56 protein-coding genes and 2 other annotated features (1 of these 58 running past the window's edge) are annotated in these 57,671 nt (G+C 30.0%); of the genes, 47 read left to right on the top strand and 9 right to left on the bottom strand.

Going from position 1 to position 57,671, the window contains the following annotated elements; all coding sequences use genetic code 11:
* Positions 1-154 precede the first annotated feature (154 nt).
* From QMG30_RS20855 to leuS, 6 genes are all read left to right on the top strand, one after another.
* Positions 155-745 (top strand): GNAT family N-acetyltransferase, encoded by a 591-nt coding sequence (locus tag QMG30_RS20855; RefSeq protein WP_281818875.1) that lies wholly within the window; start codon positions 155-157, stop codon positions 743-745.
* Between the two features lie 60 nt (positions 746-805).
* Positions 806-1,387, top strand: a complete 582-nt coding sequence (locus QMG30_RS20860; protein WP_281818877.1) for an HD domain-containing protein — start codon at positions 806-808, stop codon at positions 1,385-1,387.
* A gap of 13 nt (positions 1,388-1,400) precedes the next feature.
* Entirely contained in the window at positions 1,401-2,129 is a 729-nt protein-coding gene (locus QMG30_RS20865) for a sugar phosphate isomerase/epimerase family protein (protein ID WP_281818879.1), read from the top strand.
* Between the two features lie 41 nt (positions 2,130-2,170).
* Entirely contained in the window at positions 2,171-2,998 is an 828-nt protein-coding gene (locus tag QMG30_RS20870; protein WP_281818881.1) for a PhzF family phenazine biosynthesis protein, read from the top strand.
* Positions 2,999-3,034: 36 nt separating this feature from the next.
* Positions 3,035-3,961 carry a hypothetical protein gene (locus tag QMG30_RS20875; RefSeq protein ID WP_281818883.1) on the top strand — a complete coding sequence of 309 codons (927 nt, stop codon included), beginning with the start codon at positions 3,035-3,037 and terminating at the stop codon, positions 3,959-3,961.
* 107 nt (positions 3,962-4,068) lie between these two features.
* Positions 4,069-4,291 (top strand) — a binding site (T-box leader).
* Between the two features lie 82 nt (positions 4,292-4,373).
* Positions 4,374-6,785: a leucine--tRNA ligase gene (gene leuS / locus QMG30_RS20880; RefSeq protein ID WP_281818884.1), complete on the top strand. Its 2,412-nt coding sequence runs from the start codon at positions 4,374-4,376 to the stop codon at positions 6,783-6,785.
* Positions 6,786-6,850: 65 nt separating this feature from the next.
* Here the strand turns inward: leuS and QMG30_RS20885 are convergent, their stop codons facing one another.
* Positions 6,851-7,126, bottom strand: coding sequence for a hypothetical protein (locus QMG30_RS20885; protein ID WP_281818886.1), 276 nt, complete (start codon positions 7,124-7,126; stop codon positions 6,851-6,853).
* A 74-nt stretch (positions 7,127-7,200) separates the two neighbouring features.
* Complete coding sequence (locus QMG30_RS20890; protein ID WP_281818888.1) at positions 7,201-7,728, bottom strand: hypothetical protein; 528 nt, start codon at positions 7,726-7,728, stop codon at positions 7,201-7,203.
* Positions 7,729-7,916: 188 nt separating this feature from the next.
* Between QMG30_RS20890 and QMG30_RS20895 the strand changes: the two genes are divergently transcribed.
* Entirely contained in the window at positions 7,917-8,414 is a 498-nt protein-coding gene (locus QMG30_RS20895) for a hypothetical protein (RefSeq protein WP_281818890.1), read from the top strand.
* A 167-nt stretch (positions 8,415-8,581) separates the two neighbouring features.
* Here QMG30_RS20895 and QMG30_RS20900 read toward each other — a convergent pair whose 3' ends face one another.
* Positions 8,582-8,770, bottom strand: coding sequence for a hypothetical protein (locus QMG30_RS20900; RefSeq protein WP_281818892.1), 189 nt, complete (start codon positions 8,768-8,770; stop codon positions 8,582-8,584).
* A 494-nt stretch (positions 8,771-9,264) separates the two neighbouring features.
* Here QMG30_RS20900 and QMG30_RS20905 point away from each other — a divergent pair, with 494 nt between their 5' ends.
* Entirely contained in the window at positions 9,265-10,197 is a 933-nt protein-coding gene (locus QMG30_RS20905; protein WP_281819020.1) for a S8 family peptidase, read from the top strand.
* 252 nt (positions 10,198-10,449) lie between these two features.
* Here QMG30_RS20905 and QMG30_RS20910 read toward each other — a convergent pair whose 3' ends face one another.
* Positions 10,450-10,632, bottom strand: coding sequence for a hypothetical protein (locus tag QMG30_RS20910; protein WP_281818894.1), 183 nt, complete (start codon positions 10,630-10,632; stop codon positions 10,450-10,452).
* 189 nt (positions 10,633-10,821) lie between these two features.
* Positions 10,822-11,013 (bottom strand): hypothetical protein, encoded by a 192-nt coding sequence (locus QMG30_RS20915; RefSeq protein WP_281818896.1) that lies wholly within the window; start codon positions 11,011-11,013, stop codon positions 10,822-10,824.
* Between the two features lie 287 nt (positions 11,014-11,300).
* Between QMG30_RS20915 and QMG30_RS20920 the strand changes: the two genes are divergently transcribed.
* The 3 genes from QMG30_RS20920 to QMG30_RS20930 all read left to right on the top strand — a co-directional run bounded on the left by QMG30_RS20920 (position 11,301) and on the right by QMG30_RS20930 (position 15,256).
* Positions 11,301-13,220 carry an aconitate hydratase gene (locus QMG30_RS20920; protein ID WP_281818897.1) on the top strand — a complete coding sequence of 640 codons (1,920 nt, stop codon included), beginning with the start codon at positions 11,301-11,303 and terminating at the stop codon, positions 13,218-13,220.
* A 39-nt stretch (positions 13,221-13,259) separates the two neighbouring features.
* The gene (locus QMG30_RS20925; protein WP_281818900.1) at positions 13,260-14,402 is read left to right on the top strand and encodes an isocitrate/isopropylmalate family dehydrogenase; all 1,143 of its coding nucleotides are present in this window, start codon (positions 13,260-13,262) and stop codon (positions 14,400-14,402) included.
* Positions 14,403-14,569: 167 nt separating this feature from the next.
* Positions 14,570-15,256: a GntR family transcriptional regulator gene (locus QMG30_RS20930; RefSeq protein ID WP_281818903.1), complete on the top strand. Its 687-nt coding sequence runs from the start codon at positions 14,570-14,572 to the stop codon at positions 15,254-15,256.
* A 14-nt stretch (positions 15,257-15,270) separates the two neighbouring features.
* Here the strand turns inward: QMG30_RS20930 and abc-f are convergent, their stop codons facing one another.
* A complete protein-coding gene (gene abc-f / locus QMG30_RS20935; RefSeq protein ID WP_281818905.1) occupies positions 15,271-17,217 on the bottom strand; it encodes a ribosomal protection-like ABC-F family protein in 1,947 nt (648 codons plus the stop codon).
* Positions 17,218-17,436: 219 nt separating this feature from the next.
* Between abc-f and QMG30_RS20940 the strand changes: the two genes are divergently transcribed.
* The 17 genes from QMG30_RS20940 (at position 17,437) to gatB (ending at position 34,326) form a co-directional block, all read left to right on the top strand.
* Positions 17,437-17,832 carry a helix-turn-helix domain-containing protein gene (locus QMG30_RS20940; protein ID WP_281818907.1) on the top strand — a complete coding sequence of 132 codons (396 nt, stop codon included), beginning with the start codon at positions 17,437-17,439 and terminating at the stop codon, positions 17,830-17,832.
* Positions 17,833-18,165: 333 nt separating this feature from the next.
* On the top strand, positions 18,166-18,798 hold the full coding sequence (locus QMG30_RS20945) for a redox-sensing transcriptional repressor Rex (RefSeq protein WP_281818909.1): 633 nt from the start codon (positions 18,166-18,168) through the stop codon (positions 18,796-18,798).
* Between the two features lie 221 nt (positions 18,799-19,019).
* Positions 19,020-19,634, top strand: a complete 615-nt coding sequence (locus tag QMG30_RS20950; RefSeq protein WP_281818911.1) for a coiled-coil domain-containing protein — start codon at positions 19,020-19,022, stop codon at positions 19,632-19,634.
* The gene (gene acpS, locus QMG30_RS20955; RefSeq protein WP_281818912.1) at positions 19,631-19,996 is read left to right on the top strand and encodes a holo-ACP synthase; all 366 of its coding nucleotides are present in this window, start codon (positions 19,631-19,633) and stop codon (positions 19,994-19,996) included. The genes QMG30_RS20950 and acpS overlap by 4 nt, the downstream gene beginning before the upstream one ends.
* A 24-nt stretch (positions 19,997-20,020) precedes the next feature.
* Complete coding sequence (locus QMG30_RS20960; RefSeq protein ID WP_281818915.1) at positions 20,021-21,565, top strand: NAD(P)H-hydrate dehydratase; 1,545 nt, start codon at positions 20,021-20,023, stop codon at positions 21,563-21,565.
* Between the two features lie 260 nt (positions 21,566-21,825).
* The gene (gene alr / locus QMG30_RS20965) at positions 21,826-22,989 is read left to right on the top strand and encodes an alanine racemase (protein WP_281818917.1); all 1,164 of its coding nucleotides are present in this window, start codon (positions 21,826-21,828) and stop codon (positions 22,987-22,989) included.
* A 224-nt stretch (positions 22,990-23,213) separates the two neighbouring features.
* Complete coding sequence (locus QMG30_RS20970; protein ID WP_281818919.1) at positions 23,214-23,561, top strand: type II toxin-antitoxin system PemK/MazF family toxin; 348 nt, start codon at positions 23,214-23,216, stop codon at positions 23,559-23,561.
* 161 nt (positions 23,562-23,722) lie between these two features.
* Complete coding sequence (locus tag QMG30_RS20975; RefSeq protein ID WP_281818921.1) at positions 23,723-24,661, top strand: AEC family transporter; 939 nt, start codon at positions 23,723-23,725, stop codon at positions 24,659-24,661.
* A gap of 36 nt (positions 24,662-24,697) precedes the next feature.
* Positions 24,698-26,053 carry an MATE family efflux transporter gene (locus tag QMG30_RS20980; RefSeq protein ID WP_281818922.1) on the top strand — a complete coding sequence of 452 codons (1,356 nt, stop codon included), beginning with the start codon at positions 24,698-24,700 and terminating at the stop codon, positions 26,051-26,053.
* A gap of 100 nt (positions 26,054-26,153) precedes the next feature.
* Positions 26,154-26,882 carry a YebC/PmpR family DNA-binding transcriptional regulator gene (locus QMG30_RS20985; protein WP_281818925.1) on the top strand — a complete coding sequence of 243 codons (729 nt, stop codon included), beginning with the start codon at positions 26,154-26,156 and terminating at the stop codon, positions 26,880-26,882.
* A gap of 269 nt (positions 26,883-27,151) precedes the next feature.
* Positions 27,152-28,198 carry a hypothetical protein gene (locus QMG30_RS20990; RefSeq protein WP_281818926.1) on the top strand — a complete coding sequence of 349 codons (1,047 nt, stop codon included), beginning with the start codon at positions 27,152-27,154 and terminating at the stop codon, positions 28,196-28,198.
* On the top strand, positions 28,191-28,379 hold the full coding sequence (locus QMG30_RS20995; protein WP_281818928.1) for a hypothetical protein: 189 nt from the start codon (positions 28,191-28,193) through the stop codon (positions 28,377-28,379). Before QMG30_RS20990 ends, QMG30_RS20995 begins: the two co-directional genes overlap by 8 nt.
* A gap of 229 nt (positions 28,380-28,608) precedes the next feature.
* Complete coding sequence (locus tag QMG30_RS21000; protein WP_281818929.1) at positions 28,609-28,791, top strand: hypothetical protein; 183 nt, start codon at positions 28,609-28,611, stop codon at positions 28,789-28,791.
* A gap of 78 nt (positions 28,792-28,869) precedes the next feature.
* Complete coding sequence (gene ligA / locus QMG30_RS21005) at positions 28,870-30,825, top strand: NAD-dependent DNA ligase LigA (RefSeq protein WP_281818932.1); 1,956 nt, start codon at positions 28,870-28,872, stop codon at positions 30,823-30,825.
* A gap of 233 nt (positions 30,826-31,058) precedes the next feature.
* Positions 31,059-31,346 carry an Asp-tRNA(Asn)/Glu-tRNA(Gln) amidotransferase subunit GatC gene (gene gatC / locus QMG30_RS21010; RefSeq protein WP_281818934.1) on the top strand — a complete coding sequence of 96 codons (288 nt, stop codon included), beginning with the start codon at positions 31,059-31,061 and terminating at the stop codon, positions 31,344-31,346.
* Between the two features lie 25 nt (positions 31,347-31,371).
* A complete protein-coding gene (gatA, locus tag QMG30_RS21015; RefSeq protein ID WP_281818936.1) occupies positions 31,372-32,832 on the top strand; it encodes an Asp-tRNA(Asn)/Glu-tRNA(Gln) amidotransferase subunit GatA in 1,461 nt (486 codons plus the stop codon).
* A gap of 48 nt (positions 32,833-32,880) precedes the next feature.
* Positions 32,881-34,326: an Asp-tRNA(Asn)/Glu-tRNA(Gln) amidotransferase subunit GatB gene (gene gatB, locus QMG30_RS21020; RefSeq protein ID WP_281818938.1), complete on the top strand. Its 1,446-nt coding sequence runs from the start codon at positions 32,881-32,883 to the stop codon at positions 34,324-34,326.
* A gap of 104 nt (positions 34,327-34,430) precedes the next feature.
* Here the strand turns inward: gatB and QMG30_RS21025 are convergent, their stop codons facing one another.
* A complete protein-coding gene (locus QMG30_RS21025; protein ID WP_281818940.1) occupies positions 34,431-34,601 on the bottom strand; it encodes a hypothetical protein in 171 nt (56 codons plus the stop codon).
* Between the two features lie 102 nt (positions 34,602-34,703).
* Here QMG30_RS21025 and QMG30_RS21030 point away from each other — a divergent pair, with 102 nt between their 5' ends.
* The 3 genes from QMG30_RS21030 (at position 34,704) to QMG30_RS21040 (ending at position 36,813) form a co-directional block, all read left to right on the top strand.
* On the top strand, positions 34,704-35,879 hold the full coding sequence (locus QMG30_RS21030; RefSeq protein ID WP_281818941.1) for an AAC(3) family N-acetyltransferase: 1,176 nt from the start codon (positions 34,704-34,706) through the stop codon (positions 35,877-35,879).
* Between the two features lie 20 nt (positions 35,880-35,899).
* The gene (locus tag QMG30_RS21035) at positions 35,900-36,574 is read left to right on the top strand and encodes a hypothetical protein (protein WP_281818942.1); all 675 of its coding nucleotides are present in this window, start codon (positions 35,900-35,902) and stop codon (positions 36,572-36,574) included.
* Positions 36,575-36,678: 104 nt separating this feature from the next.
* Positions 36,679-36,813, top strand: coding sequence for a hypothetical protein (locus tag QMG30_RS21040; protein WP_281818943.1), 135 nt, complete (start codon positions 36,679-36,681; stop codon positions 36,811-36,813).
* 222 nt (positions 36,814-37,035) lie between these two features.
* Here the strand turns inward: QMG30_RS21040 and QMG30_RS21045 are convergent, their stop codons facing one another.
* On the bottom strand, positions 37,036-38,778 hold the full coding sequence (locus tag QMG30_RS21045) for an Rqc2 family fibronectin-binding protein (protein WP_281818944.1): 1,743 nt from the start codon (positions 38,776-38,778) through the stop codon (positions 37,036-37,038).
* A gap of 468 nt (positions 38,779-39,246) precedes the next feature.
* Here QMG30_RS21045 and QMG30_RS21050 point away from each other — a divergent pair, with 468 nt between their 5' ends.
* From QMG30_RS21050 to rpoZ, 6 genes are all read left to right on the top strand, one after another.
* Positions 39,247-40,602, top strand: a complete 1,356-nt coding sequence (locus QMG30_RS21050) for a citrate/2-methylcitrate synthase (protein ID WP_281818946.1) — start codon at positions 39,247-39,249, stop codon at positions 40,600-40,602.
* Positions 40,603-40,830: 228 nt separating this feature from the next.
* Positions 40,831-41,125 (top strand) — a binding site (T-box leader).
* A 105-nt stretch (positions 41,126-41,230) separates the two neighbouring features.
* The gene (locus QMG30_RS21055) at positions 41,231-43,222 is read left to right on the top strand and encodes a methionine--tRNA ligase (protein ID WP_281818947.1); all 1,992 of its coding nucleotides are present in this window, start codon (positions 41,231-41,233) and stop codon (positions 43,220-43,222) included.
* Positions 43,223-43,397: 175 nt separating this feature from the next.
* Positions 43,398-44,273, top strand: a complete 876-nt coding sequence (locus tag QMG30_RS21060) for a YicC/YloC family endoribonuclease (protein WP_281818948.1) — start codon at positions 43,398-43,400, stop codon at positions 44,271-44,273.
* Between the two features lie 25 nt (positions 44,274-44,298).
* Complete coding sequence (remA, locus tag QMG30_RS21065; protein WP_281818949.1) at positions 44,299-44,574, top strand: extracellular matrix/biofilm regulator RemA; 276 nt, start codon at positions 44,299-44,301, stop codon at positions 44,572-44,574.
* A gap of 79 nt (positions 44,575-44,653) precedes the next feature.
* A complete protein-coding gene (gene gmk, locus QMG30_RS21070) occupies positions 44,654-45,286 on the top strand; it encodes a guanylate kinase (RefSeq protein ID WP_281818950.1) in 633 nt (210 codons plus the stop codon).
* Positions 45,287-45,535: a DNA-directed RNA polymerase subunit omega gene (gene rpoZ / locus QMG30_RS21075; protein WP_281818951.1), complete on the top strand. Its 249-nt coding sequence runs from the start codon at positions 45,287-45,289 to the stop codon at positions 45,533-45,535.
* 28 nt (positions 45,536-45,563) lie between these two features.
* On the opposite strand, the gene QMG30_RS21080 is transcribed toward rpoZ, so the two are convergent.
* Entirely contained in the window at positions 45,564-46,823 is a 1,260-nt protein-coding gene (locus QMG30_RS21080; RefSeq protein WP_281818952.1) for an ATP-binding protein, read from the bottom strand.
* A 264-nt stretch (positions 46,824-47,087) separates the two neighbouring features.
* Here QMG30_RS21080 and priA point away from each other — a divergent pair, with 264 nt between their 5' ends.
* The 10 genes in view from priA to rpe are tightly spaced (at most 59 nt apart) and all read left to right on the top strand, a layout consistent with a single transcriptional unit that may run on beyond the window.
* A complete protein-coding gene (gene priA, locus QMG30_RS21085; protein ID WP_281818954.1) occupies positions 47,088-49,319 on the top strand; it encodes a primosomal protein N' in 2,232 nt (743 codons plus the stop codon).
* A gap of 59 nt (positions 49,320-49,378) precedes the next feature.
* On the top strand, positions 49,379-49,831 hold the full coding sequence (gene def, locus QMG30_RS21090) for a peptide deformylase (RefSeq protein WP_281818956.1): 453 nt from the start codon (positions 49,379-49,381) through the stop codon (positions 49,829-49,831).
* 13 nt (positions 49,832-49,844) lie between these two features.
* Positions 49,845-50,780, top strand: coding sequence for a methionyl-tRNA formyltransferase (gene fmt, locus QMG30_RS21095; RefSeq protein ID WP_281818958.1), 936 nt, complete (start codon positions 49,845-49,847; stop codon positions 50,778-50,780).
* A 4-nt stretch (positions 50,781-50,784) separates the two neighbouring features.
* Positions 50,785-51,486: a zinc metallopeptidase gene (locus QMG30_RS21100; protein WP_281818960.1), complete on the top strand. Its 702-nt coding sequence runs from the start codon at positions 50,785-50,787 to the stop codon at positions 51,484-51,486.
* Between the two features lie 23 nt (positions 51,487-51,509).
* Positions 51,510-52,877 carry a 16S rRNA (cytosine(967)-C(5))-methyltransferase RsmB gene (gene rsmB / locus QMG30_RS21105; RefSeq protein WP_281818961.1) on the top strand — a complete coding sequence of 456 codons (1,368 nt, stop codon included), beginning with the start codon at positions 51,510-51,512 and terminating at the stop codon, positions 52,875-52,877.
* An 18-nt stretch (positions 52,878-52,895) separates the two neighbouring features.
* On the top strand, positions 52,896-53,939 hold the full coding sequence (rlmN, locus tag QMG30_RS21110; RefSeq protein ID WP_281818962.1) for a dual-specificity RNA methyltransferase RlmN: 1,044 nt from the start codon (positions 52,896-52,898) through the stop codon (positions 53,937-53,939).
* Between the two features lie 44 nt (positions 53,940-53,983).
* Complete coding sequence (locus QMG30_RS21115; RefSeq protein ID WP_281818963.1) at positions 53,984-54,706, top strand: Stp1/IreP family PP2C-type Ser/Thr phosphatase; 723 nt, start codon at positions 53,984-53,986, stop codon at positions 54,704-54,706.
* Positions 54,707-54,717: 11 nt separating this feature from the next.
* The gene (gene pknB / locus QMG30_RS21120; RefSeq protein WP_281818964.1) at positions 54,718-56,643 is read left to right on the top strand and encodes a Stk1 family PASTA domain-containing Ser/Thr kinase; all 1,926 of its coding nucleotides are present in this window, start codon (positions 54,718-54,720) and stop codon (positions 56,641-56,643) included.
* Entirely contained in the window at positions 56,643-57,521 is an 879-nt protein-coding gene (gene rsgA / locus QMG30_RS21125) for a ribosome small subunit-dependent GTPase A (protein WP_281818966.1), read from the top strand. Before pknB ends, rsgA begins: the two co-directional genes overlap by 1 nt.
* Before the next feature lies 1 nt (position 57,522).
* On the top strand, positions 57,523-57,671 hold the beginning of the coding sequence (rpe, locus tag QMG30_RS21130; RefSeq protein ID WP_281818968.1) for a ribulose-phosphate 3-epimerase. Its footprint extends 508 nt past the window's final position; only the first 149 of its 657 coding nucleotides appear in the window; it begins with the start codon at positions 57,523-57,525; its stop codon lies beyond the right edge, outside the window.

The following is a 57,671-nucleotide window of genomic DNA, read 5'->3' on the forward strand; positions in this document are numbered from 1 at the left end:
CAATATTAAAATATTACAGGGTAGGGCTTACCCGTAGAGCTTGGTAATAATAGTAACCATTAGGTTACTACGTCCCAAGAAGCCCCCTCAAAACCGTTTTATAGGTTTAGTGGGGGAGCATGTCACTGAAGGATTTACAGAATTTCTTTCTTCAATGAAAGGAAATAAAATATATATTGAATTTATACCAGAAATTTTAATTGATCAAATGAGAGGATTAGGATTTGAAATTACCAGCGAATATATTGATTTGTGGAACAACAATCTCGATAGAGATAGACTGGAAACTCAAGATAATATTCACAAAAAAATCTCATTTAGAGAATTGAAACAATCAGAATCAAAAGAAGCCAGTTCGCTTACAAAAACATGTAAAGGATTATCTAGAGGATTTAATGGAGAAGATGAAAATACAATTAGTGAATGGCATCAATCAGAGAATTCTAAAATATTTGTAGCTCAGTCAAACAGTGAAATAGTAGGAATATCATTAGTTAACTTATATGGATCTGAGAGTAAAAAAGGAATTGTGTTATGGATTCGTCTGTTAGCAGTTAAACCAGAATATCAGCATCAAGGGATTGGTAGGTCACTGTTGGACTATAGTATCAGGTGGGGGATAGATAATGGTGCTGTAAGAAGCTTTATAGCTACTGATGTAGAGAATAATAATGCATTAGATTTATATGAAAACTTAGGATATGTTAGAGATAAAGGTAGAGGACAAATTAATATGGAAAATTGATAACAGTGAAGATCATTTATTTTAGAGTATGAAAATGAAACTAATACAGGAGTATAAGATATGGATAGTAATATAATTCAAACAGTCACAAATATTGTTGAAAATCAATGCAGAAAAGATACAAATATATTTGGTTACGATATCTGGAGATATCATATTAAAGTAGTAGTGGAATTTTCTATGATACTTGCTGATAAACTAGATGCAGATAAGGAAATTGTTGAGTTAGCATCTCTGTTACATGATTATGCAAGTATTAAAGATAAAAAGCTTATAGATAAGCATCATATATATGGTGCTGAGGAAGCAGGAAAGATATTAACGAGACTAGACTATCCAGAAGATGGGATTAATAAAGTTAAAGAATGCATAATCCAGCATAGGGGAAGTGTCAAATACAATTATACCAGTAAGGAATCAATCTGTGTAGCAAGTGCAGATGCAATGTCTCATATAGAACATGTTCCGTCACTATTGAAATTAGCTTATTGTAGGAAAAATCTAAGTATTGATGATGGAGCTAATTGGGTTAATGATAAAATCGATAGAAGTTGGAATAAATTATGTCCCGAAGCAAAGGATATTATGCAGAAAAAATATAATAGCGTTAAAGAAATCCTAGACACATATAAAGATTGTTAAAAAGGAGTATGAGATGATAGAATACGGATGTTTAGCAAGATTTTTCAATGACTATAAAGATGAAGTAACTTTTGCTAAGGAAAATGATTTTTCTATTATGCAATTGTGGTATGACTCTAATGGTTTAGCTCTAAATAAAGATTCTAAGCCATTAGAAGTCATAAAAGAATGTAATTTCAATACTATAATTCATGCAGTATTAGATATTAATGAAATAGAAGAACATATCACCAAATTAATTAGGATGTTGAAGTATTTAGGACATAGGGAGTTGATTATACACCCAGTTTGTAAAAGCGAAAAGATTACGAACGAAACTATCTACAAATTGAGTGATAGAATAAAAAAAGCAAGTATCCTCTTACATAAAGAAAATATAAAATTATATTTAGAGAATAACAGTAAATTAGACCCTATTTTTAATAAAACTGAAGAAATAAATATACTTTTCAATGAAAATAAAGACGTAGAATTTTTGCTGGACTTGGCACATATAGATGATTATCAACACCTTAATGATATGGTGAAAATTAAAATGCCAAAAATACTTCATATAGCTGATAGGCATCTGGAGGTTGTTCACGAACATTTGCCAATAGGTGATGGAAATATTGACTTCAACCATATCTTTAGAACAGCTTTATCAAAGTTTGATGGGAAGATCATATTTGAGATTGTTCAAAGTCCTGAGGATATAGTCAATTCGAGAGATATAATAAAACAGATGTTAGAATGTGTTTAGAATAAAGAAAATTGAATAAATTTATAGGGGTGGTTTGATTTATGGATATATATAAAATGAGTTCATTTTCCAAAAATGAAATAGGTGGGAATAAAGCAGGAGTAGTTTTGGATGCTGATAGTTTAGATGAAGCAAGTATGATGCAGATAGCGAATCAAGTTGGTTATTCTGAAACAGCTTTTGTAATGAAGTCTGATATGGCTGATTTTAAGGTCAGATTTTTTACTCCTGTTAAAGAGGTCGATTTATGTGGACATGCCACTATTGCAGTTTTTAATTTATTGAAGCAACTTAATATCATTAAAGCTGGTATATATCATCAAGAAACAAAAGCAGGTGTTTTGGAAGTTAAGGTCAATGATGAAAATGTTTATATGGAACAGAACCAACCTGTATTTTATGAGATTATATCTAAGGACCATATGAAACATTGTTTTAATAATTTTATGATGGATTATATATGTGAATTGCCAATTCAGGTAGTATCTACTGGAATAAAAGATATAATGTTACCAATAAAGAGTTTGGAAATTTTGCTATCACTAGAACCAAATTTAGAACTAATCAAAAAGATAAGTGATGAATTCAATGTAACAGGAATACATGCTTTTTCCTTAGACACATACGATAATAATAGTGCCCATTGTAGGAATTTCGCCCCTCTTTATGGAATTAATGAGGAATCGGCAACGGGTACTTCAAATGGAGCCTTAGCTTGTTATTTGTACAAGTACAATAATAAAGTAAATAAATTCACTTTTGAACAAGGATACGTTATGAATGAGCCGTCAGAGATAAATGTTGAATTTAATTTAAAAGATAATAATATAGAAAGAGTTTATGTTGGGGGTAAGGCAGTTAGGATATGATGAAAAAATACAATTATATAGGAGGGAGAGAAATAAGTGAAACATAGAAAGGTGTTAAGTATAATAATAGTAACATTTTTACTGACTGGCTGTACTAATCCCAATAATAAAGAAGAACAAGATGTAAGTAGTAGTGTCAATAGTAATGAAAATGAAAGGTCACAGGAGGAAATAATTAAAGACCTAGAAGCTTATATTACTAATCTTGAAAAAGATAATAGAGAATTAATTAATCAAATAAATAATATGACAGTTGATGAAGATAATAAAGAAGATATAAAAAATGAAGAACGAACTTTTCGGGAAGATGAATATCAACCTATTGTAGGTGTAAAGTCTTATGAAGGGGATTGTACCTTAATGATGTTTCCTTATTCAGATTCAGATGTTATAGGAGAAAAGCCAAGTGAAGTTAATATTATTTCAACAGGGATTAATACATTAAACGAAAAATGGGCTCTAGTTGAAGATTTAGGTTCTGTAGCATGGAACAGATATGGTTATATTAAAATTGAAGGTTTATCAGATGAAGTGGAAGGTAAATTCGATTATGATTCTTTTGATGTAGATATGACAATTGATGATATTAAGATAGGGGATATGAAAGAAAAAGTTATTTCACAGTATGGAAATGATTATGCAGTTATAAAAGATGGTAATGGCTATCTTATATCGTACGATGGTTTGGATATAACAATAGACAGCAGATTATCAAGAGTAATGGGGATAAGAACAACTAAAGAGGGATATTCTACAAAAGATGGTTTTTCGGTGGGTGATAATGCTATAGAAGTCTGTCGATATTATGAATCTATATATAAGTATGATTATAGAGAATGTCTATGTTTTGATTTAGGTAATATGTATATGATGCAAATTCAGATAGATACAGAGGAACTTAATGAAAAAAGTATGATAACTAGAATAGATATAGGTCCAGATTGGATGGGAATATTTAATTAAAGGTGGGAAAGTTAAGTAGTAATACAAAATATACCTATGAAAAATATTAAAATATTTAATCTTGATTTTCCTTAACCAATATGTTATGATACGAATAATTATATATACAACATACAATGAAAAGGAGTAGTAAGTATTATATTGAATCTAGAGAGCTGTTGGTTGGTGTAAAACAGTATCAATGTATATTGAACTCGCCTTGGAGTATCCCTTCTGAAATCAAGTAGGTTGGGACGGTTACTTATCGTTAAAAAGATTAAGAGTATTTCATATGGAAACTATCATGTGGAATAAAGTAGAGTGGTACCGCGAATATAAATCGTCTCTATGCATAAATGCATAGAGATTTTTTGTTCTTGCAGTAAATAAATATAACCACTTTTCTTAGAAGTTAATAAAGGAGGAAAATTAAATGAGCGCTGTTTATAACCATAAACAAATAGAAACAAAATGGCGTAATATTTGGAAAGATAATCCAATCAATAAAGATGAAGAAGGTAAAAAGAAATACTATTGTCTAGATATGTTCCCATATCCATCAGGAAGTGGATTACATGTAGGACACTGGAGAGGATATGTACTTAGTGATGTATGGAGTAGATACAAGGTACTTCAAAATCATTATGTGCTTCATCCAATGGGCTGGGATGCATTTGGACTTCCAGCAGAAAACTATGCTATCAAGATGGGAACTCATCCATCAAAAGCGACTGCTGATAATGTAGAGAACTTCAAGAGACAGTTAAAAGAAATCAGTGCAATATATGATTGGTCAAAAGAAGTTAATACTACTGACCCTGATTATTATAAATGGACTCAATGGATATTTGTAAAAATGTTCAAAGAAGGTTTAGCTTACGAAAAACAAATGCCTATCAATTGGTGTCCTGATTGTAAAACAGGTCTCGCTAATGAAGAGGTAATTAATGGAAAATGTGAAAGATGTGGAGCAGAAGTAACTAAGAAAAATTTACGTCAATGGATGTTAAAGATAACCGCTTATGCGGAAAGATTACTTGATGATTTACAAAAACTTGAATGGCCTGCTAAAGTCAAGAAAATGCAAAGCGACTGGATAGGTAAATCTTATGGAGCAGAAATTGATTTTAAGATTGACAGTATAGATGATACTATCAAGGTGTTTACTACTAGACCAGATACTCTTTATGGATCAACATTTATGGTTCTAGCACCTGAACATGAGATGGTAAGTAAATTGGCTACTGATGAGCAAAAGGAACGAGTTGAAAAATATGTATTTGATACTTCAATGAAATCTTCAGTGGATAGATTACAGGATAAAGAAAAAACAGGTGTATTTACAGGAAGTTATGCAATCAATCCTTTAAATGGAGCTAAAATTCCAATCTGGATTTCAGACTATGTATTAGCTGATTATGGTACTGGAGCTATCATGTGTGTTCCTGCTCATGATGACAGGGATTTTGCTTTTGCTAAGAAATTTGACTTACCTATAATTCAAGTTATTGCAGAAGAAGGAAAAGAAATAGAAGAATTAGAAGAAGCTTATATTGGTGAAGGTGTTATGGTTAATTCAGATGTATTTAACGGTATGAAATCATCTAAATCAAAAGAAGCCATAGCTAGCTATTTAGAAGAACATGAAATAGGAAAGAAAACAGTTAATTACAAATTAAGAGACTGGGTATTCTCAAGACAAAGATATTGGGGAGAACCAATTCCTATTGTACATTGTGAAAAATGTGGAGCTGTTCCAGTACCGGAAGATCAATTGCCAGTGACACTTCCAAATGTAGAGTCTTATGAACCTACAGGAACTGGAGAATCACCACTTGCTGCTATTGATGACTGGGTTAACACAACTTGTCCAGTATGTGGTGGAAAAGCTAAGAGGGAAACCAATACTATGCCACAATGGGCTGGTTCATCATGGTATTTCTTAAGATATGTTGACGTTAATAACGATAAAGAATTAGTTTCCAAAGAAAAAGCAAAAGAATGGTTACCAGTTGATATGTATGTAGGCGGTATTGAACATGCTGTACTTCACTTGTTATATGCAAGATTCTATACTAAATTCTTATATGATATAGGTGTAGTTGATTTTGAAGAACCATTTAAGCGTCTATTCAACCAGGGTATGATATGTAAAAATGGTGCTAAGATGAGTAAGTCAAAAGGCAACGTAGTTTCACCTGATGAATTAGTTGAGAAATATGGTTGCGATTCTTTAAGACTTTATGAACTTTTTGTTGGACCACCAGAGTTGGATTCAGAGTGGGATGATAGAGGTATTGATGGTGTTTATCGTTATATCAACAAAGTATGGAATTTAGTTGTTGAAAATAAAGATAGAGATATAAAAGCTACTAAGGAACTTGAAAAAATTAGACATCAATTAGTATATGAAGTAACTAATCGTCTTGACAGTTTCCATCTTAATACAGTAGTTAGTGCTTTCATGGAATATACTAATAAATTAGTTAGTATTTCTAAGAAAGATGGTGGAGTAGACAAAGAGACATTAGGTGATTTGATTATTTTACTTGCTCCTTTTGTACCTCATATATCAGAAGAATTATGGCATATGATCGGACATGAAAATAGTGTATTCGCTGAAGAATGGCCAACTTTTGATGAAGATAAAATGAAAGAAGACGAAGTGGAAATGCCTGTTCAAGTTAATGGCAAGGTAAGGGCAACGATTACTATTGGTGTTGACGAGGCTAAAGATAGCGTACTTGAAAAAGCAAGAAAAGCTATTGAAAATAAGCTTAACGGGAAAAATATTGTAAAAGAGATATATGTTCCTAATAAAATAATTAATATTGTCGTAAAATAGATTTTAATAATCCATATAACCCTGTATTATTATTCACTGGGGTTATATGGATTATTTATTTATATTTACATCATATCCATCATTGTAACAACCATATCCAGTTTGTTTTGGTCAGATTGGGATAAATTATTTTTCATGGAGTCTATTATCAATGAAGATTCTTGTTTAGTGAATTGTAATCCGTTTTGTTTCATTTTTACACCATAGCTGAATAGAACCCTTACTTTTTGCTCCATAGGTTTTCCAGTCATATCATTAAGCATGTCAACCATGATTTTGAGTTTTTGTGGACTTATATTTTTAAATGCTTCATCATTTAAAATGTGAGAACTTTCGTTCATTCAATACACCCTTCCTATATGAATTATTAGAATATAATTAAAAAAATTATGAGTAAATTAATGTATGTATTTAGTTACTCTTTCATTAATTGTTGTAATTTTTTAATTAATTCTTCTTGATTTAGGTTTTCTTCATTATTACTGCTATAGTTACCATCAATATTATTATTGTCAATTAGTTCAGCTTTTTTGTTGTTTATTGAAGTCATCATTGATTTTAAATTATTAACATTAAGTAGGATATCTATTAGCTGTTTATTTTTATCAGAACAACTTGGACGTAATGCCATAAGCATATCTCTCTTAGTGATATTGGTTTTATTTAATGCAGGGATTTCATTTATTGAATGATTATTATATAGATTCATAGTATTAATGAATTCAATAAGTTTCACAAATAGTGCTATCTTTTTTTGGTTTTCCAAGTTCATATATGGTATAGCTGCTTTTATAATATTCATTTTATTACTGTTAACTATAGTATCAAAATCTGAATTATTATTACGGGATTCATTAAGATTAGTTGATTGAGAATTTTGCTTGATCAATTGAAGCATTTTATTTAATTTAGTAAAATTATTATTATAATCATTAGGTTCCAAATTTTCTAGCCTCCTAAATCTATTATCTATAATATTGTATGTGAGTAATGGATATTAATTTACAATAACTTTAAAAATAAGCTTATATTTAATGTTCAATTGGTAAATCACAATAAATATTTCTGGAGCTGTTACCAATAATTAATATTTTACATATATTAAAATTAAGGAAACATGGGAGATAATAAATGGATAATAATTCATTAACTACCATGAATAAATTTGATATAACTAATTATATCAACAGTATCAAAGAGGCTATCAATAAAATCACTAGAGAACAATTATTGAATAATCTTTCTCTTACTATAAATGAATATAAAGAAAAATCCAGAGAAAATTATAAAGATAGCTTACATTTACTTGAAGCAATAAAACCATTTATCAATAATCAAACAATCGAAGATATAGATAAGATTTCAGAAGTATTTAATAATGTCGATGCTATAAGAATGTTACTGAATAATTTTTTAGTTAATAGCAAAAAGAATGATAGTGAAATAATACCGGAAGTTAAACCAAAGAAAATAATAGATCAACAAGGAGATTTGGTTTTTGAAGATAATACAATATATGAAATAGATAAAGAATGTAAACCTTCAATAACTTCACAAAGCTTATGCAAAGATAAAAACCCGAATCAGAATGTTTTTGCTTTGTTTTTACTCATGTTAGGTAACAAATAATATAATTAATTTGAGCTAATAAAATTCAAAAAGATAATATGATATTTGGTATTGAAAAAAGTGGTAAGAGATGTACTCATACCACTTATTTTGTGTCAAATAGGAAAGTTTAATTTTCTATTTCTTTTTTGATTTTATCTAAGACATAAGCCTTTTAGTAATAAGTACTATAATCCTCCATCGTTACATAACATAAGCATAAGTAGAATCAATAGCATGTTGTTATCTCCTAGTCCTCCCATACCACCAGAACCACATCCAAAATTATTATTACCGGACATTAGAAGTAATAACATCATCAGCATCATATTATTATTGTTTCCACCTAAATAGCCGTTAGGCGCTACATCACTCATAGTTTGCCTCCATATATACTTTCTTAATATTTTATGTCAAAGGGCTTGTTTTCTATGAATGATTTAAGTAAAGTTAATAAATAAATCATATAGTTGTATTGATTCGAATAAAATATATTAATTCAAATTTGAACAGGTGGAATATGAAAAATATAGCATTATTCCTTTTACCTATATTATATCAAAGAGCAATAAAAGGAAAACATAATTATACAAATAATAAAAGTAGTATAAAGAAAGAGGATAGAAATACTGACATTAGTGTAATTGAGGATAAAGATAATCATAATAAAGCAATCAAGAATATTCAGGTAATCGTTAATTGCAGTAAGGATGATAAATATGAAAATGAATTGAAGAAATTAGGAAGAGTGAAATATAGATTACCAATGATCAATTCATATGTTTTAGAACTTCCAGAAAAATATGTTGGAAAACTAAACGGCATTAAAGGTGTGGAAGCTGTAGAACATGATGCGCTGATAACTGCACAAATGGATGTAGCTAGGGAAACAGTTAATACGACATGGGCAGATGTTAGAGGAGTATCTGGTAAAGGAATCGGAATTGCGGTTGTTGATACAGGTGTTTATCCTCATCAAGATTTAACTAAAACTAAAAATAAGATAGTGGGATTTAAAGATTTTGTAAACAATAAAGAATTCCCTTATGATGATAATGGACATGGCACACATGTAGCTGGAATCATCAGTGGAGATGGTTATGAAAGTAATGGTAAATATAAAGGGATAGCCGTAGAGAGCAATATAATAGGTGTAAAAGTATTAAATAAAAAAGGTTCAGGCAATATATCTGATGTTTTAGCTGGTATACAATGGATTTTGGATAATAGGAAAAGATTTAATATTAGAATAATTAATTTATCAGTTGGGATGAAAGATATAGAAGGAGAAAAATCTGCTCTAGTAAGAGGAGTTAATGCAGCTTGGGATAGTGGATTGATTATTGTTACTGCTGCTGGCAATAATGGGCCAGAAGAAGGAACGATAACAACTCCTGGAATCAGTAGAAAAGTCATTACAGTAGGTTCTTCCGATGATGCAGAAACAGTTAAGATAATGGAAGACTTGATATCAGATTATTCAGGAAGAGGACCTACCAAAGAATGCATAAAAAAACCTGATATCGTAGCGCCAGGGTCAAATATAATTGCATGTAGTACGGATAAAGAATATACACCAAAAGATAAATATTATCCTAACAACGATATCGGTTATACGAAGAAAAGTGGTACTTCTATGGCAACACCTATCGTCAGTGGTTGTATTGCATTACTTTTATCTAGACATCCTGAACTAACCGGAAAAGATGTAAAACTAAAATTAAAAGATTCTGCTATAGATCTTGGATTCTCACAGGCACATCAGGGTTGGGGACTGATAGATGTAAAAAAATTATTACAATAAGGAAGAGGATATTGTTTGTTTTACTTGGCTACTTGCAAAGTATCGGTTTGAGTAAAACAAACAATAATCCCTTCAAGAACCTATTTCATATGCTTAAAAAGTAGGACTTTCCTATAAGAGAACAAAAGAGGCTATGCCTCATAAAAAATTTCAAGGAAAATAGATAGTAGAATTTTTATATTTAAATAAAAAAAGTCCTAAATTGTATTATTTAGGACAAGGTCTATTTCTATTAAGGGGGATAGAATAGGATTAGTAGTTACAAGTACCGCCACCGCAAGTACCTCCGCCACAGGTGCCACCCATTCCGTTGCCGCCCATAAGCATTGACATCAACATATATAGCATCATATTATTATCCATAATTGAGCCATTTCCGTTTCCGTCACCACACATTAATAGTAAAAGTAATAGTAACATATTATTAGATTGCATAATAGTCCTCCTTCTTGAATATATATTTTCTTACATATTCCTCAGTTTAACGTAAGTTTAATATAGTTTATGAAGAAGGGTATAAATGTGTGTTTGTATATATTTTAGTAAGTAAATCTTATTAGGAAAATTTGATAGTGAGTTGAATTTACATTAGTATATATTATAATATTCTTAATCAAAATAAAGTCAATTAAAAAACATTTTCATACAATCGTTCAAAAATTCCATATCCATGTTGGGGTTATCATCATTATCAAAAATAAGGATTAACAATATAAGCAGAAATATATCATCATCATTTTGTTCCTTTTTATAATTAGTCATAAATGGGGCTGAAATATCTTTTAATGAGTAGTAAGTATTAATACTTTCTATCATATAAATTATCCTTTCAATGGTTTGATACTTCTTTCATTTCCTATTACAATAATTATGTATTAAATAGGTTATTTATTCATTTACATACTATATTAGATAGAAATATATACCAATTAAATATTAGGAGTCTATATATAAGACTAAAGCATTAGTATTAGTTGCTTTATGCCTATGAAACTATTGACATTCCAAGTACAATCGTATACAATTATACCATAATTGAATATATATAAAATTTTATGCATATATAGTAAAGTTACTTAAATAATTATCAAGGAGGAACAGCGATGGGTTTGAATTTAACTCAAAAAATTATTAAAGATCATCTACTTGAAGGTGAAATGATTTCAGGTAATGAAATAGGTATAAAAATAGATCAGACATTAACGCAAGATTCTACTGGTACTATGGCATATCTACAACTGGAAGCAATGGAAATTGATAAGGTGAAGACAAAAAGATCTGTTGCATATATTGATCATAATATGCTCCAACAGGGATTTGAGAATGCAGATGACCATAAGTACATACAAACTGTAGCGCACAAGCACGGTGTATATTTTTCACGTCCAGGTAATGGTATATGTCACCAAGTACATTTAGAAAGATTTGGTGTACCAGGTGAGACTTTATTAGGTTCTGACAGTCATACACCGACTGGTGGAGGAATCGGTATGCTTGCTATAGGGGCAGGTGGTCTTGATGTAGCAGTAGCTATGGGAGGCGGAACATATTATATTACAATGCCAAAAGTAGTTAATGTTAAATTGACAGGTAATCTAAGACCATTTGTTACAGCTAAGGATATAATCCTTGAAGTACTTAGAATAATGACTGTAAAAGGTGGAGTAGGTAAAGTTATAGAATATACTGGAGATGGTGTCAGTACACTTAGTGTTCCAGAAAGAGCGACTATAACTAATATGGGTGCAGAATTAGGTGCTACCACTTCAATTTTTCAAAGTGATGAAGTAACACATTCGTTCCTAAAAGCACAAGATAGAGATGAACTATGGAAAGAATTAAAAGCTGACAGTGATGCTGTTTATGATGAAACTATAAATATTGATTTAAATGAATTAGAACCTCTTTTAGCTATGCCTCATAGTCCAGATAATGTTGAAAAAGTAGCTAATATAGCAGGATTGAAAGTTGATCAGGTATGTATCGGAAGTTGTACTAACAGCTCATATCTTGATATGATGAAAGTATCTAAGATATTAAAAGGTAAAACAGTTAACCCTAATGTAAGTTTAGTAATTGCACCAGGTTCTAAACAAGTGCTTAACATGTTGGCACAAAACGGTGCATTGGCAGATATGATAGCGGCAGGAGCCAGAATCCTAGAGTCAGGTTGTGGACCATGTATCGGTATGGGTCAAGCACCTGCAACAGAGGCTGTTACATTAAGAACATTTAATAGAAACTTCAAAGGACGTTGTGGAACAGTTTCAGCAGGAGCATATTTACTTAGCCCTGAAACAGCAGCTGTAAGTGCTTTAGCTGGTGAATTGACTGATCCTATGACTTGTACTACTGATATAGATGTTACTATGCCAGATAAATTTTATATAAATGACAATATGGTGGTTCCTCCTGCAGAAGATGGAAGTAAGGTAGAAGTCGTAAAAGGACCTAATATCAAGCCTTTTCCACTTAACGAAGAACTGAAAGATAACGTAGAAGGAAAAGCATTGATAATAGTTGAAGATAATATTACAACTGATCATATTATGCCTTCTAATGCAAAATTATTGCCTTTCAGATCAAATATACCTCATTTAGCAAATTATTGCTTAACACCATGTGATGAAGAATTTCCTGCTAGAGCAAAAGCTAATGGTGGAGGAATGATTGTTGGTGGAGATAATTACGGACAAGGTTCAAGTAGAGAACATGCAGCATTAGTTCCTTTGTATCTAGGTATAAAAGCTGTACTTGCTAAGAGTTTTGCAAGAATACACAAAGCTAATTTAATTAATTCAGGTATTCTTCCACTAACTTTTGCAGATATTAATGATTATGATACAATAAGTCTTAATGATGAATTGAAAATGGAAAATGTAATCGATCAAGTAAAATCAGGAAAAATCATTGTTCATAATGAATCCAAAAAACTTGATTATGAAATGAATATAGAATTATCAGATAAAGAATTGAAAATGATTCTTGCAGGTGGTAAGATCAATTTCATTAAAAACATGTAACATGTGTATAAAACAAACCATAAGAGAGGAATGTTAATCATGGATTATATAAGCAAATTTGAACAACTCATAAAAGAGCAAAAAGCTAGAGTGAAAATGATGAAAGAACAAGGCGATTTTGTTAAGTATGACGAACTTGATACAATAGTTATTGGTGTTGTAGGTGGAGATGGAATCGGACCAGCTATAACTGATCAGGCACATAGAGTATTGAAATATTTATTACAAGATGAAGTTAAGAATAATAAAGTAACTTTTAAAATGATTGATGGTCTTACTATTGAGAATAGAGCTAAGGCCAATAAAGCTATACCTGATGATGTTCTAAAAGAATTAAAGCAATGTCATGTAATTTTAAAAGGACCAACTACTACTCCAAGAAAAGGAGATAAATGGCCTAATATTGAAAGTGCTAATGTTGCAATGAGGAAAGAACTTGACCTATTCGCTAATGTTCGTCCTGTTAAAGTACCTGAAAAAGGTATTGATTGGACTTTCTTCAGAGAAAATACAGAAGGTGCCTATGTTCTAGGTAGTAATGGATTTAATGTTGATGATGATATCGCAATAGATTTTAAAGTAATTACTACTGGTGGAGCAGAGCGTATCGCTAGAGCAGCTTTTGAATTTGCTAAGAAAAATGATAAGAAGAGGGTTACTATTGTAACTAAAGCTAACGTAGTTAAAACAACTGATGGTAAATTTTTAGAAATATGTAAAGAAATAGGTAAAGAATATGAAGGAATTGAAGTTGATGACTGGTATATTGATATAATGACTGCTAAATTAGTGGATGAAAAGAGAAGAACACAATTCCAAGTAATGATTCTACCTAATCTATATGGAGATATCTTGACTGATGAAGCTGCTGAATTCCAAGGTGGAGTTGGTACAGCAGGAAGTTCTAATATAGGTAAGAAATATTCTATGTTTGAAGCTATTCATGGTTCAGCACCTAGAATGGTAGAAGAAGGTAGGGATATCTATGCAGATCCATCTAGTATCATAAGAGCAAGTGGAATGTTACTTAATCATATTGGATATCCAGAAAAAGCAGAAAAGTTATATAAGGCTCTTGAAATATGTAATACAGAGAAAGAATATGTTATTACTGGAAGAGATACAGGAGCAACTAATGAAGAATTTACAAATTATTTAATGAAAACAATTGAAAAATTATAGATTATGTGTATAATATATATGTTGCATACCAATTTTTATTAATACTTTACATAAATTAATTATTGTAATATTATTTAATAGAGAAATATTGTAATATATATAGCATGCACAATTAATATTTAGTTTATATTAATAAGTGTATCCTATAAATAAGAGGAGGCACACCAGTGAGCGAGTATAATCTTCACGAAGAAGTAACTGATAAATACTCTTTAAGAGGTAGAGTTTTTAACAAAATACGAGAAGATATATTAAAGGGTAGATATAAGAATAATGAACCTTTAAAGGAAACACAGATATCTAGAGAATTAGGAGTTAGTAGAACTCCTGTTAGAGAAGCGATAAGACAATTAGAACTAGAGGGATTAGTAACTATTATACCTAATAAAGGTGCAGTGGTTTCTGGTATTGATGCTAAAGATATACAGGATATCTATGAAATAAGGTCTTTAATTGAAGGGTTATCTGCTAGATGGGCTACTACTAACATAAATGAAGAACAACTAGAATCATTAGAAGAAATTGTATATTTATCTGAATTTCATTACAAGAAGGGACATTTAGATCAGCTTTATGAATTGGATACTAAATTTCATGAAGCTTTATACCAAGCTTCACATAGTAAAATACTAAAACATGTATTATCGGATTTCCATCATTATGTTCAGAGAATAAGAAGAGCTTCTATTTCTTCTGAGGAAAGAGCTAAAAAGTCAGTTGAAGAACATAAAGCGATTGTAGAGGCTATAAAAACAGGAGACGAAAATAAAGTAGAAGAATTGACAAATCTACATGTAAAAAATACTTTGAAAAATGTTGTAGATCACAAATTAATGGATATAATTGGAAAATAATATAAAAGGGAGAATTACTCTACAAGTAATTCCTCCCATTTTTCATATAAACTTTCCAATTGAGTATTATGATTTGTTTTTTCTTCAAGAAGTTTAGTAGCTTTTTCTGCATTGGTATAAACTTCTTCTAAGCATAATTGATCATCGATGGAGTTTATGATTTTTTCCAGCTCATGTATTTCGGATTCGATTTTTTTGATTTGGTTATCAAGTTTACGTTTGTTAGCTTGTTGGTCTTTGCTTTTTAACCAATCTTTTTTTGTTGAGCTATTAATATTAGTATCTATTTGCTTATTATTGTTTTTGCTATTGATGCTGTTTTCTAATTCTAATAAACGTTGTTTTTCTTCCTCTTGTTTTTTTTCTGTTACATAATTATAGTTACCCAAGAAGTTATTTATTTTATCTGGAGTTAGTTCCAGTACTCTTGTGGCTATTTTGTTTATAAAATAACGGTCATGAGATATAAAAAGAACTGTACCTGTATAATTATTTATAGCTGATTCAAGAATTTCTTTAGATATTATATCAAGATGATTAGTAGGCTCATCCAATAATAAAAAGTTAGCATTTGATAGCATGAGTTTAGCGAGAATCAATCTTCCTTTTTCTCCTCCGCTCAAACTTGATATTCTTTTGAATACATCTTCACCTGTAAATAAAAATGCTGCTAGTGTATTACGTATGTGTCCGGAAGTCATATTAGGATATGCATCTGAAATTTCTTCAATCAAAGTATTATTTTGATTTAGGGTAGCATGTTCTTGATCATAATAACCAATTTGTACTTTAGCTCCTAAGGATATATCACCAGTATCTTGTTTTAGTTGATGAGATATTATACGGAACAAAGTTGTTTTTCCTGTACCGTTATCTCCAATCAGCGCAACTTTTTCACCTCTTTTGATCTGAAAAACGAGATTCGAAAAAAGATGCTTGTTATCAAAGGACTTTGATATATCTGTTGCAGTAAGGACGTCGTTTCCGCTAATTGTTCTAGGTGATAATTTAAGATGCATACTATCATTTACATATGATGGTTTATCGATCATGTTAATTTTTTGAAGCTGTTTTTCGCGACTTTGAGCTCGTTTTATGAGTTTGTCTCTACCATGAGACCTAAGTTCACGGATAACTTCTTGTTGCCTTCTAATTTCTTTTTGTTGCTCTATATAATGTTTGGTTTGTATATCTTCATTTATTGACTTATGTTTTATATAGAAACTGTAATTACCGTTATATATTTGTGAGTGAGTATTTTCTATCTCAATCACTTTATTTACTATTTTATCTAGAAAATAACGGTCATGAGAAATAATTATAACTGTACCTTGATAATTGCACAAAAAGCCTTCCAGCCATTCACATGCTTTAATATCCAAATGGTTAGTCGGTTCATCTAAAAGTAATATATCAGGTTTTTCGAGAAGTATTTTTGCAAGAGCTACTCTTGTTTTTTGTCCACCTGATAAAGTGGATATGTTAGCAGAAAAGTCTTCTTCGCAAAAACCAAGTCCTTTCAAGACACCCTTTATATTACTTTTATAGCTATATCCGTTATTGATTTCAAATGTATGCTGAAGATTAGAATATGATTTCATTAATGAATCCATGGCTTCACTATCATGACTAAGCTGAGACATTTTGATTTCTAAATCTCTTAGGGTGTTTTCCATATCAATGATATCTTTGCATGTAAGGAGCATTTCATCGTATATGGTTTTTTCTGAAGATAAAGAACTATTTTGTGATAGATACCCAAGTTTAGTCATGCTGTTAATTATAACTTGTCCTGAATCTGCTTCTAGTTCATTTGTTATAATTTTAAATAGTGTTGATTTACCAGCTCCGTTAATACCTACTATAGCAGCTTTATCTCCTTTTTCTAACCAAAAACTTATATTATCTAGTACTGTGTTCGTTACAAATGCTTTGCATATATTTTTACATGATAAAATCATAGTTACCTCCTATAAATAATAAAATTACCATACTATGATACCATTAATCATTGGTTTTGAAAAGTTTATAGGTTAATATTACGTTATTTTGGTTAGTATATAGATGATAATAAAAGTTTAGTTTATTTTATCTTACTAGTTTATTTTATTTACATAAGAATAAAATTCTTTTGGACAACATATATATGATAAAAGAACTTTTCTAAAGGGGATGATGACTTGAGTCGTAATGCAGGTTATATGAAGAAATTGAGAAAAGCTCGTGTGGAGAGAAAGCAGTGTATAAGATGTGGGAAGCCTTTATCGCAAGAATCACTTATTAGAGGTGTTAAACAGTGTGAAAAATGCCTTGATTATCAACGTAAAAGAAAATTAGGTCAGATTAGTTCAAAAGTTAATACAACATATTTTTATAACAGGCAATACAAAAAAGATGAGATAAAAAGGAAAGAGCTAGGTAATTTTATGGTTGAAAATAAGATAACCATTAAAGATCTCGCCAAAGAAGCTAATTTATCTCAAAGGACAATTCAAAGAATTTTATATACTGATGCAAACTATACAAAAAAAACTAAAGATGCTATTAATAACTATTTAGGTAAGGAACTCTTATAATTAACTATTTTAGAGCTTTTATACTAGATATAGGAAAGATGTATAAATTTAAGGACATTAAAATATTTTATAAGTCATATCTACTATAAAAAGCTTCTAAATATAAAATAATATATGATAATCTACAGAAAAACTATTGTATGCAATAGACATATAGTGAATGTTGTGTGAATATCTACTAAATACAATGGTTGGGTAGATAATATTTATTGTAATAACCTATAAACAATATGGGAAAAACAGTAATTCATTATTTGACATAGATTTAACAAACATATATAATTATTTTTATAAAAGTTCCAAAATAGTATCAAAGGATTGGGGATTGATTATATGATACAAAAGAAAATATCAACAGCGGTAATCAAAAGATTACCAAAATACTACAGATACTTAGGAGACTTATTGGAAAATGATGTTGTAAGAATTTCCTCTAAAGAATTAAGCCATAGAATGGGTGTAACAGCTTCACAGATAAGACAAGATTTAAATAATTTTGGCGGCTTTGGGCAACAAGGCTATGGTTACAATGTTGAATATCTATACAACGCTATAGGTAAAATACTTGGTTTAGAAAATAAATACAACACGATTATTGTTGGAGCGGGTAATTTAGGTCAAGCACTTGCTAACTATACTAATTTTGATAAAAGAGGTTTTGAAGTCAAAGGACTTTTTGATGTGAATCCAAGACTTGTTGGTATTACTGTAAGGGGTATTGAGATTAAAGATCTAGATGAGTTAGAAGAATTTATTAAAGTGAATAGGATTGATTTAGCGATTCTTACTCTACCTAAACAAAAAGCACCTAAGGTTGCTAATGATTTAGTTAATTACGGAATAAAAGGTATATGGAATTTTGCTCCCATAGACTTAAAATTAACTAATAAAAATGTTGTTGTAGAAAATGTTCATCTATTAGATAGTTTGATGACCCTTTCATACAATATAAAAGAAACAATATAAAAACTTGTTATTTTTGTAGATTTATAACTATTCTTAGAGGTATTAGGTACTCATATTTTGGGTACCTTTTAATTATATTGTGCTATAGAATATAATGATTTGTTACGATATAATTAGTATAGGTTGATTTTTATTTAACACTACTATCTTTATATTTTAACTAATAAGACAAGTTAAGTAGATATTATTTTACTACATATAAATAATGAGGACGTGAATATATGTTTTTTTCTAAACAGAAGATTGAGAAACCAATAAATATAGAAAAAAAAGTCCATATATTAACTTTGGATAATAGATGGCATGAGCTATTTTGTAATAACAGAAAATCAAAAAAAATATCAGATCTAGAAAAAAAACTCAATAAATTAGTTGGTGAACAAGGTCAATTGACTAATGATCTAAAAGAATATTCTTTACTCAAAAAGAAGATGATGGTAGATATTGTTGATAATATGAAAGAAGCCATAGAAGATGAAGACGATACTGCTATAAATGAAATGAAAAAAAGTAAAAAGTACATTAGTGATATTAAAGTTAAATTAGATAAAATGGAAGAGAGAATGGAAACCCTACCAAAAGAGATTCAAATCACTAATAAAGAATTATTGGAATATACTATGCAGGATTGTTATATGCGTATGTTCAATACTAAAAATGAACTGGATGAATTACAAGAATGGATTAACAAAGTTAGGGAAGAATTAAAAGAAAAGGCAGTAAGAAAAACAGAAGCTAAGGAAGAATATGATAGATTATATTCTTATATGCATGATTTAGTCGGGTATGAAATCATTGAATTATATGATAAGAAATATCTGGGAGGAAGTAAATGATAAAAGGGATTGGTAACGATATCATAGAGATAAGCAGAATAGAAAAAGCTATCCAAAATGAAAGATTCCTAGAAAAATACTTTACATTGAATGAAAACAGATTGTTTGAAGATAGAAATCTTAGACCTGAGACGATAGCTGGTAATTTTGCTACGAAAGAAGCTGTTTCAAAAGTTCTTGGTACAGGATTTGTTGATTTTTCTCTTGCGGATATTGAAGTTCTACGTGATGATATGGGTAAACCTTATGTGATTCTATATAATAATGCTAGAAGTCTAGCTGAAAAGCTTAATATTTCCAGAATACATGTTTCTATATCTCATTCTAAGGAATATGTTATTGCTACAGCCTTAGGTGAGTAGATAAGAAAAAGGAGATGTCATAGTATGAAAGTTGTCAGTAGTAGTGAAATGAGAGAAATCGATAGATATACAATACAAGAACTAGGTATTCCAGGTATTGTGTTAATGGAAAATGCTGCTATGTCTGTTGTCAGTGAAACTATAAGTACCATAAGGGAAAGTAGAAAAGTTGTTATCTGTTGTGGTATAGGCAATAATGGTGGGGATGGACTTGCGATTGGAAGAATATTGAGCTGTAACCATATAAATGTATCAATAGCTGTAATAGGTGATTCTAATAAAATAAAAGGTGATGCCAAGATAAATTATGATGTTGCCAAGAAGCTTAATATTGATATACATGAATATAATAGCCAAGAAGAGATGAATGATTTCGTGACTTTAGTAAATGGTTGTGATGTTATCTATGATGCTATTTTCGGAACTGGTTTATCCAGAGAAGTTACAGATAGATATTATGAAGCCATTGATGCGATAAATCATACCAATGCTTATAAAATAGCTGTTGATATACCTTCTGGTATAAATGCAGATGACGGACATGTCTTAGGCATTGCTGTTGATGCTGATAAAACAGTAACGTTCTGTTTGCCAAAATTAGGGCTGTTATTATATCCTGGTGCGAGTAATGTAGGTGAACTGGTAGTTGGAGATATAGGTATCCCATATGTGTCGGTTGAGAGAATAAAATCAAATACATCAATAATGGATGATAATTTGGCGAAACATTTTATGCCTAATAGGGTTAAGATGTCTCATAAAGGGACTTATGGTAAAGTATTGATTATTGCGGGAACCAAGAAGATGACAGGTGCCGCTGTTCTAACGTCTAGTGCTGCATATAGAACAGGAGCAGGATTGGTTAAAACATTTATCGAAGAATCAGTATCGAGTATCATTACATCAAGTCTTCCTGAGGCTATTATTGAGACTTATAACAGAGATGATGATAATCTATCTTTTGAAGATAAGAGTAAATTACTGGAGATGTTGTTATGGGCGGACACTATTGCAATTGGACCAGGTCTTGGAAATGATAGTATCACAAAAGAAATACTTGAAGTGGTTATCAATAATTTCAATAAAAATATAGTTATTGATGCAGATGGAATAAATGCATTATCAAAAGACATACACGTTCTGAAAAACAAGAAAGGTAACATAATAGTTACCCCACATCTAGGTGAGATGTCTAGATTAACCAATATGGATATCGAGAGAATTTCAAATAATACGGTAGAAGTGGCTCAAGTTTTTAGTAAGCAGCATAAAGTTATATGTGTCTTGAAAAGTGCTAGAACAGTAATATCTTCACCTAATGGGATGACAAATATTAATATCTATGGTAATCCTGGTATGGCAACGGCTGGTTCAGGTGATGTATTGACAGGTATCATCGTTTCTTTATTAGGTCAAGGACTTGATGTTTTTGATGCTGCTATACTAGGAACTTATATTCACAGTAAAGCTGGTGATAGAGCTAAAGAAAGTGTTGGAGAGCATGGTTTATTGGCAAATGATATAATTGATAGCATACCTTATGTAATTAAATCAAGTCTTAGTGAATAATAATATAATATATATAATAAGTTAGGAAAGTATAATACTATCCTAGCTTTTATTATTTTCTTATATAAACATATTTTCCTTTATAAATAATTATAGGTGTACTATTATTAGTTTTTAGTCTATAATACTATCAAAGTTAATTTTATTAAGTGGGTGTGAAGAATACTGGTTAATAATTATAATAAGTAGTATAATAGTTATGTTTATGTGGTATTAATAATATTAAATGCAAATTATAATGTTTATATATGGAGGAAAGTATGAAAAAATACGAAAGAGTATATGCCCGCATTGATTTGGATGCAATAATACATAATGTTACTAATGTCAGGAAAAGAATATCATCGAACACTACATTAATGCCTATTGTCAAGGCGGATGGTTATGGCCATGGTGCAGTTCCTATTTCAAAAGAATTAGTTGAACTAGGCATAGAAAGATTTGCTGTTGCTACTATAGAAGAAGCAATTAGCCTTAGAAAAAATGGGATTGACAAAAAAATATTGATTTTCGGATATACGCCAGAAGATATGGCTGATAAATTAGTTGAATATGATTTGATTCAGACTATTTATAATTTGGATGCAGCTAAAAAAATATCAGACATAGCTTGTCAGAATAACAAGAAAATGAATATACATATAAAACTTGATACTGGAATGAATAGAATTGGTTTTTTACCTAATGATGAATCCATTAGTATAATTAAAAGTATATATGATTTACCTAATATAATAGTTGAAGGAATTTATACACATTTATCAAAGGCTGATGAAACAGATAAAGATTTTACTAATAATCAACTAGATAAATTTGATCATTTTATTGATGAACTTGAGAATACTGGTATTGATATACCAACTAAACATGTTGCTAATAGTGCTGGTATAATTGATGTCGAAGGTACCCATAAGGATTTAGTAAGGCTTGGTATATCTCTATATGGATTATATCCTTCAGATTATGTAAATAAAGAAAATGTGAAATTAGAACCAGTTCTATCACTAATTAGCTATATAATACATATAAAAGAAGTAAAGGAAGGTACACCTATTGGTTATGGTGGAACATATATAACTGAAAGAAAATCCATAATTGCAACTATTCCTGTTGGTTATGGTGATGGTTATGACAGATTATTATCATCAAAAGGTAAAGTTTTGATTGGTGGTAAATATGCTAATATAGTAGGAAGAATATGTATGGATCAATTTATGGTTGATATCACAGATATTCCTAATGTGAAAGTACTAGATGAAGTGGTTTTAATTGGTAAACAAGGGCATAATGAGATTACAGCAGATGATATAGCCAATATTAAAGGTACAATTAATTATGAAGTTGTTTGTCAGTTAGGTAAAAGAATACCTAGAGTGTATTATAAAAATAATAAGTATGTGTCTTCTATTGATTATTTTGATTGAGATACTCCGCGAATTAATCTTATTCCATTAAATAATAAAAAATACCTTAATATTGTATATAAATAATATTTTTGGTGATAATGGTAATATAAGAAAATAGGAGTTGAACTTTTACATAAATCTGAAATACAAAAATGCACAGAGTGATGAAAGTATAATAGAATGTGTTGTTATTTGAAGGTGAGGTTAAGAAGTTCAGCAAGATTTAGCGGAGAGTGAGTAATGTGGTAGTAAAACGTGGGGATGTATTTTATGCAGATTTAAGACCAGTGATTGGTTCTGAGCAAGGTGGCATACGTCCAGTTCTTATCGTTCAAAATGATGTAGGAAATAAGTATAGTCCAACAGTTATATGTTCAGCAATAACATCGCAAATAAATAAAGCTAAGCTTCCAACTCATGTTGAAATTGAAGCCCAAAAATATGATTTAGTGAAAGATTCAGTTGTATTGCTAGAACAAATAAGAACTATAGACAAAAAAAGGTTAAAAGAAAAAGTGTGTCATTTAGAAGATAAAGTAATGGAAAAAGTAGATAAAGCCTTAGTTGTTAGTTTTGGCGTTGATACATAGTTAAAAGACTTCCGAAAGGAAGTCTTAATTATTTGTCTGATTTGATTTATGTAAGAAGAATTATGTAAATACTAATAAAAAAATAAATAACTTAAATAGTTCTTGCCTTTTTGTAGGATTTGTATATAATGGTAGATAATGAATATAGGAAAAATATTTAAATGAAAGGACATAACATGGACTTTTATACGATCATTAACCAAATATTAGTACTATTTATAGTGCTTTTTTTAGGGTATTTTATTAAGAAAAAAGACATAATTGATGAATATGCAAATAAAAAACTTGCAAGTCTTGTTATTAAAGTAACAGTCCCGTGCCTTATTATTAATTCTATGATGGAACAAATAGAACTTGGTGCGAAAGAAATATTAGGTATATTAGGTTTATCCATTGCAGTATACATATTTATGTTCTTGATGACATTTATAGTTCCCAGATTGATAGGTGTCAAAAAAGAGAATATTGGAGTTTACAAATTTATGATCATGTTTTCCAATGTTGGGTTTATGGGATTTCCAGTTATTGAATCAATATATGGAAAAGAGGCTATTTTCTATACTTCAATATATAATTTGCCTTTTAATGCACTTATATATACTTTAGGAATATATCTTATATCAATGGACAATAAAAATAATGTCAGATTCAAAATAAAAGATATATTTAATCCTGCAGTATGTGCTGTAATTATTGGATTGATCATATTTTCTTTTAAAATAACTCTACCATATGTCGCTTCACAAACAGTACGTATGATAGCTGAACTTACAACTCCTTTATCGATGCTAGTGATTGGAGCGTCCTTGGCGGATATTAAGATTAAAAACATATTTTCCAATTCGAAATTATATATTTATAGTTTCCTTAAATTATTGGTTTTTCCTATACTTATTTATATGATAGTCAGATTAATAGGATTTAATGATATTATGGCTGGAGTACCAGTAATTATTACAGGAATGCCAGTTGCTGCTAATGCTGTAATCATTAGTAAGGAATATGGTGGAAATGATATACTTGCATCTGAAGGAGTATTTATTAGTACGATGTTATCAATTATAACTATCCCATTATTAGTATTTTTATTAAGCAATTAAATAAGTAACATTTATTAATTTCAGAGGTGGTCCTAAATGGTAAGAGATATAATAAAAAATGATAAGCATTTCTATACGAAACTATTTGCAATAGGGGTTCCGATTGCATTTCAAAACTTAATAACTTCATCATTGAACATGATTGATGTATTTATGATTAGTTCAATAGGAGATACAGCTGTTGCAGGTGTTGGTGGTGCGAATAAACTCTACTTTTTACTTAATTTGTTTCTTTTTGGAACCAGTAGTGGTACTGGTATTTTTTCTGCCCAATATTGGGGTAAGAGAGACGTTAAGAATCTGAAAAAGATTTTAGGGATATGTTTGATACTAAGCGTATCAGGAGGAGCATTATTTTCAATAATAGCTATATTCTTTCCTAAATTCGTAATGAATGTATTTGCTACAGAAGAACCTGTCATCAGGGAAGGAATAAAATATCTGAGAGTCATAGGTTTCAGTTATTGTTTCACAGCTATTTCTTTTGCTTATATATTTGTATTAAGAGGTATGAACTTCGTTAAAGTTCCTATGGTCATAACTATTGTAAGTATAGGTATCAATACGTTTTTGAACTGGGTACTTATTTTTGGTAATCTAGGTGTTGAAGCTATGGGAGTAAGTGGTGCAGCTACAGCTACATTAGTAGCAAGAACAGTTGAATGTTGCTTATTGATAACTAGCGTTTATGTTTTGAAACTACCTATTGCTGGAAAATTCAAAGAAATATTTGATATCTCTAAAGCTTTCGTTTCTAAGTATTTGCACACTGTGGGTCCAGTTGTAGGTAATGAGGTAATGTGGTCCCTTGGGGTTGCTACATATTCTTTCGTATATGGAAGAATGGGTGAAACCGTTATGGCTACCATGACTTTGAATCAGACTATAGAACAGCTGTTTATGGTACTGTTTTTTGGCATGTCTAGTGCTTGTGCAGTAATATTAGGAAATGAAATTGGTGATAACAATACGGAAAGAGCTTATAGATATAGTAAGAAATTTATAAAGTTGACTATAATTATATCTATTTTCATAAGTTTAGCTGTTATTGGTAGTTCTGGGTATGTTGTAACGCTATTCAATGTATCAGAAATGGTTAAGATGAATTCCAGATTATGTCTTATAGTGTTCGGTATCTATATACCTTTTAAGTCATTGAATCTAATATTGATAGTAGGTGTACTTAGAAGTGGTGGAGATACAAAATTCACTATGATGATAGATACAGGAGGGGTATGGTTAATAGGTGTGCCATTGGCATTTTTAAGCGGTTTAGTACTTAAGCTAGATATTCAATATGTATATGCTTTTGTATTGTCTGAAGAATTCTTCAAGTTGATATTTGCCATGAAACGTACGTATTCGAAAAAATGGTTGAACAATCTTGTTTAGTTAAGTAGAATAACTTTCAAGTAGAAAAGGCCTAGATTTGTAATATATTAGAAAACGTGATAAAATATTTGTGAGATTATTTTAAGGAGTGAATATTTTTATGTCAGGACATTCAAAGTTTTCGAACATAAAACATAGAAAAGAAAGACAAGATGCTAAAAAAGGAAAAGTTTTTACTAAAATTGGAAGAGAGATTGCAGTTGCAGTAAAAGAAGGTGGTTCTGATCCTACACTTAACTCTAAACTTAGAGATATAGTCGCTAAAGCAAAAGCAAGTAATATGCCTAATGATACAATTTCCAGAAGTATCAAAAAAGCTGCTGGAGAACTTGGTAATATTAATTATGAGCATATTACATATGAAGGATATGGGCCAAGCGGAATAGCTGTAATTGTAGATTGTTTGACAGAAAATAAAAACAGGACAGCTGCAAATGTAAGACATGCTTTTTCTAAGAATAGTGGTAATTTAGGGACAACAGGATGTGTATCCTTTATGTTTGACAAAAAAGGCCAAATAGTAATAGAGCGTGCAGAAGATATAGATGAAGATGAGCTTATGATGATAGCTATCGATGCTGGAGCAGAAGATTTTGTTACTGGAATTGATTTTTATGAAATCATAACTACTCCAGATGAATTTAGTTCTGTGAATAAAGCTGTTGGAGAAGCAGGATATAATTCAGTGTCAGCTGAAATAACAATGATACCTCAAACTACTTCTAACCTTACTGACGAAGAAGATATCAGTAAGATGGAGAATCTGATTGATACTCTTGAAGAAGATGATGATGTACAAAATGTATGGCATAATTTTGATGAAAATTAAAATCGGTTCATATAATTAAGATTTTAGTAGAAAAATAATAATTTTAATTAGCTTACCCCTTCATATTTTTAAAAATATGAAGGGTTTTTTTTATATACTTTTCTATTTTAAACAAATAATTTACTAACTTGTCTTTTTTAAACAACTTATCATGTCTCATTTTATAAAATTATTAGATATCATACAAAATACTTCTTTTAATAAAAAATTAATTTAATATTTAAAATTTTATAATAATATGATATAATAAAGATGGGGAGGGGTAGTGTATGAAAATTTGTATCGTTTTTATTTTGTGCGGGTTGATATATGGTGTTTTTGTTGCTATTCTATTTTGCCAGATTAGTGATAAAAAAAGAAGCATTGCATCTTTTGGAATTGGCTTCATTGTGAGTGCATTTTTAGCTGTTTATAATATTTTCACTGACGAACTTGTATTAAATAAAACAGATGTTTTCATATGGTTTGTATTATTCTTTATTATTGGTTTTATACTTTGTTTTGGGATATACATATATTGTTTGAATATACAGGAAGATAGAAAATATAAAGTAAAACCTATTGATATATTAATGAACAATTACAATATTTTAGAAGCTCAGTATAAGGATATGGAGACTGAAATACAAAATAGGAATCAATTGAAAATAAAAGAGCTTAAGGATAAAGAAAAAGAAATGCAGCTGGCTAAACAAGAACTAAGTACATTTGAAAGAAATATAAGAGAACAGATAAGTAAGGGTATTTATATTAATATGGACAAACCGATTCCTATAACTCAATACTTTATTGACAGACTACCTGAGTACGTGGAAAATGTAGCTAATTATACTATAGAACTGTATAAGAAGACTAATATGTTCATTAAAAATTACTATAATCACAAAAACAATAAAGATCAATTTATTCAAGGATTTATTTATGCTGTAGCCGTTATTACATGTAAAGTATTGTTCGATACCAATAAAGACGTTAATGTCAGTATGGAATATAGATCTAATGGAAATGATAGTATTGTTTCTACTAATACATATAAGACAGGTAATATATATAAGATAACAGCAGATAAAGTGATATTTGCAAAAAGTAGTGAAAATAGTACTAGTAATTCTGGTAATTGGGAAGATATAATGGTCATAGAATTCAATAAAGTGCATATAATTAAAATGGAGATAATGATTAGAAATAATTCGAAATATAAAGAGTTCACATGTTTCTTAAAGTATTGTAAAATTGACCAGATTATACAATTCTTCTTATTAGAGTTTATTGATGCATGTGATGTATTAAATAAAAGGGAGGCTAATAATGGCTAAGATTAACACAGTAGAGGCATTTATAAAAGCTTCGAAAATTATAAGTGAAACTAATGACCCTGTTATACTTCAGAGAATCAATAATATCTTGTATCGATCGTTAAATCATAATGATGTGACAGATAGTTCGGAGTATATTTATTTGACTAGAGAAGAAAAAAAGATATTTAGTAATAGGTGATATGATTTGTTTTGGGGATAGCACACAATTATTACTAAATAGTTATAATTATGCTAAAATAGTTGTTTAATATGTAAAAAAATAGAAGATTATTAAAATAATTTATAGGTAATTAGTCCTATTTGGGTAATTATCTGACATATTTTTCTAATAATTGTGTATAATTAATATATAATAATATATGAATAAAAGCATAGAGAAAGAAATAATATTTGGGATGGGTGTGGTTGTGATGTATGTGAATGACTTTGAAGTTAAAACTTTAGTGGAACTTACAGAACATTTTGTTGACTTCTTGGACATGCTATATAAAAAAGGAACCATAACAGAGAATCAATTTTTTGAAATGACCGAAAAGAAAATCGAGTTTATAAATAAGATGAAAAATAATGATATCTACTTAAAAGCATAGTCGTAATATACGACTATTTTTTTGCATAAAATAATGGTAATATAGTAATATGAAAACATTACAAGGAGATTTAATATTATGAATAAGCTAGATAGAATGAGAGAACTCGTAAAGATTCTTAGTGAAGCAAGTAAAGTATATTATCAAGAAAATGATGAAATAATGAGTAATCATGATTATGATAAATTATATGATGAGTTAGTAGATATCGAGAAAGAAACAGGTATAACTATGAGCGGTAGCCCTACGATGAAGGTCGGCTATACTCTTTTGAGTTCACTACCAAAAGAAAAACATAAGACAAGAATGCTTTCTCTAGATAAAACAAAAGAAATCAATACATTAAAGGAATTTATAGATGGTAAAAAAGGTATGATGTCTTGGAAATTAGATGGACTTACTATTGTATTAACTTATAATGATGGTAAACTTATTAAAGCAGTAACAAGAGGCAATGGTGAAATTGGTGAAGTTATTACCAATAATGCTAAAGTATTTAAAAATATACCACTTAACATTTCATATAAGAATGAATTGATTATTAGAGGCGAAGCAGTAATCAAATACTCTGATTTCAAGATTATAAACGAAAATATAATAGATAAGGATAAGTATAAAAATCCAAGAAATCTATGTAGTGGTACAGTTAGACAGTTAAATAATGAAATTACAGCTAAGAGAAATGTTCATTTCTTTGCTTTTACGTTAGTACAAGCTGGAGATGTTGATTTTGGGGATTCCAAGATCAATCAATTTGAATGGTTACAGTCTCTAGGATTTGATACTGTTGAATATAGAATTGTTGATAAAGATAGTATGGAAGATAATGTAAAATGGTTCGAAGAAAAAATTATATATAATGATTTTGGTTCAGATGGGTTAGTCCTTACGTTTGATTCAATCTCGTATTCCGAAAGTTTAGGTCAGACAGCAAAATTTCCAAGACATTCAATTGCGTTCAAGTGGAGTGATGAAATAAAGGAAACCAAGCTTTTATATATTGAATGGAGTGCTTCAAGAACAGGTGCAATAAATCCTATTGCAGTATTTGAGCCTATAGAATTAGAAGGTACTACTGTAAAAAGAGCGAGTCTTCATAATCTCAGTATTCTAGAACAGTTGGAGTTGATTGAAGGGGATACGATTGAAGTTTACAAAGCTAACATGATAATACCTCAAGTTGCCAATAATCTATCTAAGAGGACAGAGGAAGTAAGGCAGATCAATATTCCTGATACATGTCCTGTTTGTGGTGGAGATGTTGAAGTAAAACAAGTTAATGATGTAAAAGTATTATATTGTATTAATACTGAATGTGAAGCAAAGAAGATAAAATCTTTTACTCACTTTGTATCTAGAGATGCCATGAACATTGAAGGTTTGTCAGAATCTACGATACAGAAATTTATTGATAAAGGATTTATTAAAACTTATGCAGATATATATAGAATAGAAAAGTACAAAGATGAGATAACTACTATGGAAGGATTTGGTGAAAAATCCTATATTAACCTTATAAATTCTATAGAAAAAAGTAAAAATGTTCTTTTGCCTAATTTTATTTATGCACTTGGTATCATTAATGTTGGATTAAGTAATGCAAAATTGATTTGCAAATATTATGATTATGATTTTGATAAAATTCTATCTGCTACTCAAGAAGATCTAACTGAAATTGAAGGTTATGGAAGCATTATTGCTAAATCTTTAGTGGAGTATTTTAATAATGAGAAAAACATGGAGCAAATTAAAGATTTACTTAATTATATTGTACTAGAAAAAATTGAAAGTACTGATGACAACGTATTGGAAGGTAAAACTTTTGTTATTACTGGTAGTCTAAATATTTATTCCAATAGAAAAGAATTAAAGGAATTAATAGAAAACTTAGGTGGGAAAGTTACAGGAAGTGTAACTGGAAATACTGATTATCTGATTAATAATAATATAGAATCATCTTCATCAAAGAATAAAAAAGCTAAAGAGTTAGGTGTACCTATAATAAATGAAGAAACATTTCAATCATTGATATAATTTCTAGTGTTTTTTTTATCTCTATATTTTGGCTAGAGTCATGTTTATGTAGATAAAAGTTGAGTAATAAAGTATTGTGTTAAAGCATGCCTTATGGTAGAATGTTATTTAAGAAATTTGTGACAATTTATAGTATGGATTCTTGTATGCTATATGAAAGTTTTTTACTATGTCATTTAGCTTATAAGAATTTTTGCTTATATAGATATATACTTCGAAAGGGAGGAATTAATGTGGAAATTACAAGAGAACAAGTTGAACATGTTGCGAATCTTGCCCGTTTAAATCTTACGGAAGATGAAAAAGAACAGATGATTACAGATATGGGAGTCATTATTGAATTTGCTAATAGGATAAATGAAATCAATATAGATGATATTAATCCTACAGCTCACGTTATACCTATAAATAATGTATTTAGAGAAGATGATGTTAATCCTTCTTTTTCAAGAGATGAATTATTATATAATGCACCTAATAAAGAAAATGGATGTTATAGTGTTCCAAGAATCGTTGAGTAGAATTTAATAGCAAGGAGGCAAATCAATGGATTTGATTAAAATGACAGCCCATGAATTAAAAGATAAATTGGAAACAAAAGAAATTAGTAGTGAGGAAATTACAAGGGCGTATATAGATAGAATTGATAAAGTAGAACATAAAGTTAATGCATACATTACATTAACTACTGATAAAGCTATAAATAAAGCTAAAGAAATTGATATAAAAAGAGCTAATGGGGAACAAGTAGGAGCATTAGCGGGAATTCCTATTGCAATAAAAGATAACATGTGTACAAGAGGTATAAAAACAACTTGTGCATCTAAGATGCTAGAGTATTTTGTTCCGCCTTATAGTGCTACAGTTGTAGAGAAGTTGAACAAACAAGATTCAGTAATATTAGGAAAACTTAATATGGATGAATTTGCTATGGGTTCATCTAATGAAAATTCATATTTCCATAAAACAATGAATCCTTGGGATTTATCAAGAGTACCTGGAGGAAGTTCGGGAGGTTCTGCAGCAGCTGTTGCAGCAAATGAAGCAGTTTTCACTTTGGGTTCTGATACAGGAGGATCTATAAGACAACCTGCTCATTATTGTGGTGTAGTAGGAATGAAACCTACTTATGGAACAGTATCACGTTATGGTCTAGTTGCATTCGCTTCTTCACTGGATCAAATAGGACCTTTAACTAAAGATGTCAAGGATATGGCTCTTGTCATGAATACAATAACAGGTCATGACAAATTGGATTCAAGTTCATATAATAATGAATATGATGATTTTGGAAAATATATTGGTGAAGATATAAAAGGTAAAAAAATCGCACTTCCGAAAGAATATTTTTCTAAAGGTGTACAATCAGAAGTAAAAGAAAAAGTTTTAGCTGTAGCTAGAAAATTAGAAGATCTAGGAGCAGTCGTAGAAGAAGTTAGTATGAATATGACTGACCTAGCTTTACCTGCATATTATCTTATTTCATCAGCTGAAGCTTCATCAAATTTAGCAAGATACGATGGTGTAAAATATGGATTTAGGGCTAAGGATTATGATAATCTAGTGGATTTATACAAACAGACTAGGGACGAAGGCTTTGGAAAAGAAGTTAAGCGACGTATTATGCTTGGAACATATGCTCTAAGTTCCGGATACTATGATGCCTATTATAAAAAAGCACAACAGGTAAGAACGTTGATCAAAAATGAATTCGACAAAGTTTTTGAGTCATATGATTTGATTCTTACTCCAACAGGACCATCTACAGCATTTAAGATAGGTGAAAAGATAAATAATGTTGTTGAAATGTATATGAATGATATATGTACAGTACCTATCAATATAGCTGGAGTTCCTGCATTATCAATGAATTGTGGATTTGATGCTAACAATATGCCGATTGGTGTACAATTCATATCAAAAGCATTTAATGAAAAGACTATTTTACAAGTAGCTTATGCTTATGAGCAAAATAGGAATTTACCTGATTTGACTCCACAAATTTAATCTGAAAAAATAATTAATTATAGATAATTCCAAATAGAGGTGAAGAGATTGAGCTATCAAGATTATGAAGTAGTTATTGGACTAGAAGTACATTCTGAATTAAAAACTAAAACAAAAATATTTTGCAGTTGCAGTACAGAATTTGGAGGAGAGCCTAATACACATTGTTGCCCAATATGTACAGGCATGCCAGGTACGTTACCAGTTCTTAACGAAAAAGTTGTTGAATATGGTATTAAAGCAGGACTAGCAATGAATTGTAATATAAATGAATTCAGTAAACTGGATAGGAAAAATTATTTCTATCCAGATCTTCCAAAAGCGTATCAAGTTTCACAATACGACCTTCCTTTATGTTATGAAGGGGAAATTGAAATTGAAGTTAATGGTGAAATGAAAAAAATCCGAATTACAAGGATACATATAGAGGAAGATGCAGGAAAACTCATCCATGAATCAGGTGAAGGATCTGTTATAGATTATAACAGATGTGGTGTACCATTGATTGAAATAGTAACAGAACCTGATTTCAGATCTTCAGAAGATGTAAGGATTTTCTTGGAAAAATTAAGGACCATTCTTCTATATGCGGATGTATCTGATTGTAAAATGAATGAAGGTTCTCTTAGATGTGATATCAATCTATCAATTAGGAAAAAAGGAGATTCAAAATTAGGTACTCGTACTGAGATGAAAAACATGAACTCTTTTAATAACGCAGTTAAGGCTATACAATATGAAGCAAAGAGACAAATCAGATTATTGGAGAATAATGAAAAAGTTACACAAGAAACAAGAAGATGGGACGAATCAAAGGGAATAACTATATCTATGAGAAGTAAAGAAGAAGCTCATGATTATCGTTATTTTCCAGAACCAGACCTTATGCCCATCATAACATCAAAAGATAAAATAGAAGAAATTAGGAGTTCTCTACCTGAAATGCCTGATATTAGATTAAAGAGATATATAGACGAATATAAAATAACCGAATACGATGCTAGATTAATAGCAGCTTCAAGAAATATGGCAGATTATTTTGAAGAAGCGGTTAAAGGAGCTGCTAATAAAAAATCAGTAGCTAACTGGATTATAACTGAAATATTCAGTAGATTAGATGAAGAACAAAAAGAACAAGCTAAAATACCATTTAGTCCTAGTATTCTTACTGAGCTGGTTAATTTGATTGAAGATGGTACAATCAGTAACAGTATAGGTAAAAAAGTATTCGGAGAATGTTGGGAAACAGGTAAACGTCCTAACGATATAGTTGAAGAAAAAGGACTTAAACAGATTAGTGATGACGGTCAATTGGAAAGTCTAGTTAATGAAATTATTAAAAATAATGAAAAGGCAGTAAATGATTATCTCAATGGAAAACAAGCTGCTATAGGTGCTTTAGTTGGTCAAATGATGAAAGCCACTAAAGGAAAAGCTAATCCTAAAAAAGTTAATCAACTGTTAAGAGATGCAATTGACAAATTAAATAATTAAAACTAAAAAGGGGCTGTTTAATAAGAACAGTACCCTTTCTATAATATGGTTTTCTAAAATAAATTTTCTGTTAAATTACAAATAAATTGAGTTATTGCTTGTAATTAAGTATTTTTAGAATAGTTATCAAGAAAGTCTTCTTCTTTAGAAATATAATAAGGGCAGTCGATATTGATATTTTTGTTATTACTTATGTTATTTAGTGTTACAGAAACAGATAGATTGCATTTTCCATCTTTTTGATAAATGCAGTTATGTGTGCAATTAATATCCATATAATAAATGCACCTCCTGTTATGGTATTTTATCCATAATTAATAAAAATAAACCAAAGCATACTATTTAATATTTGTAAAATATATAAAAAGGTGATAAACATGCTAATATTTGGATGGGGATATAAAACATTTAAGAAATATGGAATTATAGGTAAAAGTAAATGCAATATTTGCCAATTAGTTACTAATTGGCAGCTAGTCAAAGTTACAACATGGTTTACATTATTCTTCATACCTATTATCCCAGTGAAAATAAAAAGAATGATATTATGTACTAATTGTAATACAGGACATATAATTGATAAGCAAACGTTTGACAAATTGATGAATGTTATTAAATCAAATAAATATAAGGTAGATATCGAAAATATGCAGTATTATAATAAGACAGAAACTCAAAAAAATTACCTAAAAGAAATGGAAGAATATAAGAAAAAACAGGAAAATAAAAAACATAAAAACAAGAAGAAATTAACATTAAAAGATATAATTGATAATTCTAATGTACCTAATACGAGAGAATCATTAAAGAAACAATTCTTAGAAATGGGATTACATAAAGGAATGACTGTTATCGTACATTCATCCATGAGCAAGATTGGATGGATTACAGGTGGTCCTGTTGCGGTTACTCAAGCTTTAATGGATGTTATTACACAAGAGGGAACAATAGTTATGCCTGCCCATACGTCAGATTATTCTGATCCTACAGGTTGGGAGAATCCACCAGTTCCAAAAGAATGGATTCCTATAATTAAAGAAAATATGCCAGCATATAATAAAAACATAACACCTACTAGCTATATGGGGCATATTGCAGAAACTTTCAGAACTTTTCCAGGAGTATTACGAAGCGATCATCCACAGTATTCTTTTACAGCTTGGGGGAAGCATGCAGAAGAAATAACTGCTGGTCACTTATTGAATTATGGCTTAGGTGAGAATTCGCCGTTAAAGAAAATCTATGATTTAAACGGTATGGTTCTATTAATAGGGGTGGATTATGATAATAATACATCATTCCATTTAGCTGAATATATGATTGATTCGATTAAAGAAGAAAAATTGGGATCTCCTATACTGGTTGATGATGAAAGAAAATGGGTTGAGTATAAAGATATAGAACTTGATGTAGATGACTTTAACAAAATTGGAGAGGAATATGAAAAAGAAAGTAAAGTTATCACATACAATATAGGACAAGCAAAATCCAGATTGTTCAGTCAAACAGAATCTGTAGATTTTGCAAGAGAGTGGATGGAAAAAAATAGATAATAAATAAGGAGTTATAAAGTATGAAATATATTAAGATGTCGATATTTTTTATGACACTTATAGTTACAACAGGTTGCTCTAAGAATGTTGTCGATGTTCAGAAAGATACATACAAAAGGTTGGAAATCCTTCCGGATGATACGTATGACGTGTTGAATATTAAGGATAATATTTCTCTTGCTTATGGAGAAAGTAAATCAATATACGTTAAAATAGATAATGACTACATTGAGATATGTAAAACGTTATGTTCATTTCCTGAAATTGCACCTAATGAATCTGCAATTGCTTATGTAACAGGAAATGCAGATACTCCAGGTGAATTATATATATATCGATTTAAAAGTAATGAAAAGACAGTATTATTGGATAATAATGAAGGTAAAGAAATTCCACTAGATGCAGTATGGTTAGATAATGAAACATTAATATTAATCAGAAGTAAGGAAAATGAAAAATTAGAATCAAGTACAGAAGTATGTGTATTCGATGTTAATACAAAAGAAGCTACTCCCATATTAACAACAAATAATTTATCTTGTTATAAGAGTATAACTAAAAATGGTGATATGTACGAATTTGAACTAGTAACTTGGGATGATGAAACATCTGCATATATAGATTCAGAAATACTAATATATAATGAATCTGAGCTAAAAAAAATAATTCATGAACAACTAAAAATTAATTGCTAGTACTAGCTTCCATATAATCGGTATTTAATAAAAAAACAAAATATACATATAATAATTAATAGCATTAAGATAACTAGAATTTTTGGCAGAAAGGTAGATATATCATGAAAAAATTTATTACGTTGCTATTAATAATTAGTACTATGATTTTATGTATAGGATGTAAAGGTAATAGAGTAACTGACGATACTTACAATACCTCAGACGTGTTCCAAGAAGAAGTCTATCCAAGACAATAAAATAGGCAAGTAAAAATAGAGAAAGAAAATATGTAGATAGTTTTACGGAGACTGATCCTTTAGGAGTAAAGCAGGTAAAACTAGGTAAAGAGAAATATAGATAGTTTTACGCAGACTGATCCTTTAGGAGTAAAGCAGGTAAAACTAGGCAAAGAGAAATATAGATAGTTTTACGCAGACTGATCCTTTAGGAGTAAAGCAAGTAAAACTATCTATATTTCTCTATAGTAATGTTACATTTTCATCGCTAGGATCAACGTACATAGAGTAGTTAGTATGATAAATAACATACCCTGGAACAGAACCAGCAGGTTTTTTAATATGCTTTTTCAAAGTATAATCAACAGCAACTTTAGTTGATTTATTAGCTTTGCTATAAAATGCAGCTAATTTAGCAGCTTCTTCAAAAGCCTTATCAGTTAATTCATTTCCATTAGTCTTAACAATTACATGTGAACCAGGAATTTCTTTCGTATGAAACCACCAATCATTGGAATTAGCAGTTTTCATGGTTAATTCATCATTTTGAAGGTTGTTTTTACCAACATAAATATCGAAACCATCAGAAGATTTATAGTGAAATGGTTTTGATTTTTGTAATGCTTTTTTATTCTTATTTTTTCTATACCTAAGGTAACCATAATCCATAAGTTCTTGGCGTATCAATTGTAAGTCTTCTTCTTCCTCAACAAAATTCAATGAATTTTGTATAGATTCAAGATGATTAATTTCGTTTTGTGTATCTTTAATTTGTTCAGTAAGGGCAAAAAAAGTTCTTTTCAGTTTATTGTATCTATTATAATATTTAGCGGCATTTTCAGAAGGACTTAAATTAGGTTTTAAAGCAATAGTAGTTTCTTCATTAATATAGTAGTTATAAGCTTTTAATTCTTTGTCTCCTTCTTTAATTGCATATATGTTAGCTGTTATAAGTTCTCCTTTTATCTTGTATTTATCTCTTGTTTCAGTATCTTTGATTTGTTTTAACTGAAGGTCCAGTTTCTTATAGCACCTTTCAAGATTGGTCGTGATAATTTTCTTTATGTCACTTGATTTTTGACTGATTCTTGAGGTGTTAGAACTTTTCGCATAATAATTATCCAGTATGTTAGATATCGAATGGTCTGATATAGATTCATAGTTATCATAAATACTAAGTTTTATAGATGAAAAATCTTTATAATTACTTTTATCATCTATTACAATATTAGGTGTGAATTCATTATTTTTTATCATGCTGACAAAAAATGTGAAACTATCATACACATCACTTAAGTCACCATCAGTCAATTCACTAGTGAAAGTAGAACTATTAACATTGGACCTGAAACATATCTCTTCTGAAATTATAGGACTAATTCCATTAAATGAAAAGTAGATAGCTTTGTGTATAATAGTATTTTTCCCATTAAGTAGATTTTTGAATTCTTGGAACGATATCTCATCTAGTGGATTTATCTTATCTTTTGATGGGGGATAGGTATATACTCTATTAGGTAATACTTCTCTTACTGAGCTAATGTTCAAAGAAACATGTTTTATGCTATCAAGTATTCTATTATTATCTTCACAGAAGATTATATTACTATGTCTACCCATGATTTCAATAACAATCTTCTTATTACAAACGTCACCTAACTCATTTAAATGTTCTATATATATTTCAACGATTCTTTCAAAATTTGGTTGCACTACTTTTAATATCTTACCTCCGATGATATGTTTTCTTAACAGCATACAAAAATTAGGAGGATTAAGTGGGTTTTTCTTAGGTATATCTGTTAAATGGATACGGGGCATATTAGCTAATGCTGATAATAATAATTTATATGAATTTTTATTATTTCTTATTGATACAATCAATTCATCATTCTCTGGTTGATAAATCTTATCAATTCTTCCACCTTGTATTAATTGATTAAGCTCGAAAACAATATTTGATATTACAATTCCGTCTAGTGCCATATATAATCAATCCTTTCGTAAATATTACATGATGCATTATAGTCATCAGTATAACACTAAGTGTAATAAAAAGGAAGTAATAGCTATAATATACTTTTATGATATCCTAAATTAGGAGTTATAATTCTTGAGTATAAATATACTTCTTAGTATTTATACATATAACAGAATATTGTGAAAAATAAATTGGGATAAATTATTTAATTCGTTTTAATGATTAGTGCTTGCAAAGTGAACACTTTTATATTAAAATAGTATACAAGTATAAATTATTTGGAAATTGTATTTTACTGGCTTTACAGAATATATAATATTTTGTATGATTGTATACAATCCGTCTGTGCATAAAATAAACAAAATATATTTGGTTAAATTATCAGTACTACAACCATTTATATGGATAAAAACAAAATACATTTACTAATATTTATAAATACGGAATTATAATAATACAAAGGGGATGATATATTGAGCGATAAAGAAATATATAGAAGAATACTGAAATTTACCAATTTAGCTGAAACCAATAATAAAATCGATTTAGAGTTATATGATAAATATGGTGTTAAGCGAGGATTGAGAAATAAAAACGGAACTGGTGTTCTTGCAGGATTAACTGAAATTGGTGATGTAATAGGTTATAATCTGAAAGACGGAGATAAAATACCAGCAGAAGGTCGATTGCTATATAGAGGTATTGATGTTAAAGATATAGTTGATGGATTTCAAGTTGAAAATAGATACGGCTTTGAAGAAGTATGCTATTTGTTACTTTTTGGTTCATTACCTACAAGAAATGAATTAAAAGAATTTAATGAGATATTAGGAGAAAGCAGAGAGATACCTGATGGATTTACTGAAGATATGATTTTAAAGGCACCAAGTCCTAATATAATGAACAAATTAGCTAGAAGTGTTCTGGCAACCTATTCATATGATGATAATCCAGATGATACGAGTATAGAAAATATGCTTAGACAATGTATAGAATTGATAGCTAGATTTCCAATCTTAGTTGCCTATGCTTTCCAAGCGAAATCTCATTATTATGATAACAAGAGTCTTTATATACACAATACTACAAGAAATCTTAGTACAGCAGAGAACTTTTTGCATATGTTACGTGTAGACAATAAATTCACTAAATCAGAAGCTGAGTTACTGGATCTATGTCTAGTATTACATGCTGAGCATGGAGGAGGTAATAACTCTGCATTTACAGCAAGAGTTGTATCATCTTCAGGAACAGATACTTATTCTGCCATTGCAGCAGCAATAGGATCATTAAAAGGTCCAAAACATGGTGGAGCTAATAATAAAGTTAGACAAATGATGGATGATATAAAATCTCATATCAATAATTGGGACGATAAGAAAGAAATAGCTGACTACTTGACTAAAATATTGAAAAAACAAGCTAATGATGGTTCAGGACTTATTTATGGTATGGGTCATGCAATATATACATTATCTGATCCAAGAGCTGTTATGCTTAAGAAAAAAGCTTATCAATTGGCAATTGAAAAAGATATGATGAAAGAATTTAATTTGTATGAATCTATAGAAAATCTGGCACCAGAAGTATTTGCAAAAGTAAAAGGTTCTTCCAAAGATATATGTGCTAATGTGGATTTCTATTCAGGATTTGTATACAGTATGTTACAGATACCACCTGAATTATATACGCCAATATTTGCTATAGCAAGAATTGGTGGATGGTGTGCTCATAGAATTGAAGAATTCTACGGAGCAAACAGGATAATAAGACCTGCATATAAGAACATAACAGAGCCTAGTGAATATAAAGAATTAGGCAAAAGATAATTTATAAAAGCTGTTTATAATACATTTTTTAAAAAAATCTCTTTACGATAATGATTGTAATAGAAGTTTATATCCATGAAAATGTATTATAATACAGCTTTATTATTTTTTAAATAGATAGTCCTACTTTCTATTTCTCATAGAAATTCTTTATGGGGCATAATTTTTTAGTTATAATACGTAAATACCCCTTGACAAAACATACATCTTTTAATATACTTTTAGAAAATAAAAGCAATGAAGAGAAGAGTAGTTGAATTAGAAACTTACAGAGAGTTCCAGAAGGTGAAAAGGAATAGTGGATATTTGATGAAACAAGCCTCTAAGCTGCATACGGATCTTATTATCATGATAAAAATAGGTGTGTTCGGATTAGAATACATAATTGAGTAAATACGATAATAGGTGATGCTATGACGTTTGTTCACGTTACAGAACTAAAGTATTATTAGTACTTGATGAGATTAGTATGGTGACATATTAATAAAAATAGGGTGGTACCGCGATATAAATCGCCCCTACAAATACTTGTAGGAGGTGTTTTTTTATGAGCTTTTTTCCATGAATCCTATCTGGAAATAATCCTAGATAATAAGTACAATAAAAATTTATTAAAAGGAGTTTGCTTATGAAAGACAATAGAAGAAGAAGACCAGAGTTTCCTAAAAAAGCTGTTATAACAGCAGGGATGCCTTATGGTAATAAAGAATTACATTTCGGTCATGTTGGCGGAGTATTTGTTCATGCTGATACTTATGCTAGATTTTTAAGAGATAGGATTGGTAAAGAAAATGTTATATTCGTATCTGGAACAGACTGTTATGGTTCACCTATATTAGCTAATTATAAAAAACTTGTTGATGAAAATAAATTTGATGGCTCTCTAGAAGACTATGTTAGGTCAAATCATGATAAGCAGAAAGAAGTATTAGAAAAATATGAGATGAGTCTCAATTTGTATGCAGCTTCTGGACTTGACAGAGCATCAGAGATTCATGAAGAAGTTTCAATTGATATATTTAATAAATTATATGAAAATGGATATCTTACCCAATTATCTTCACCACAATTCTATGACCCAGAAAAAAAAGTATTACTTAATGGTAGACAAGTAATAGGTAAGTGCCCAATCGAAGGATGTAATTCAGATAAAGCATATGCGGATGAATGTTCTATGGGACATATGTATATGCCTAACGAATTAATAGACCCCAAAAGCACATTATCAGGAAAGACACCGGAACTTAGGGATGTTAAGAATTGGTATTTTAAATTAGAAGAATATAATGATATTTTAAAAGATAGAAATAAATATCTAAAGGAAAAATCTAATTCCAGAAAGTTTTTATTAAACACAATAGAAGAATTCTTGAAACCACCTATTATATATGTGAAGAGAAAGCAATTGGAGGATAATCTATCCGATGTACAAGAGAAACTTCCTAAGCATTCCATAATAGATGAGCCGAAAAAACCTTCTATAACTTTCGTATTTGATAATTTAGATGACAGAGATGAAGCAAGAAAAGTATTTGATAAATTAGGTATAAGATTTAGGACAGGAAAGACATTAGTGCCATTTAGATTATCAGGCAATGTTGAATGGGGGATTGATGTTCCAGATAAGGAAGAATTAGAAGATCTCACATTTTGGGTATGGCCAGAATCTCTATGGGCACCTATCTCGTTTACTAAAGCTTATTTAGAATCGATCGGTAAGGATAAAGATGAGTGGAAAGATTGGTGGCAATCAAAAGATTCCAAGGTATACCAGTTCATTGGAGAAGATAATATATACTTCTATGGTATAGCGGAAATGGGTATGTTCTTAGCATTACGTAATATCAATGATGAAGAATCACTTGATTGGGAAAATATCAATCTTCCTCATTTAATACCTAATAACCATGTTTTATTTATGGACAAAAAAGCAAGTAGCAGCAGTGATATCAAACCTCCTATGGCAGAAGAATTATTGAGCCATTATACTGCAGAACAATTGAGAATGCATTTTCTAAGTCTTGGACTAGCGAAGAAAAGTGTAAGCTTCACACCTCAAGTGTTTATGAAAGAAGAAGATAGACAAGGTCCAGATACTGTTTTGAAAGATGGTAACTTGCTTACTAACGTATTCAACAGGCTGATAAGATCTTGTTTCTATACATCACAAAAATATTTTGACTCAAAGATACCTGAAGGTGATATCGACGAAAAAATATTGGAAGATGCTAAGCAAGCAGTATTGAATTACGAAAAACATATGTACAATCATGATTTCCATAGAATCATATATGTATTGGATGATTATATTAGAAAATTAAATAAATATTGGGTCAACAATATGAAAAAAGCTGAAGCAAACGAAGATGATGAACTAAGGAAACAAGTATTGGTCAATGCTTTTCATGGTGTTCGTACTGCTATAACATTAATCCATCCGATAGCCCCAGATAGCTGTAAGATGGTTAGAGAATATCTTAATCTAGATGAAAAAATCTGGAACTGGGATTATATTTTTGAGACAATATATTCTCTAATTGACGATTATGTCAATCATAAAATCAAGTTTTTGGAACCTCGTATAGATTTCTTTGAAAAACATGAAAGCCAATACAAGTAAAAATATATAATAAAACATATTGCCACCTAGTTGTTTTTTCGATTAGAGTGGTAATGTTTTTTTATTACTTTTGTTGACTAGACATTTATAGTAAGGTATAATACCATAAGGATAATACCAATAAATATGGAATATTTTTATTAATATATTCATATTTGAGAAATGAGTGATTATAGTGGTAAAAAGCATGACAGGCTTTGGTAGGGGTGAAAACGTATCTAATGATAGAAAAATGACAGTTGAGATAAAATCTGTTAATCATAGATATTGTGATATTAACATCAGGATGCCAAAAAAAATTAGTTTTTTAGAAAATGATATCAGAAATTTCGTTAAGAAAAAAATATCTAGAGGTAAAGTCGATATCTTTGTTTCATATGAAGACAATTCTGAAGGAAACGAATGTATTAAGATCAATGAAGACCTGATTGAACAATATCTTAAATATTTTGATGTAATCAGTAAAAAATTCCAATTGGAAAATGACATAAAAGTTTCTAATATTACCAGATACCCAGAAGTTATTACAATCGAAGAACAAGAGATCAATGAAGAATTATTATGGGATATACTAGAGAATGCATTGAATACAGCTATAGAAAAACTTATATCCACTAGAATAACTGAGGGTGAATTATTGAAGAGTGATATTATCAAGAAACTGGATAATATAAATAAGTTAGTTAAAAACATTAAAACTAGAGCTCCTTATGTTATAGAAGAGTATAAAGAAAAATTAGAAAATAGAATAAATGATTTACTGAACAGTACTATTGATGAAGCTAGATTAGCTGTAGAAGTAGCCATATATGCAGATAAATGCTGTGTAGATGAAGAAATTGTAAGGTTAGAAAGTCATGTTGAACACATGAGAAGGACTTTGAATAAAGAAATACCTATAGGCAGAAAATTAGATTTCCTTTTACAAGAAATGAATAGAGAATCTAATACCATATTATCAAAATCCAGTGATATTGAAATTTCTACCAATGGATTAGAGCTTAAAACTGAGATAGAAAAAATTCGTGAACAAATACAAAATATTGAATAAATATAGTAATAAGGGAGATTAGCATATGATTCAAATGGTTAATATTGGTTTCGGAAATATTATATCTGCAAATAGAATAATTGCTATCATAAGCCCTGAATCAGCACCGATAAAAAGAGTTATACAAAATGGAAGAGATGACAAAAAACTGATTGATGCAACATATGGTCGAAAAACAAGAGCAGTGATTATAATGGATAGTGGGCATGTTATTCTATCAGCGATTTTGCCCGAAACAGTAGGACAAAGATTATCTAAAGATATTCAAGACATAACAGAAGAGAATATTTCTATTAATTGAAGAATTTCTGTTATACTAGAGGATATTATTTTTAGCAATAGATAATGAACTTAAAAAAACATAAATTAAAGGTGATTAGATGAATAAAAAGGGCATACTCATAATTATATCAGGTTTTTCTGGTGCTGGTAAAGGTTCTGTAGTCAAAGAACTTCTCACCAAAGGTGATTATATTCTTTCTATATCTTCAACAACCAGATCTCCTAGAGAGTATGAAGAGCATGGAAGAGAATATTTCTTTGATAGTAAAAAAGAATTTGAGAGAATGATTGAGAATAATGAATTAATCGAATGGGCATCATATTGTGATAACTATTATGGTACTCCTAGAAAATTTGTAGAACACAGCCTTGAACAAGGCAAAAATGTAATATTAGAAATTGAGATGCAAGGAGCACTTGATGTCAAACAGCAATATGAAGATGCAGTGTTGATTTTTATTACTGCACCTACTGTAAAGGAATTAAAAGCAAGGTTACAAAATAGAGGTACAGAAAGTATAGAAGTTATTGATAAAAGGCTTAAAAGAGCTTATGAAGAAGCTGAAGTCATGAATAAATATGACTATATTGTCATTAACGATGATTTACAAACATGTGCAGAAGACATTAATTCAATAATTAATGCTGAACATAAAAATGCTAAGAGAAATAATGAATTAAGAGAACGATTAAAAGGCGAATTTAAAGAGTATTTGAAAGGAGAGATTTAGATGTTACATCCATCTTATACAGATTTAATGACAACAATAAATGATAGAATGGGCAGTGACGAAGAGAAGCTAAAGAGCAGATATTCAATTGTTATTGCTTCAGCAAAAAGAGCTAGAGAAATTATTGGGGGAGATGAAATACTTTCCAGCAAGAATTTTACTAAACCACTATCAAATGCAGTAAATGAATTATATGAAGGTAAAATCGATATAGTTTCACATGATATTGATGAAGATATTGAAGATTAGAAAAAGGGGGATACCCCTTTTTTTGTTTTCAAATTTCACCTAGCAGTGATGTTATAAATTGCTGAGCCGATCTTCCAGAACGTCCATTATGCCATAATTCCCACTTTATTGCTTTTTGCCTTAATTCTTCCCAAGGAATATCAATATTATGTTTTGAAGCCATTCCTTTAACTATTTCAAGATATTTATCTTGATTTGGAGCATTATAAGTAATGGTAATTCCAAATCTGTCTGATAGAGATAACTTTTCTTCAATGGAGTCCATAGCATGAACGTCTCCACCTTCACGATCTTTCCATGTTTCTTTTATTAGGTGTCTTCTGTTGGAAGTTGCATATATTAGAACATTATCAGGTCTAACTTCAACTCCGCCTTCAATGATTGCTTTCATATTCTTATACTCGACTTCAAAATCTTCAAAAGAAAGATCATCCATAAATATGATAAATTTATGTTTCCTGTTTTTTAGTGCTTTTATGATTAAATGATAATCAGATAATTGGTGTTTATTGATTTCTACTATCCGTAGCCCTTCGCTATGATATTCATTAACTAAAGCTTTTACGGATGAGGATTTTCCTGTTCCTCTATGACCAACTAAAAGAATATTGTTGGCTTTTTTACCTTGTAAGAATGCTTTTGTATTTTTGATAAGTGTTTTTCTCTGAAGTTCAAATCCATATAAATCACTAAAGCTGATAGGGTCAGGATTCAAGATAGGAAGTATTCTATTATCCCATCTGAATGAATTATGGGTAATGAAGATTCCACAGCCATTATTATAATGAAAATCCGATATATTTTTTGTCACATGGTCAATATCCATATTGTCAAGAAATATGATTATACTAGTAGAATCAAGAAAATTAGAATTAATTGTAGGTTGATAATCTTTTATACTATTCAAGTAATCAATATCAAGTTTAGTTGCTAATTCAGCCCAATCAATGTTGTAGATGTTCTTTAGGATTTTCAAATCATGAGTTGCAATTTCATATATGCTTTTTCCTATGGAATTTCCATATAGTTCGCTAGATAAAGTAAATGGGTTTTCATCTAGAAGAATGATCTTTGATAGATGATGCTTCCATAAATTGCCGGTAAGTCCTTCATTTTCAGCTTTTACAATTAACAATCTATGTATTTCTATAAATAATTTCTTGGAGATATCATTACTTTCTTGTTTAGTTATTGAATCTAGTAGATTGTAAACAACTTCAACAATAGGATCATCTAATATTTTATTATATATTATTAACTGGTCAAGTTGTTTTGATAATAGTTCCATTTATGCCACCTCTTGTATTATATTAAGTAATATTCATTGCCTTTTGCTTCGGTGTTATTTTTATAATTTTACATTGATTATACACGAGTACATTTTCTTTAACAATACCGGATTGAAAATTATTTCATATTTATTTATGGCTAAGCATTTGATATAATGTATCAGTCTATTACATTGTGATATGGCTTTTCATGTGTTATAATAAGAAAATAATGGTATGTAGAGTGTTGAGTTTATACGAGTTTTACATAAAAGGAAGATTATATGAAAAATTATGCAGATATTATTGTTGATATATCTCATTCGAAGTTGGATAAAGTATTTCAGTATCGTGTACCTGATGAATTAACTAATGAAATAACAGTTGGGACAGTTGTCAATATACCTTTTGGAAAAGGAAATAAAAACATAAATGGATATGTTGTAGGGTTTACTGATAAACCCAATTTTGATATAGATAAAATTAAAGATATAATCAGTATAGATGCAATTAATGTGTCTATAGAAGCTCATTTGATTAAATTAGCTGTATGGATGAAAGAAAGATATGCTTGCACAATAATATCAGCTCTTAGAACATTAATTCCCATTAGTAAAAAAGTAAACGACAAGACCCAAAAAGAAATTGTTAGAAATGTAAACGTAAGAGAATTGGAATCATATATTAAGATATGGGATGACAAGAATTTTAAAGCGTTATCAAGAGCTGGAAAATATCTGATTAATAATGAGAGGTGTAGACAAAATACTATAATTAGAAAAGCTAATATAACTACATCTGTTCTGACTAATCTGGAGAAAAAAGGAATTATAACTGTAAATTTAGAACATATATATAGGGAACCTTATAAAGTTGATGAGTTTAAAAGAACTATAAATAAAATGCCTAATGAAGAACAGCAAAAGGCAATAGATGTAATATCAGATAATCTTGATAATGATAGTCATGTTTTTTTGGTTCATGGAATCACTGGTAGTGGGAAAACAGAAGTATATATGCAGATAATCAAAAAAGTGATAGAGAAAGGTCAGCAAGCTATAGTTTTAATACCTGAGATTGCTTTGACGCCTCAAACAGTAAGAAATTTTATATCCAGATTTGGAAATAAAGTTGGTGTGATGCATAGTAAATTATCTACTGGTGAAAAATATGATGGATGGAGAAGGGCAAGAGATGGAGACATATCTATTATGATAGGACCGAGATCAGCAGTTTTCACTCCATTTAGAAACTTAGGAATCATAATCATTGATGAAGAACATGAAATGAGTTATAAATCTGAAATTTCACCTAAATATCATGCTAGAGAAGTAGCGATAAAAAGAGGAGAAATGACTGGAGCAACTGTGGTACTAGGTTCAGCGACACCTTCTTTAGAGACATACTATTTAGCTAGGAAAGGTAAATATACATTACTAGAATTAAAACATAAAGCTGCTGCGACCAAGAAATTAAATGTTGAAATCGTAGATATGAGAGAAGAACTGTCTAATGGTAATAAATCAATATTTAGTGACACATTAAGAAACGAGATACAAAATAAGCTTTTCAAGAAAGAACAAATAATTCTGTTTCTTAATAGACGAGGTTATTCAAGATTTGTATCATGCAGACAATGTGGATATGTAGTAAAATGTAAAAATTGTGATATACCCTATACATACCATGCATATGATGATAAACTTATATGTCATTATTGTGGTAGTGCGATAAATATGGTGGATAAATGCCCTTCATGTAATTCCAAGTATATCAAGCAATTCGGAATAGGTACTGAAAAAGTGGAGACATATGTGAAAAAAGAGTTTCCCTGTTCAAGAGTACTTAGAATGGATTTGGATACAACTTCTAAAAAGAACAGTTACGATTCCATATTAGGAAAATTTCGAAACGGTGATGCAGACATACTAATAGGTACTCAAATGGTTGCTAAGGGACATGATTTTCCTAATGTAACACTAGTTGGAGTATTAGCAGCTGATTTATCCCTCTATATGAGTGATTTCAGAGCTTCTGAAAGGACATTCCAATTATTGACTCAAGTGACTGGGAGAGCAGGAAGAAGCATTCTGGAAGGGACAGCTATAATACAGTCCTATACACCGGACCATTATAGTATAACTACTTCAAAAGACCAGGATTATAAAAGTTTCTATGAAGCTGAAATCAAATATAGACAAGTGATGAATTATCCACCTTTTTCCAATTTGCTTGTGCTGTTGATTCAATCTACAAATGAAAAGGAATTGATAAAAAGGTCATTTGAACTGAAAAATGACATATGTTTAGTTTCTCCAAGGCTTGGGCTAGAAGTTATTGGTCCTTCACCGGCTAATATATCTAAGATAAAAAACAATTATAGAAGAGTTATTTTGTTACGAGGCAACAAATATGAGGAGTTGATGCAATTCATAAACAGATATATGATAAGATTGAGCAATAAATACAATGATATATCAATACATATTGATATTAACCCATTAATGTCATATTAATATAATTTACGCCATTTCATAAAAGTATAAATATAAATCGAAAAAAGGAGTGTTTTTTAATGGCTTTAAGACAAATAAGAACTGTAGGCGACGATATTTTAAGAAAGAAAGCTAGAGAAGTGAAAGAGATCACTAAAAATATAAAAGTCTTGACAGAAGATATGATAGAAACTATGAAAAGTGCTAATGGATGTGGCCTAGCTGCACCTCAAGTAGGTATGTTGAAAAGGATTGTAGTGATTGATGTGGGTGATGGTCCACTTGTACTCATTAACCCTAAGATTGTTGAAACCAAAGGGGAACAAATCAATCCAGAAGCATGTTTGAGTGTACCAGGAAAATCAGGCATAGTCAAAAGACCTGAATATGTTAAAGCAGAAGCTACCAATTTAGATGGAGAGAGATATACTATTGAAGGTACAGAACTACTGGCTATAGCTTTGTGTCATGAAACTGACCATCTAGACGGACAATTATTTATTGATATAGCTGAAAAAATAGTGGAAGATTAAAGAGGGTGAGAATGTGAAAGTAGTATTTATGGGAACTCCTGATTTTTCAGTACCAACTTTACAGGAGTTGATTGATTCTGAACATGAAGTAGTAGCAGTCGTAACCAAGCCTGACAAACCAAAAGGTAGAGGCAATAAAGTTTTATTTACACCTGTTAAAGAAGTAGCCATCAGTAATGATATACAAGTATTTCAACCTCAAAAATTAAGCGAAGAGGATTTTGTTGAGGCTATGGAGAACATTAAACCAGATGTTATAGTTGTTATAGCTTTCGGTAAGATATTGAATAAACGTATACTTAATTTACCTAAATACGGATGTATTAATGTTCATGCCTCCTTATTACCAAAATATAGAGGAGCAGGACCAATTCAATGGTCACTGATTAATGGAGAAACCGAGACTGGTATCACCACTATGTATATGGCAAGTGGAATTGATACAGGAGATATGTTGTTGAAAGAAGCCGTTAAGATAGAAGACGATGATACTGGTGGTTCCTTACATGATAAATTATCTCAAGTTGGAGCAAAATTATTGATTAAAACACTAAAAGAAGTGCAAAATAATACTATCACCAGGGAAAAACAAGATTCAGAAGAATCAACATACGCTCCTATGCTTGAAAAAAGTATGGGTAACATCAATTGGGAATATGATGCTAAGAAAATTGAGTTATTGATAAGAGGTCTTAATCCATGGCCAAGTGCTTATACTTATCTAGGTAATAAAATACTTAAAATCTGGAAAGCTACAGTTATAGAAGATAATTATAAGGGAAAATCTGGAGAGATAGTGGATATATCAAAAAGTGGATTTGTTGTTAAATGTAAAGACAGCAGTCTATTGATTAATGAAGTTCAATTACAAGGCAAGAAAAGAATGACAGCAGATGCATTCTTAAGAGGTTATAAACTAGAATGTGGTGAACTTCTCGGAAGGAGATGACAACATGAGGGGAATCGGAGCATATGGTCTTTTTTATGACCCAACTTTCATAATATTAATACCTGCTATGTTATTATCGCTGTATGCTCAATCAAAAGTATCTTCAACATTCAAGAAGTATTCAGGATATAGAAATAGCAGAGGTTATACAGGTAAAGATATTGCAGAGATGATTTTAAGAAGATCGGGCATCTATGATGTTAGGGTAGAACATGTTAGAGGTAATTTAACAGATCATTATGACCCTAGGAAAAAAGTTCTGAAATTATCTGATTCAGTTTATAATAGTCAATCAATAGCAGCAGTTGGAGTTGCAGCACATGAATGTGGTCATGCAATTCAACATAATACGGGATATACGTTTTTAAAAGTAAGACATGCAATATATCCTATTGTAAATATATCCTCTAAACTTGCTATGCCTATTATTATACTTGGGTTGATTGCAAGTGCGTTTTTCCTTAAATTAGGGATTATATTATTTTCTGCTGTAGTACTATTTCAATTGGTAACTCTACCAGTTGAATTTAATGCTTCTAGTAGGGCAATAGGGATTCTAGAATCCAATGCGTATCTTTCTTATGAAGAGATTGTTCCTGCAAAAAAAGTTTTATCTGCCGCTGCACTTACTTATGTGGCAGCCGCTGCAGCATCCATATCTAGTTTACTTAGATTACTATTGATAGCTGGCAGAAGAAACGACTAATCAATTAGTTACCGGGGGTAGAAATGACAAAGGTTAATAATACAACAAATAAAATTAACGCTAGAAATGTTTCATTAAACATTTTAACTGATATATTTAACGATAAAGCTTATACCAATATAGCTATAGATAGATGTTTCAGCCATAATGAAATGAATAAACAAGATAGAGCTTTCATTACAAGAATAGTGGAAGGTACAGTTGAACACGTTATCACTATTGATTATATCATCAATAAATTTTCCAAAACCAAAACTAGGAAGATGAAGAAAATCATTCTTTATATTCTTAGGCTATCTGTCTATCAGATAAAATATATGGATAAAGTTCCAGTATCTGCTGTTTGTAATGAAGCTGTAAAATTAACTAAAAAAAGAAAGTTCAATAATCTATCTGGATTCGTAAATGGAATTTTAAGAAATATTTCAAGGAACTTGAATGATATTCAGTACCCCAATGAAATTGATGAACCAGTTAAATATTTATCTGTAGTTTATTCTTTTCCAGAGTATATTATAGATTTATGGTTAGAATATTACGATTATGATACGGTAAAAGAAATGTGTATCAATAGTAATAAAACTGTTAAAACCAGTATACGCTGTAATCTCACAAAAGTTAGTAATACTGATTTACAGAATCAATTGATAGACGAAAATGTACATGTTGAAGAAGGAAAATTACTTGAGTATGCTATGAAGATAGATAATTATAATAATATTAGAAGTCTACAGCCATTCATAGAAGGTAAATTCTCTGTACAAGATGAAAGTTCTATGTTAGTAGCGCATTTAGCACAGCCTGAAGGAAACAGTCTCGTTGTTGATGTATGTGCTGCACCAGGTGGAAAGACTACCCATTTCGCAGAGCTAATGAAAAATACAGGATGTGTTGATTCAAGAGATATATATCCTAAGAAATTACATCTTATAGATGAAAATGTAAAAAGATTACAGTTGAATAATGTTACAATAAGAGAGTATAATGCATTAGAGACTGATAAATCACTAATAGAAAAAGCTGACATAGTGGTAGCAGATGTTCCTTGTTCAGGACTTGGAATCATAAGTAAAAAACCAGATATTAAATATAACATTGAAAAAAAAGATATTGAACAATTGATTGAAATACAAAGAAATATATTGAAAGTGGTATACAAATATGTAAAAATAGGTGGTATACTAATGTTCAGTACATGTACAGTTAATCCAGAAGAAAATATACAAAATGTTAGATGGTTCATTGATAATTTCCCTTTTGAATTGGTTGATTTTAATGATATTCTACCAGATAGAATCGGTAGTGATACAAAAGGGTATATTCAATTATTGCCAGGGCAATATGATACAGATGGATTCTTTATTGCTAAACTTAGAAGAATAGCTAAATAGATTATGGAAGGAATAGTAATGAACAACAAAATTGATATATTATCTATGAATATAGATGAGTTGATTAAATATTTAGAGAGTATTGGCGAAAAGAAATTTAGAGCCAAACAGATATATAAATGGTTACATGAAAAGAGAGTTGTATCTTTTGTTGATATGACTAATATATCTAAGGCTTTACAAGATAGATTAGCAAAAGACTGTGACATAATAAGGTTAAATGAAGTTAGACGATTAGAATCACAAGACGGAACTATTAAGTTTTTGTTTGAATTATACGATCATCAAGTTGTTGAAAGTGTATTAATGTCTTATAAGCATGGAAACTCCATATGTATATCCTCACAAGTAGGATGTAGAATGGGATGTAAGTTTTGTGCATCGACAATTGGTGGATTAAAAAGGCATCTTGCAGCATCGGAAATGTTAGGTCAGATATATGAAATAAACAGAATAACTGGTAAAAGGATTTCTAACATTGTTATTATGGGTACAGGTGAACCATTAGATAATTATGATAATCTAATTAAGTTTATTAGGATTATTAATTCAGAAGACGGTATGAATATAAGTGCAAGAAATATAACAGTGTCTACTTGTGGTATAATAGAAAAAATAAATGAGCTAGCAGAAGAAAAAATACCAATAACTTTAGCTATATCATTACATGCACCTAATAATAAAATAAGGAAAACAATGATGCCTGTTGCCAATATTTATGGTTATGAGCTTTTAATAGAAACATGCAAGAATTATGTGGATGAAACTAAGAGAAGAATTACATTCGAGTATAGTTTGGTTAAAGGGGTAAATGATTCAAAAGAATGTGCACAAGAGTTATCTAAAGTATTAAAAGGTATTCTTTGTCATGTTAATCTTATACCTGTCAATCAAGTAGAAGAAAGTGGCTATAAACATAGTGACAGAGAAACGATAAATACATTTAAAAGTATATTAGAAAAGCATAGAATACCTACTACCGTTAGACGGGAATTAGGTAGTGATATAGATGCGGCATGCGGGCAACTTAGAAGAAGTTATACAAAAGAAAATAGTAATTAAATATAAATAAAATAAGGGATAATGGTAATACTATAGGAGGTTATATGAAAGCTATAGGAAAAACCCATAAAGGGAAAATAAGAAATATAAATCAAGATAGTTTTTTTATTTCTAATGATAATATTGGAAAATTACCTAACTTGTATATTATTGCAGATGGTATGGGAGGACATAAAGCAGGAGAATATGCGTCAATGTGTGCTGTTGAACAATTTGTGAATTATGTTAAGACTCATAGTGAAACACATATATCTGATACTTTTATAGAAGGCATAAATTACATAAATGAATTAATTTATAATAAATCATTAGCTGATGAAAATTATTTCGGTATGGGAACAACATTTATTGTATGTTCTATTGAAAATAATATATTATATGTTGCTAATGTAGGTGATAGTAGATTATATCTCATTAATGATACTATTAAACAAATAACAGAAGACCATTCTTTAGTAGAAGAATTAATAAAATGTGGCAAGCTTACAAGATGTCAAGGTAGAAACCATCCAAATAAAAATATAATTACTAGAGCAGTTGGTGTTGATAAGACTGTCAAATGTGATATATTTACTTTGAATATTACCAGTGAAGAATTTATTTTGATGTGTTCAGATGGTTTAACTAATATGTTAGAAGATGATAAAATCCTTAATGTAGTAGGTTCCAATAGAAAACTAGATGAAAAGCTAGATGAATTGATTAAGCTAGCACTGAATAACGGAGGAACTGATAATATTGCAGCTGTTTTAATAAAAGGGGAATGAGGTGATGTTTAATGTTGCAGCCAGGAGTAGTTTTAAGTGGTAGATATGAAATAATTGAGAAAATTGGTTCAGGCGGTATGTCTATTGTCTATAAAGCAAAATGTAATAAATTAGAGAGATTTGTGGCCATAAAAGTTCTAAGAGATGAATTTTGTTCTGATGAAGAGTTTGTTAGACGATTCAAAGTTGAGGCTCAATCTGCTGCTAGTTTATCACATCACAATATTGTAAATATATATGATGTAGGAAATGACAAAAATATATATTATATTGTCATGGAATTATTAGAAGGTATTACCTTAAAAGAATACATTAAGAGTAATGCGCCTTTATCAGATGCTGAGACAATTAAGATTTCTGCGTCTATTGCTTCAGCATTAGAACATGCACATGAAAATCATATTATACATAGGGATATTAAGCCACAGAATATCATCTTAACTAAAGATGGTATAGCAAAAGTAGCTGATTTTGGTATTGCTAGAGTTACGACCGATAAAACTATCGTAGCACCTACTAATGCTAGTGGTTCGGTACATTACATTTCTCCAGAACAAGCCAGAGGAGGATTTTGTGATGAAAAAAGTGATCTATACTCTCTAGGTATTACTATGTATGAAATGGCTACAGGAACATTACCTTATCAAGCTGAAAGTCCAGTTTCAGTAGCACTACTTCATATAAATGAAGATCTACCAAGTCCAAGAGAAAAAAACCCCGATATTTCTAAATGCTTAGAGTCTATAATTATAAAAGCAACATTAAAGAAAATGGAATTTAGATATTCCAGTGCTAATGAATTGATGGATGATTTGAAAAAAGCCAATATATCACCAGATGAAGATTTTGTTGATATTAAAATAGTGGATGATTCACCTACCCTTTTCATGTCTGATAATGATATGAAGAAAATATGGGACGATAAAGATATCAAGAAAAAGAATAATCCTAGTAAGAAAACACCAAAAATAGAAAAAATTGTAGTGTTCATGGGAGTAGTATCCGCTATTATTTTAGTATCAATAATATCATTTTTTGCTATTAATGGAATAAAAAACAAATTGAAACCAAAAGAAGTATTAATACCAAAGGTAGAGGGAAAAACTGTGGAAGAGGCAAAAGAGATTTTGGAACCTGATGGTATAGATGTTAACATTATAGAAACAGCTTATAATGATACTTATGAGGTGGATGAGATAATAAAACAAGAGCCAGAAGAAAATACCTTATTGCAAGAAGGCGAAGTCGTTGAGGTAACCGTTAGTAAGGGCGTACAAACCTTTAAAGTACCGGAAGTACTTAATATTGACTTTACAACTGCACAGAGTAGGATAATATCAAATAATTTAACTCCAAAGATGGAGAAGCAATATCATGATTCTATACCTTTAGGAGTTGTCATTAGTCAATATCCTGTAGCTGATACAGATCTACCAAAGGGTGGTATAGTTACTATTGTTGTAAGTGAAGGGAAGAAAGAGAAAAAAACGATTGTACCTAATTTAAGGAAAGATACTGAACAAGAAGCTAGAAATAAATTGACAAATAGTAATTTGAAGATTGGAAGTGTCTCACGTATAAATCATGATACAATACCAGAAGGCCAAGTAATCAATCAAAATGTTGAACCTGGTGAAGAAGTTGCAGAAAATTATATTGTAGATTTTGTTGTTAGTTTGGGAAAAAAGATTAGCTTTAGCCAACATACAGAAATTATCAACGATATGCTTGATGTGAATCAAACTGAAGGGCAAGTTAAAGTTGTTCTGGTTAATCAAGAAAAAGAGAATGTGGTATTTAATAAAACAGTAAAAAGTGAGGAGTTTCCTATGTCAATAATCGTTTCAGGTGAAGGAGAAGCATCTATTAAAGTTTATTTGAATGATGTTTTTCAATATGAAAGTCCCTTTGTTTTTAAAAAAGAGGGGGCTAATTAATGATAGGTAAAATCATCAAGGGTATTGCTGGATTTTACTATATACATGTACCGGAAAAAGGTATATTTGAATGTAAAGCAAGAGGTGTCTTTAGAAATAAAAAGATTAAGCCGCTCATTGGAGATAATGTAGAGATAGACGTATTTGAAAATGAGATTATGAAAGGTAATATATTGGAGATTCTACCAAGGAAGAATAGCTTGGTAAGGCCAACAGTTGCGAATATAGACCAAGTTGTAATAGTTTTTGCAGTAGAAAATCCTAAGCCGAACTTTAATTTATTGGATAAATTTTTAATAATGGCTGAAAAAGAGAGTATTGATGTAGTTATATGTTTTAATAAAGTAGATACGATAAAAGATGAAGAATTAGAAGATATAAAACAAATATATAAAGATACAGGATATAATGTGCTTCTAACAAGTGCAGTAAAAGATATAGGCATATCGCCTCTAAGAGATATATTATATGATAAAACAACTGTGTTTGCAGGACCTTCAGGTGTAGGAAAATCTTCTATACTTAACCTGATTCAATCTGTTGAAGAGCTTGAAACTGGAGAAGTCAGTGAAAAGATAAAAAGAGGTAAACATACCACAAGACATGCAACACTATTAGCTTTTGACAAGGACAGTTATGTTGTTGATACACCTGGTTTTAGCTCATTATATATTAATGAAATTGAAAAAGATGACCTTAAAAACTATTTTATAGAATTTAAAAGATATGAAGATAAATGTAAATTTTATGGTTGTAATCATATAAGTGAACCTAATTGCGCAGTAAAGGATGCAATAGAAAATGGTGAAATAAGCAAATCAAGATATGAAAGTTACAAATTACTATACAATGAATTAAAAGATATTAGGAGATGGTAAAATGATTAAAATAGCACCTTCAATTTTAGCAGCTGATTTTGCGGATTTAGGTAATGAAATTAAAAAGATTGATGAAGCAGGTTGTGATTATGTTCACATAGATGTCATGGATGGCTCATTTGTACCTAATATTTCATTTGGTACACCTAT

Origin of the sequence: Vallitalea longa, from assembly GCF_027923465.1 — a bacterium.
Lineage (GTDB): Bacteria > Bacillota > Clostridia > Lachnospirales > Vallitaleaceae > Vallitalea > Vallitalea longa.

Coding starts and splice junctions, on each gene's coding strand:
- QMG30_RS20855 (WP_281818875.1), top strand. CDS start 155: ATGAAAGGAAATAAAATATATATTGAATTTATACCAGAAATTTTAATT.
- QMG30_RS20860 (WP_281818877.1), top strand. CDS start 806: ATGGATAGTAATATAATTCAAACAGTCACAAATATTGTTGAAAATCAA.
- QMG30_RS20865 (WP_281818879.1), top strand. CDS start 1,401: ATGATAGAATACGGATGTTTAGCAAGATTTTTCAATGACTATAAAGAT.
- QMG30_RS20870 (WP_281818881.1), top strand. CDS start 2,171: ATGGATATATATAAAATGAGTTCATTTTCCAAAAATGAAATAGGTGGG.
- leuS (WP_281818884.1), top strand. CDS start 4,374: ATGAGCGCTGTTTATAACCATAAACAAATAGAAACAAAATGGCGTAAT.
- QMG30_RS20885 (WP_281818886.1), bottom strand. CDS start 7,126: ATGAACGAAAGTTCTCACATTTTAAATGATGAAGCATTTAAAAATATA.
- QMG30_RS20895 (WP_281818890.1), top strand. CDS start 7,917: ATGGATAATAATTCATTAACTACCATGAATAAATTTGATATAACTAAT.
- QMG30_RS20900 (WP_281818892.1), bottom strand. CDS start 8,770: ATGAGTGATGTAGCGCCTAACGGCTATTTAGGTGGAAACAATAATAAT.
- QMG30_RS20905 (WP_281819020.1), top strand. CDS start 9,265: ATGGATGTAGCTAGGGAAACAGTTAATACGACATGGGCAGATGTTAGA.
- QMG30_RS20910 (WP_281818894.1), bottom strand. CDS start 10,632: ATGCAATCTAATAATATGTTACTATTACTTTTACTATTAATGTGTGGT.
- QMG30_RS20915 (WP_281818896.1), bottom strand. CDS start 11,013: ATGATAGAAAGTATTAATACTTACTACTCATTAAAAGATATTTCAGCC.
- QMG30_RS20920 (WP_281818897.1), top strand. CDS start 11,301: ATGGGTTTGAATTTAACTCAAAAAATTATTAAAGATCATCTACTTGAA.
- QMG30_RS20925 (WP_281818900.1), top strand. CDS start 13,260: ATGGATTATATAAGCAAATTTGAACAACTCATAAAAGAGCAAAAAGCT.
- abc-f (WP_281818905.1), bottom strand. CDS start 17,217: ATGATTTTATCATGTAAAAATATATGCAAAGCATTTGTAACGAACACA.
- QMG30_RS20945 (WP_281818909.1), top strand. CDS start 18,166: ATGATACAAAAGAAAATATCAACAGCGGTAATCAAAAGATTACCAAAA.
- QMG30_RS20950 (WP_281818911.1), top strand. CDS start 19,020: ATGTTTTTTTCTAAACAGAAGATTGAGAAACCAATAAATATAGAAAAA.
- acpS (WP_281818912.1), top strand. CDS start 19,631: ATGATAAAAGGGATTGGTAACGATATCATAGAGATAAGCAGAATAGAA.
- QMG30_RS20960 (WP_281818915.1), top strand. CDS start 20,021: ATGAAAGTTGTCAGTAGTAGTGAAATGAGAGAAATCGATAGATATACA.
- alr (WP_281818917.1), top strand. CDS start 21,826: ATGAAAAAATACGAAAGAGTATATGCCCGCATTGATTTGGATGCAATA.
- QMG30_RS20975 (WP_281818921.1), top strand. CDS start 23,723: ATGAAAGGACATAACATGGACTTTTATACGATCATTAACCAAATATTA.
- QMG30_RS20980 (WP_281818922.1), top strand. CDS start 24,698: ATGGTAAGAGATATAATAAAAAATGATAAGCATTTCTATACGAAACTA.
- QMG30_RS20985 (WP_281818925.1), top strand. CDS start 26,154: ATGTCAGGACATTCAAAGTTTTCGAACATAAAACATAGAAAAGAAAGA.
- QMG30_RS20990 (WP_281818926.1), top strand. CDS start 27,152: ATGAAAATTTGTATCGTTTTTATTTTGTGCGGGTTGATATATGGTGTT.
- QMG30_RS20995 (WP_281818928.1), top strand. CDS start 28,191: ATGGCTAAGATTAACACAGTAGAGGCATTTATAAAAGCTTCGAAAATT.
- ligA (WP_281818932.1), top strand. CDS start 28,870: ATGAATAAGCTAGATAGAATGAGAGAACTCGTAAAGATTCTTAGTGAA.
- gatA (WP_281818936.1), top strand. CDS start 31,372: ATGGATTTGATTAAAATGACAGCCCATGAATTAAAAGATAAATTGGAA.
- QMG30_RS21025 (WP_281818940.1), bottom strand. CDS start 34,601: ATGGATATTAATTGCACACATAACTGCATTTATCAAAAAGATGGAAAA.
- QMG30_RS21030 (WP_281818941.1), top strand. CDS start 34,704: ATGCTAATATTTGGATGGGGATATAAAACATTTAAGAAATATGGAATT.
- QMG30_RS21035 (WP_281818942.1), top strand. CDS start 35,900: ATGAAATATATTAAGATGTCGATATTTTTTATGACACTTATAGTTACA.
- QMG30_RS21040 (WP_281818943.1), top strand. CDS start 36,679: ATGAAAAAATTTATTACGTTGCTATTAATAATTAGTACTATGATTTTA.
- QMG30_RS21045 (WP_281818944.1), bottom strand. CDS start 38,778: ATGGCACTAGACGGAATTGTAATATCAAATATTGTTTTCGAGCTTAAT.
- QMG30_RS21055 (WP_281818947.1), top strand. CDS start 41,231: ATGAAAGACAATAGAAGAAGAAGACCAGAGTTTCCTAAAAAAGCTGTT.
- remA (WP_281818949.1), top strand. CDS start 44,299: ATGATTCAAATGGTTAATATTGGTTTCGGAAATATTATATCTGCAAAT.
- gmk (WP_281818950.1), top strand. CDS start 44,654: ATGAATAAAAAGGGCATACTCATAATTATATCAGGTTTTTCTGGTGCT.
- rpoZ (WP_281818951.1), top strand. CDS start 45,287: ATGTTACATCCATCTTATACAGATTTAATGACAACAATAAATGATAGA.
- QMG30_RS21080 (WP_281818952.1), bottom strand. CDS start 46,823: ATGGAACTATTATCAAAACAACTTGACCAGTTAATAATATATAATAAA.
- priA (WP_281818954.1), top strand. CDS start 47,088: ATGAAAAATTATGCAGATATTATTGTTGATATATCTCATTCGAAGTTG.
- def (WP_281818956.1), top strand. CDS start 49,379: ATGGCTTTAAGACAAATAAGAACTGTAGGCGACGATATTTTAAGAAAG.
- QMG30_RS21100 (WP_281818960.1), top strand. CDS start 50,785: ATGAGGGGAATCGGAGCATATGGTCTTTTTTATGACCCAACTTTCATA.
- rsmB (WP_281818961.1), top strand. CDS start 51,510: ATGACAAAGGTTAATAATACAACAAATAAAATTAACGCTAGAAATGTT.
- rlmN (WP_281818962.1), top strand. CDS start 52,896: ATGAACAACAAAATTGATATATTATCTATGAATATAGATGAGTTGATT.
- QMG30_RS21115 (WP_281818963.1), top strand. CDS start 53,984: ATGAAAGCTATAGGAAAAACCCATAAAGGGAAAATAAGAAATATAAAT.
- pknB (WP_281818964.1), top strand. CDS start 54,718: ATGTTGCAGCCAGGAGTAGTTTTAAGTGGTAGATATGAAATAATTGAG.
- rsgA (WP_281818966.1), top strand. CDS start 56,643: ATGATAGGTAAAATCATCAAGGGTATTGCTGGATTTTACTATATACAT.